A 53,732-nucleotide genomic window follows, 5' to 3' on the forward strand; every position below is an offset into this window, starting at 1 on the left:
TAAGCCAGCGCAACCCCCAACACCAGACCCTGCCCGAATTGTGGATAATTTAACCTGAGAAATTCACAAAGCGCAGTTCACAGGGCCAAATTCAAATCTACGTCCATCCCGTCGACGCGGCCGCGCGAGGTGAACTGCCAGACTGTGGGCGAAGGAAACCCGACGGGGCGCGGCCACTCCCCCACGTCCAAAGGCGACGAAACGTCAACCACGGGGTTCGATCCCCACTGCGCCAACCACAGCCCGCCGAACTCGGCCACGTCCGCGAGCAGCATGTGCCGCCGCCAGTACCAGGCGTTCGTGTAGACCCCAGCGACTTCGACGCCTGCGGAGGTGAAGGTGTGGTGGGCGGAGCGGACGTCGAGAAGCGAAAGTCCCGCCGGGGACTCGACGTCGAGCCACAAAGGCAGGCGGCAACAACCGAGAACCTCAAGCGCAGCCTCAACCTGCTCCGCAATGGTGGTCCCTTCGGACGGGGCACGCAGGAAGTGGTACGCCGCGGTCGCGAACGGGGCGAACGACGAAAACGCGGCGTCCTGGTACGTGCCGTCGGTGGTGCGGGCGATGACGAAGTCGAAGCTGGAAACGTCGAGCCCGGCCTGGTGCTCCGAGACGTCGACGCCGAACCTCACCGCTTGGTCAACCCCATGCGCGGCGCGAAGCTGCCCGGGTGGCGGCGCTGCGCGGCGGCGTCTGCGATGGCCAGGCGCCACTTCGGGTCGCGCACCGGCATCTGGGAGATGGGGAACCAGCCGGCTTCGGTGTTCTCGTCGTCGCCGACCACGGGTTCGACGGTGGGGTCGAGCGGCTCGCAGCGCAACTGCACCGTCATGTAGCTGGCCTTGTCCCCGTTCGCGTGGGTGACGGGCCCGTGCGCGCCGACACCCAAAATCGCCGCGGCGGTGACCCGCACGCCGGTTTCCTCCAGCACCTCCCTCACGGCGGCGACGTGCGGCTCCTCGCCCGGGTCCGCGATGCCGGTCACAGGCGTCCACTCACTGTTGTCGGCGCGGCGCACCAGCAGCACTTCGGGGACGGCCCACGGCGATGCAACGGTGGCGTCGCGAAGCACGACGGCGCACACGGCAGGCACCCACATCAGGTCGGTGCCGATCTTCTTGCGGGTTTCCACGATGAACTCCGGGATAGGCATGGTGGCAAGTGTACAATCCCTGAAGTTATGAGCACCGCCGTTTCCGACACGCAGCCCTGGGTCAGACGCGTCCCCGCGCCCCTGTTCGTCGCGGTGTACGGCGCGCTGGTCATCCTGGTGGTTTTCGGGGTGGCGATGGCGGCGAGCCGCACCACGGCGAGCACCCCGGAGGACGCGGAGCTGCCGCAGCCGGAGCGTCCGTTCAACCCGGCGCCGGCGGACCCGGGCAACGTCGCGGCGAGCATCCGCCCCCACCTGATCGAGAATGTGCGCGTGGGCGAGACGAACACGGGCGCGATGATGCGCGGCGACGTGGTGGTCGGAGCCCTCGACGACTCCACCGAGATTGCGGGCCACCTGTCGCGTCTGCTGGAGCAGAATTGTTTGGATACGGTGACGTTGACGTCGAAAAGCGGGATGCGCTTTAACTTCTGGGGCTTTTGCTTCTCGACGCTTCCTCCGGAGACCCTCGCCCAGTACATCGATTTCGGCGTGGCTGAGGGCGCCGATTCCGTGTCGTTTATTGATTACGCCTCGCACAACCACTTCCGCGTAATCACCCTGAACTGGATGGACGTGGACGACGCCGACGCACTGTCCGAGCGCTGGCTCGAGGTGGAGCGCCCCGACGAGATCGACCGCGTGACGTTCAACGGCTACACCGACGACGAGGTCGTGGTGGTGGACAACGACAAGGAAACCGGCGAGCACCTCAAGCGCTGGCCGCTGCTTGCCAACCCGGTCACCAGCGCCGGGGAATGAATTCCGCGTCCGGCACAGCGTGGCGGATCACGGCCATGACCTGCTTGACGTTGGAGTAGCTCATCAGGTGCGGGTCCTCCATGCCCTCGTAGCACTCCTCCCCCGCACGGCCGGCCTCGGTGCCGGAGACGACGCCGATGACGGTGGCGCGGCCGTTGACGTCCGCGAATACTGGCCCGCCCGAGTCGCCCGAGGCGGCGCACACGGCGGCGATGTCGCCGAAGGTTTCGTCCTCCACGCCGGGGTCGAGGTTGACTATCTGCACCCGCTCGGTGGCCTCGAAGGTGCCGCAGGTGTAGCCGGTGGTCGCACCCGTTTTGCATAGCTTCTCGACGGGCCCAAGGCCCTCCCCGATCCCAGTCGGAATCGGCGCACCGACCACATCCATGAACCGGTCCGGATCCGTGATCTCGATGATGCCGACGTCCGCGCCCTCCGTCTCCGGGGTGTGCTGGGAGTACAGCCCGGAGAAGATGAAGTGGCCGACCTCGGAGGCGTAGTCGAACGCCGTGGAGGCGTTGGTGGGCCACACCAGGTCGCCCTCGCGGCCGCAGTGGCCGGCGGTCACCGCATACGCACGGCCGTCCTTGCCGGTGAACGAGAACGCCGCGGTGCACGACTGCGCCGTGAAGTGCTCCCCGGGCGCCGGGCGGTGGTCCGTGGTCTGGATCTTCGTGCCCGGCGCCCATGGGGCGAACGCGGGCACCAGCACGTTGTTGTCGTTGGCCGGCGCGGGAGCGGCGTCGTCAGGCGTTTGCACCTCGGACAGCGCCTCGCGCTCCTCCACGGTGCCGGTGGGGACCTTCGACGCGTTTAAGCCCAGCCACACCACGATGCCCACGACCATCGCCGTGGCGACGATCACGGTGATCCACCCGCCCGTTTGCAGCCCGCTGCGGCGCGCGCGGGCCGTGGAGCCGGGCTGTTGCGCCGGCATGTCCGGGAACTTCAGCGGGTGCTGCGGGTACTGCGACGGGGGCTCGCCCGGCATGTCCGGGAAGCGCCACTGCGGGCCCTGCTCGGGCTGGTAGCGCGTCGCTGAGCTGGGCCGGTTCGGCTGGTTACTCGGAGGCGTCAACCGCCGAGCCCTCGTCGCCGTCCTGCTCCTTTTCTTCGGCCATGATCTTCATGTCCCGAATGAACTTCTCCGGGTCGAAGTCGGTGTAGTGCTCCGGGCCTGCGAACTGCTCCTGTGCCATGTGCGCGCACTCCTTTGTGGATTGACGACGGTGTGCCCTAGACGTTAGTGCCCTCGATCGCCTCGGCGATAAACGCCTTGACGGCCTCGGCGTCGTTGGGCAGGTCGGTGACGTGGCGCTCGGCGTCCATGATGCCGGCGAAGCGCTCCGGCACCTCGGGAGCCTCACCGATGGCCTCGGCGATCGTGTCGGCGAACTTCACCGGCAACGCCGTCTCCAGCACAACGATCGGGGTGTCCACCTCGCCCGCGAGCTGCTCGGCCACGTGGATCCCGTCGGCGGTGTGCGGGTCCACCAGCACACCGAACTTATCGCGCACGCGCTTGATGGTGGCCACCCGGTCGGCGTGAGTGGAGGTGCCGGAGGCGAAGCCGAACTCGCCGCGGATGCGCTCCATCACCTCCGGCCCACCCAGGTCGGTGGCAGCGAAGCCGCCGTCTTTCACCTTGTTGGCGAACAGCTCGGAGGTGAGGTCGGAGTCGCGCAACGTGGCGTCGAAAAGCATCCGCTCAAAGTTGGACGCCTTCGAGATGTCCATGGACGGCGATGACGTCGCGTGGGTCTCCGCAGCGGAGCGGGGGCGGTACTCGCCGCGCGCGAAGAAGTCGTGGAGCACGTCGTTTTCGTTGGTGGCCACGATTAGGCGGTCGATGGGCAGTCCCATCTGCTTCGCGATGTGCCCCGCGCACACGTTGCCGAAGTTGCCGGTGGGCACGCAGAAGGAAACCTTCTCCTCGTTGGTCTCGGTGACCTTCAGGTAGGTCGCGACGTAGTACACCACCTGCGCGAGCAGGCGCGCGAAATTGATGGAGTTCACCGCCCCGATGGAGTACTTCGATTTGAACCCCGCGTCCGCGCTGACGGCCTTGACCACGTCCTGGCAGTCGTCGAACACGCCGTCTAAGGCGATGTTGAAGATGTTCGGATCATCCAGGCCGAACATCTGCGCCTGCTGGAACGGCGTCATGCGCCCGGCCGGGGTGAGCATGAACACGCGGATGTTGTCTCGCCCGCGCATCGCGTACTCGGCCGACGATCCGGTGTCGCCCGAGGTCGCCCCCAGAATGTTGATCTCTTCGCCGCGGCGGGCCAGCTCGTACTCGAACAGCTCGCCGAGCAGCTGCATCGCCATGTCCTTGAACGCCGCCGTCGGCCCCTCAGACAGGTGGCCGATGTGCAGCTGGTCGTTCAGGCGGGTCACCGGCACGATCTCCTCGTCGGCGAAGACGGGCGTGCGGTACGCCCGGCGCGCAATCGCCTCGAGGTCCGCCTCGGGGATGTCGTCGACGTAGAGCTTCAGTACTTCGGCGGCGAGGGCTGCGTAGCCGTCGTGAAGCAAAAGCTCGCGCCACTCGCTCAGAAGTTCCGGGGTGATGGACGGGTACACCGCCGGCATGAACAGGCCGCCGTCGGGGCTTAGGCCTGTGAGCAGGATGTCTGTGAAGGAGCGCGGCTGCGCCGATGCGTCGCGAGTTGAGATGTAGTCCACCCCGCGCAGTCTACGTCATGGGTGCCTCTGCCCGGCCTGATCCGGGGATTTACTTACAGCCGCGGCTCGCGACTAGTGCTTGTATACGGAAGATCGGTGGCCAATGTCGATCAGCATAATCAGGACTTTGTCGTCCACGATGTCTGCGATGATTCGGTAGTCCCCCACCCGCCAGCGCCACAGCCCCCGTTTGGTGCCCACCAGAGCTTTGCCGCCTCCCCGTGGGTCGGAAGTGGCTCGAAGTCGGTGGAGAAAATTTTGAATCCGCTTCTGCTCGCCTCGGTCGAGTTTGCGAAACGATTTCGCTGCACGTGGCGAAAACTCAATCCGCCAATCCGAGCTCATTCTCTAGCTCCTCGAGGGAGATGGTTGGAAGCTCACCACGTCGAATCGCATCGGCTTCCGTTTCAAGCTCGTCGACGTACTCCAGCTCCGCGAGGTGCGCACTCAGCGCTTCGTGCACGTAATAAGAGGCTGGGCGGCCCGTGCGCCGGGCAAGCGCATCCAACCGCCTCTTCTGGTCTTCATCAACGCGAAGACTGATTACTGATCCGCTCATGTGAATATTCTTACACTCGATTGACCAGCAGCGGAAGCCCCTACCGGCGGGGCGGTTCCTGTCGCCCGGTCAAAATATCCACCACCGAGCGAATCGCGGCATCGCCGAGCGGGGGCACGGTGCGCTCCTTCTCGGGCGCGTGCTCGCGCGCGGGCGTGCGGGTGGTCGGTTCGACGGTGATGCTCAGCGTCTCGCCGTCGAGCTCCAGCCCGGTCTTGGGGTCAACGCCGGCGACGCGCGCGGCGTCCACCAGCGCAACCAGGTCTGCGAAGGTGGCGTTGTTCAGGTCGATGGTCATGTTCACTGCCATGGGTTCGAGCATATTGCCTATCGACGCCACTCCGCCTCCCGCCCTAGTCGAACTCGAGCGACGGCACCTCGCCCCAGAACGCCTCCTCCACCACCTTGTGGGCGTGGCGGGTGATGCGCAGGTAGTCCTCCAGGAATTCCTGCTGGTCGTCGGGGTCGTAGCTGGCGGAGCCCGCCACCTGGGCGAGCTGTGGGCCCGGCGCGGGCAGCTGGTCGGTGCGCTTGCCGGCGACCAGCACGATGGCGTTGCGGGCGCGGGTGGCGGTGAGCCACGCGGTGCGCAGCACTTCGGCGTGCGAGCCGCGGATGACGGACGGGTCGTCGAGCTCGGCGAGGAAGTCCAGCGCGTCCAGGGTGGAGGGGGTGCGCAGCTCCTCGTGGGTGTGGGCGTGCTGCATGGTCAAAAGCTGCACGGTCCACTCCACGTCGGCGAGCGCGCCGCGGCCGAGCTTGGTGTGGGTGGCGCGGTCGGCGCCGCGGGGCAGGCGCTCGTTGTCGACGCGGGCCTTGATGCGGCGGATCTCGCGGATGTCGGAAGGCTTAGCCCCGCCGGCCGGGTAGCGGAAGGCGTCGATGGCCTCCAGGAATGCGTCGCCCACGCCGCGGTCGCCGGCGACGACGGCCGCGCGCAGCAGCGCCTGGCGCTCCCAGACCTCGCCCCACTCGCGGTAGTAGCGCTCGTAGCTGGCGATGGTGCGCACCACCGGGCCGGAGCGTCCCTCGGGGCGCAGGCCCAGGTCCACCTCAAGCGGCGGGTCGCCGGAGGGTTTGGACAGGCGGGCGCGCATCTGGTCGACGATCTTCGCCGCCCAAGCAACAGCGCCTGCTTCGTCGGCCTCATCGCTCGGCTCGGCGACGATCATCACGTCGGCATCCGAGCCGTAGCCGAGTTCGGCGCCGCCGAGGCGGCCCATGCCGATGACGGCGATGCGGGCCGGAGGTTCGTCGTGAGGCGAGCTTGCGAGATCCGCGTGCACCTCGGCGCGAAGCGCGGCCTCGAGCACAGCCTCCCACACGTAGGTCAGCTCGAGGCAGACCTGGCGCGGCTCCATGAAGCCGAGCAGGTCGGCGGACGCGATGCGCGCGAGTTCCGCGCGGCGCAGGGAGCGCGCCACGGCGACGGCCTTGTCGGGGTCCGCCTGGTGGCGCTTGGCGGAGGCGATGATGGCTTTGTGGACTTGGTCGGGGGCGGCGTCGAGGAGCCGGGGCCCGTTGGAGCCGTCGCCGAGCAGTTTGACCACATCTGGCGCGGAGATGATGAGGTCGGAGGCGTACGGCGAAGTGCCCAGGATGTGCATGAGGCGTTGCGACGCCACGCCCTCGTCGCGCAGCATGCGGAGGAACCAGCTGCGGTCGACGGCGGCGTCGGAAAGCTTGCGGTAATTCAAAAGCCCCTGGCCGGGGTCCGCGGTATCCGCGAGCCAGTGCATCAGCGACGGCAGCAGGATCGCCTGCAGCTTGGCCTTGCGCGAGGTGCCCTTGACCAGCGCGGAGAGATGGTCGAAGGCGCGCGCCGGGTGCCGGTAGCCAAGCGCGGCGAGCTGGGCCTTCACCGCGTCCGCGGACAGGGTGGCCTCGCCGACAGTCATGTCCGCCACAGCACCCAGCAGCGGGCGGTAGAACAGGCGCTCGTGCAGGTCGGAAACGTCGCGGCGCACGCGCTTGAGCTCGCGGTACATCGCGTCGGGGGCGGAGCCGCGGTGGTTCGCAGTGAAGCCTGCGGCGCGGGCGAGCCAGCGGTTGCGTTTCTCGTCGTCCGGCTCGGGCAGCTGGTGGGTGCGCTTGAAGCGCTGCAGCTGCAGGCGGTGCTCGAGCAGGCGCAGGAACTCGTAGGCCTCGGTGAGCACGCGCGCGTCTTCGCGCCCGACGTAACCGGCCTTGGCCAGGGCAGCGAGTGCCTCGAGGGTGTTGCGGGCGCGCAGCGTGTCGTCGATGCGCCCGTGCACGAGTTGCAGCAGCTGCACGGCGAACTCGACGTCGCGAAGCCCGCCGGGGCCGAGTTTCAGCTCGCGGCGCCGCACGTCCGCCGGCACGTTCTCCAGCACGCGCCGGCGCATAGCTTGGACGTCCTCGACAAAGCTGTCGCGCTGGGAGGCCTCCCACACCAGCGGCGCGATCGCCTCGGAATAGGCCCGCCCCAAGTCCATGGAACCGGTCTGCGGCCGCGCCTTCAGCAGCGCCTGGAACTCCCAGGTCTCAGCCCATTTCCGGTAGTAGGCTTGGTGCGATTCCAGGGTGCGAACCAGCGCGCCCGAGGCCCCTTCCGGCCGCAGGTTCGCGTCCACGTCGAAGAAGCAGGCGGAGCCGATGCGCATCATCTCCGCGGCCACGCGCGTGATCTTCGGCGAGGCGGGCTCGGCCACGAACACGACGTCCACGTCGGAGATGTAGTTCAGCTCGCCGGCGCCGCACTTGCCCATGGCGATCACGGCGAGCTCGGCGTCCGCTTCCTCATCGCCGTAGACGTCGCGCACCGCCACCGCGAGCGCGGCGGTGAGCGCGGCGTCCGCGAGCCACGTGAGTCGCTCGGTGGTGTAGCTGTAGCTCATGGATTCGCCCTCGCCGTGGCCCTTGACCGCGGCAAACGTGCCGGCGAGGTCGGCGGCGGCGATGCGCATCACCAGGTCGCGGTGGGTGGAGCGGAGCTTTTGCTTAGCCGCGCCAACTTCGCCCTCCCCCGCCTTATACAACCCCGGCCCGTCAGCGTCGACCCCCACGGCGGCGAGCATGGTGCGGTAAAGATCGGCCTGATCGGGCAGGTCCTCGAGCAGCAGCCGCCACTGCTGCGGGTGCGCGATCAGGTGGTCCGACAGCGCGGTGGAGCCGCCCAGCAGGGCGAAGAACCGGGTGCGGAACACCGGAAAGTCGCGCAGCGCTTCAAGCAGCTCCGCCCATCCACTACCAAGCGCGTCGAAGAGCCGGTGGGCGTTGTTGAGGGCCAGGTCCGGGTCGCTTGCGCCGGCGAGGGTGTAGAGCGAAGCTTCGTCGATAAGCGAAAGTTCCTCGATGTCCTCGGCGGCGCGCGGGCTGGTCAGTCCGAGCTTGGCGGGTGAAATCACAGGTCGATCCCCGTATCGATCTCCCAGGGGGTGATCTGGGCGGTGTAGTCGTGCCACTCGGCCCACTTGGCGCGCAGGAAGAACTCGAAGACCTGCTCGCCTAAGACCTCGGCCATGAACTCGGAACGCTCCATCTGGCGCAACGCCTGGTCCAGCGAGTTGGGCAGGTCGCGGTACCCCATCGCGCGGCGCTCGCGGCGGGTCAGGGCAAAGACGTCGTCGCGGGCGGGCTCGTCCAGCTCGTAGCCCTCCTCGATGCCCTTCAGGCCTGCGGCGAGCACCGCGGCGAACGCCAGGTAGGGGTTGCAGGCGGAATCCAGGGAGCGCACCTCCGCCCGGCGCGAATCCGCCTTGTGCAGGCGGTAGGTGGGTACGCGCACCATGGCCGAGCGGTTGGAGATGCCCCAGGTGGCGGCGGTGGGCGCCTCGGAGCCGAACTGCAGGCGCTTGTACGAGTTGACCCACTGGTTGGTCACCGCGGAGATCTCGCCCGCGTGCTCGATGATGCCGGCGATGAACTGGCGGCCGGTTTTGGACAAGCTGATTTCGTCGTCCGGGTCGTGGAAGGCGTTGGTGTCGCCTTCGAACAGAGAGAAGTGCGTGTGCATCGCCGAGCCCTCGAGGTCTTTGAAAGGCTTGGGCATGAACGTTGCGTGCACGCCGTTCATCTCCGCGACCGTCTTCACGATGTAGCGGAACGTGACAATATTGTCGGCCATGGTCAGCGCGTCGGTGTGGCGCAAGTCGATCTCCTGCTGGCCCGGCGAGCCCTCGTGGTGGGAAAACTCGGTGACAATGCCCATGTACTCCAAGGCGGAGACGGCCATGCGGCGCAGCTTCGGCGCCTCGTTGCGCTTGGCCTGGTCGAAGTAGCCGCCCTTGTCCGCCGGTGTGGGCGGCTGATCGCCCTGGCCGGGTTTGACCACGTAGAACTCGATTTCGGGGCTGGCCAGAAACTCGAAGCCCATGTCGCGGGCGTTGGTGATCTGGCGGCGCAGCACCTGGCGCGGGTCAGCATAGAGCGGGTCGCCGTCGGGCATGGTGATGTCGCAGAACATGCGCGCGGTTTGCAGGCCCGCCTCCTCGTCGAAGGGCAGCGGCTGGTACGTCGACGGGTCGGGGCGCAGCAGTGTGTCGGACTCGGAGACGCGGCTAAACCCCTCGATTGAGGAGCCGTCGAAGCCCACGCCCTCCTCGAAGGCGCTTTCCAGCTCCGCCGGCGACATCATCACGGTTTTCAGGGAGCCGAAGATGTCGGTGAACCAGAGGCGGATAAAGGCGATGTCCTGCTGCTCCACCATTCGCAGCACGTTGTCGGTTTGGGCGCTCATGGTCCACAACTGTAGCGACCTTTGGGCGTCGAAAAGCAGGCTAAGCTTGGGGTGACAAACCATTGAAGGAGGACAACGATCATGGCTGCACAGGCACCCGAGCAGTTCCTCGAGGTGGAAATCAAACTCGCGGTGGACGAGGGCACCGGCATGCCGGACCTGACGCAACTGCCCGGCGTGGAGGAAATCGCCAGCATGCGCGAGCACAACCTCTCCGCCGTGTACTACGACACCAAGGATCTGCGCCTGACGCGTTCCAAGATCACGCTGCGCCGCCGTACCGGCGGTGCGGATGACGGCTGGCACCTCAAGCTGCCCAAGGAGGGCGGGCGCAACGAGGTGCGGATGCCTCTCGACGACCCTTCGGCCGTGCCCGAGGAACTTATCGCCCAGGTGCGCTCGATCGTGCGCACGGAGGAGCTGGCGCCGGTGGCGCAGGTGGACAACCGCCGAGTGGAGATTTTGCTTTCCGGTGCCGACGGCGAGGTCGCTGAGTTTTGCGACGACCACGTCACAGCCTGGTCGCTGCTTCCCGGCGGGGAGCGCACCAACTGGCGCGAGTGGGAGCTCGAGCTGTCCGAGGCGCTCGCCGGCACCGAAGAAGGCGAGACGCTGATCAACCAGGGCACCAGCTTTTTGATCTCGGCGGGCGCGCGCAAGTCCTCCTCGCCGTCGAAGCTGGCCACCGCGCTGGGCGATTCGGCCAAGACCGCTCCCCTGCCGCCGCACATGCAGGCGGAGCTGGAGGCGGACTCCCCGGCCGCCGCCGTGGTGGACTCCCTGCGCAAGCAGCGCGACGCCATCGTCGCCTGGGAGCCGCGCGTGCGCGCCGACGAGTACGACTCTGTGCACCAGCTGCGCGTCGCCACCCGCGAGATGCGCTCCTTGCTGGAGACGTTCGAGGGCATCCTCGAGGGCGATGAGCTCGGCGCGCTTGAAGACGAGCTCAAGCACGCCGCCAGCGTGCTGGGCGTGGCCCGCGACGCTGAGGTGGTGGAAGAGCGTTTCCTGGAGCTGCTGGATTCGGACGAGTCCGGGCTGGTTGACGACGCCGCCCGCGCGCACATCGCCGGCGACATGCGCCGCGACTACAACGAAGCCCACGCCGAGATCGTGGCCATGCTCGACTCGGAGCGCTTCATGGCACTGCTGGACGCGATTGACGGGTTGTTGGCTGAGCCGCCCGTCGCAAAGCAAGAGGCCTCTGAAGAACCCCCGGCGGAGTCCAAGGAAGTCCTCTACGACCACCTCAAGCGCGGCTACAAGAAGCTGAAAAAGCGCCACGACAAAGTCGACGAGCACTACCACGACACCGACCTGCCGCTACACGAGCGCGAAGACTACGTCCACGACGTGCGCAAGGCCGCAAAGAAGCTGCGGTATTCCGCCAACGCCGCGGCCGACGCGGGTTTGAAGGCGGGGCGGCTAGCCAAGGCGTGCAAGGCGCTGCAGTCCAAGCTGGGCGACTTCCAGGACGCCGTGACCTCGCGCGACCGCATCCAGCGGCTTGCCGAGGAGGCCCGCGAACGCGGCGAGGACACCTTTGCCTACGGCATGCTCTACCAGCGCGAACTCGACCGCGGGGAGCAAGCCTTGAGCGGTTACGACAAGACCGTGCGCGAGGTGCGCAAGGCGTTTAAGAAGATCAAGCCGTAACTACTTCTCCCAGGACGGGGCCTCGCCCCAGTTGTCGTCCGCCTCGTCCTGGTTGTCGGCGCGCTTGTTGCGCTGCGCGGCGATCTGCAGCGCGGACTCGGCCTCCTCGCGGGTGGCGTAGGGGCCCATGCGGTTATCCCAGGCGGCTTCCTTGCCCTGGGTGACCTCGCCGGTGGACGGGTTGTAGTAGAACTGCTCGTCTGCCATTGTTTCGTTCCTTTCGGGTTTTGTTTACCCGTCCGACTGTACCGGGGCGGTTGGTAGTGTGGTGGCGGTTAAAAGGAGCGTGACATGGCATTGTTTGAAACCCCCTCCGTCTCCCCTGTGGAGCGCGTGAGCGCAGCGTCTGGGCGTGTCGCATCCGCGCCTGGGACGTGGGTGCTCATCGGCGAAAACGTCGACCACTTCGGCGGCGTGACCCTGGCCGGCACCGCGTCGCTGCGGGCGGCCGCGGCGGTGCACCCGCGGTCCGACGGCGTGATCTCAATTGCGGCGAACGGCCCACTCGGCCAGGAGTTTTCGGCGCAATTGCCTTACGACGACCAACCCGCCGACGGCCTCGCCCTCCGCTGGTGGGGCCTTGTGCACACGTTGGTGCAGCGCCAGGTACTCTCCCGCGACACTGCCGGCATGGATATCACCGTGGAATCGGACGTGCCCGTCGGCGCGGGCCTGGGTGCTTTGTACGCCGCCGACGCCGCGATCGCGTTTGCGCTGGCAGGTTCGCACGACGACGTGGACACCGCCCCGTTCCGCGCCCGGCTCGCGGAGATCTGCTCGCACGCCGTGGCCACATACTCGTCTCAGCCGGTGCTGCGCGCCCGGCACTCGGTGGCGCTGCGCGGGGCCGACGGGGTGTCGGTGGTGGACTACGCCGACGGCTCACTGACCCAGGCGCCGCACCCCTCGCGCCACGGCGTTCGCGTGTTCTCCGTGTCGAAGGAGCTCGGCGCGCCGTTTACGCAGTCGCGCGAGGCGATCGCGGAGCGCCGCGCGTTCATCGACGCCGCCTGCTCCAACTTCGGAGTGTCCTCGCTGCGCCAGCTTCCCGACGCCCCCGGCCGCGCCGTCCAATGGGTCGAGGCACGCCGCGCCGCCGGCGATGAGGCCGCGCCGGAGCCGGAGGCGGCGCGGCGCTGGGTGCAGTTCTGCGAATCGGAGACGCTGCGTTCCCTCGCCGCGGCGAAGGCCCTGCGCTCGCGCCGCGCCAACGAACTGTTCACCCTGCTCAACTCGCCTTCTGAGTCCCACGACCTGCCCTCCCCGGACGCGCTGGTCGCCCTGGCCCGCGAACGCGGCGCCGTCGCCGCCCGTCCCGCCGCCATCGGCACCTCCGACGCCGTGATCGCGTTCGTGCCGGTGCAGGAGGCCGACGCGTTCGCGGCTGAGATGGCGCGCGAGTTTGAGGTGGTGGAGGTCACCGCCGGCGAACCCGCCCGCCTCGAGGGGTAGGCCGCAACCACCCCTAGTCCGCGGGCCAGGCGAAGCCGACCTCGCGCGCCTCTGGGTCCGCCCGCACGAGGGAGAACTTCGTCTCCTCGCCTTCCTCGGGCGCGCCAGCGGACGGCGCGAGCACCGGCGGGTCCACGATGAACACGCGCGCCGCGTCCTCCCCGCTCTTCAGCGTCACGCCGTCGAAGTTGTGGCCCACCCACGGCTCGAGCACCGTCGCCTCGGTTAAGTGCAGGCACGCCTTCTCCACCGTGTTGGCGAGCTGGGAGGACCGCCCCATGGTCTTGATCACCCGCGGGGCGTCGCGTTGCACCCACTCCGGCACGTCCTCACCTGCGCAGATGGCGAGGCAGACTTCGGTGGCGTAGCGGTCGATCAGCCGCCGCAAAGGCGCGGTGACGTGCGAGTAGTACCCGCCGATACCGGCGTGCACCTCGGCCTGCTTCTCGGACAGGTCCACGTAGCCGGACCCGCGCAGCAGTTTTTGCGCCTCGCGCATCACCGCCATCCCGCGCGGGGTGTCGGCGTCCGCACCTGCCAAAAACTCGCCGATGTCACCTGCGACCTCGTAGCCCAGGTTGCGTGCTTCTCGACGGAACTCCGCCTCGCCGCCCTCATCCGCCGGGCCCAACGTGCGCAGGAAGCCCACCCCGGCGTCGACCATCATCCGCCCGGCCACCATGCCGGTGAGCAGCGAGATTTCGGAGTTGTAGTCCATGATCGGGTGGCGCGGCTCGATGACCAGCTCGAAGGTGTCGCCGTCGCCGACCACGCGCACCGACGGCAGACGCAGATTGATCGCGTGCCTGCGCAGCGAGGACTGCTGCCGCAGCCGCCCCACCTCCTCCAACAGCGCAATCGACGGGTGCACCTGCCCTGCCTGCATGTCTTCGTGCACGCCCTCGTAGTCCAGCCGCGCCACGGAGCGCACCAGCGCGCGCTCCACGTGCGCGGAGTCGACCTCGCCGCGCTCGTCCAGTTCGAACGTCCACAGCACGGCCGGCCGGTCTACGTCGGGAAGCAGTGAGGCAGAGCCTTCGGACAGCTCCTCCGGGTGCAGACGCGCCGGCTCGTCCGGCAAGTAGATAGTCTGGCCGCGCTCCAGCGACTCCGCCGCCACCGCCGAGTCCGGGTCCACGAACGCCGCCACATCCGCGATGGCGTAGCGCACCACGTAGCCGCCGCCGTCGCGGGCCTCGATGTGAACTGCCTGGTCCAGGTCCTTCGACCCGACGGGATCGATGGTGACCAGGGGCACGGAGCGGGCGTCGATACGCGACTGCGAAAAGCGGTCCTCAAGCTTGGCGGCTTCGGTGTGAAGCTCCTGCGTAAATGTTGTGCGCACGTCGAATTCGCGCGCAATCGAGCGGAAGTTCAGGGGCGCGGCGTAGAGCTTCATAGGAAGCCATCGTGCCACGAAAGGGCGAATGAGTCGGCCTATGAGCCGGATTCTGTTCCCCTGACGGGGCGGCGACCATCCATCTGGACCACCCATTGCTGGGCGCCTCAAGCAGCTACCTTCGGACTGGGCGGGCAGCCTACATCCGACGACCTCCGCCTTGCGACGGGGGCTCTTGCCTTGCTCCCGGTGGGGTTTACCTGGCCACCTGCGTCACCGCAGATGCCGGTGCGCTCTTACCGCACCCTTTCACCCTGACCTCGTTGCCGAGGCGGTCTACTTTCTGTTGCACTTTCCCGCGGATCGCTCCGGGTTGCTGTTAGCAACCACCGTGCCCTGTGGAGTCCGGACTTTCCTCGACCCGCGCCTTCCCGTTCAACGGTGGTTCGCGGTGCCGCGGCCGCCCGGCCGGCTCATTCGCGTGGTACAGCATACGCTTTCTGCCGGTTGGAACGGAACTGCTGGGCATCGTTCGAGGATGCTTACCCCAGGATGCTTATCCCTCGAGAGCGTTGCCAGGCATTTCTCGCGGCCACTCGAGAAGTAAGCATTTAAGAGTAAGCATCCTCCCCCGGTAAGCATCCTGGGGTAAGCATCTAGCTACCCGCGGTGGTGGGCGACGTCGTTGACGCAGCGCACCACGCCGAAGTCGCCGTAGTAGTCCACGACCGAAATGCTAGCCAGGTCCAAGAACAGGTGCTTGAACAGCTCCGGACCGGCGCCGAGGGCCTGGCGCAGAAACGACTTCACCGGCGTCATGTGAGTGACCACCAGCACGGTCTTCCCTTCGTAGCGTTCCTGCAGCGTCGACCGCGTGCGCGTGACCCGGCGGTGCAGCGCGGTGAGCGATTCGCCGCCCGGGGGCGCGTTGTTCGGCGAGGACTGCCATTCGTCGAACGCCGACGAATCCCGCGACACGGCCTCGTCGCGGGTGAGCCCCTCGAAGTCGCCGAAGTCGAGCTCGCGCAGCCCCTCGTCGACCACCACGTCGAGGCCGAGCGCGCCGGCGGCGATGCGGGCGGTGCCCTGCGCGCGGGCCTGCGGCGAGGCGATGACGGCGTCGATGCGCCCGAATTTCCGCAGCGCGTCGGCGGCCCGGCGCGCCTGGTCGCGGCCGGTGTCGGTCAGCTCCGGGTCGGACGTGCCGGAAAAGCGCTGCTCGGCGGAGTGCTGGGTCTGCCCGTGCCGCAGCAGGATGAACCGGGTGCGCGGCGCGTCGGCGCCGGCCCAGTGTGCGGGGCTCGCGGTCTGGTGCGATTGCTTCTCCGCGTCCTCCGGTTCCCCCCGCTTCTCCCCCACCCACACGCCAGTGCCTTTGACGATGCCGGGCGCATCGCCGCGGGCGGCGGCGTCCATGGCCACGTTGGAAAGCTCGTCGGCCTTCTTGTTCTTCGCCCGCGGGACCCAGGTGTAGGTGACCTTCTCAAATGTCGACGCGAGGTCGCGCGCCTGACGGGCCAGCTTCTGCATGTCGGGGTGTTTGATTTTCCAGCGGCCGGTCATCTGCTCGACAACCAGCTTGGAGTCCATGAACACGTCCACCGCCGTCGCCCCGACCTCACGGCACGCCTCCAGGCCGCGGATCAGGCCGTAGTATTCGGCGACGTTGTTGGAGGATTTCTTGCCCACCACGTAGGCGATCTCGCCAAGCGTCTCCCCGTCAGCGTCGTAAACCACGGAGCCGGAACCGGCCACGCCCGGGTTGCCGCGGGAGCCGCCGTCGCAGTACATCGAAACCTGCATCAGCTACTCCACCGGAGAAACCCGCACCAAGAGCGTGCCGCAGTTCGGGCAGGTGGGCAGCTCGTCTTCCGGCTCGGCCATCACTTCGGCGCGCTCCGCCGGCGGCAGCTGGATAAAGCAGCCGCCGCAGGCTCGCCCGTTGAACTTGGCGGCACCGATGTCGTCGTAGGCGCGGAGCACGTCGTCAGGCAGCTGCCCCCGCAGCGCATCGGTATCCACAACATCTTCCTCCGGCAGGGCGTCCACGGCGCGCTGGGCGGTCTCGACCTTGCGGTTGGCCTCGTCGACGCGGGCGGCGTGGACGTCGCGGTTGTTGCGCAGCGCGGCGATCTCGTTGTGCGCCTCCTTCAGCTCGGAGAGCAGGTCCGCGATGCGCGACTTCGCGGCGTAGCGGTCGTGCTCGAGGTCCTTGCGGCGCTCCGGGTCGGTCTCGGCGGACAGCTGGCGCTTGTCGTCCAGCTCGCGCTTCTTCAGCTTCCGCTCGTCTTCCTGGATGCGCAGGATCTCCAGCTCCATGTCGTCGACTGCGAGTTGGGCTGCGGCGGAGGCGTCGGTGAGGCGCTTGCGCTCGTCGATAAGCTTCTGAAGCTCCTGCTCCTCGGGGCGCACGCGCGGCTGCGAGGACGCGGCGTCTGCCTGCGCGAGCTGCAGGAGGACGGGCTGCAGGTCTTTGGAAAGGTGCATCGTTTCTCCTTACTCGGGGTGCGCGGAGATGGTCCACGGGTCCGTGCGGATGTGCAGGATCTCGGTGTCCACGCTTAACGGAGCCACGATACTCTCCGCCTGCTCGGTCCAGGGAAACTCGCTGGCCCAGTGGGCGGTGTCGATCACGGCGGGCCCGCCGGCGCGCAGGTGCTCGTCCACGGGGTGGTGGCGCAGGTCGGAGGTGACGTAGACGTCCACGCCGAGCTTTGCCACATCGCCCAGGAAGCTGTCGCCGGAGCCGGAGGAGACCGCGACCTTCTGCACGATCTGGTCCGGATCGCCCGCGGCGCGCACGCCCCACGCGGTTTCCGGCAGCGCGTTGGCCACCTGCTGGGTGAATTCGCGCAGCGTCATCGGTTCGGGAAGTTCGCCGATTCGCCCCAGGCCGGTCGCTTTCTCTAGGTCCTGGGTGTCGGCCATCTGCACCACGTCGAAGGCGGGTTCTTCGTAGGGGTGCGCTTCGCGCAGCTTCTCGACGATCCTCCGGCGGTCCCTCGCCCTGGCCACAAACTCGATACGGATCTCGTCGCCCGTGTAGTGCGTGCCCACGGCTCCGTCGGTGGGGTTCGCGCCCTCGACCGGGGTGAACTCGCCGGTGCCTTCGACGGAGAAGGCGCACTCGCGGTAGTCCCCGATCGCGCCGGCGCCGGCGTCGAACAGTGCGCGCTTCAGCTCCGCGGCGGCTGCCGGCGGGACGTGCACGCCCCAGCGGTCGGTGGCGCTCAGAAGCACCGGCTTGATCGGACGGCCGGGCGTGATGCCGACCAGCTCCGCCAGCTTGTCCGACACACCCGGGCGGGCCGAATCCGCGTTGGTGTGCGCGGCGAACAGCGCGCAGCCGCCGGCGAGCAGGGTGTGGATCACCTTGCCCTTCGGCGTGTTCGCCGCCACCGAGTGCACGCCGCGCAGCAGCAGCGGGTGGTGCACGACCAGCAGCTGGGCACCGGCGGCGACGGCGCGCTCGGCCACCTCCTGGGTGCAGTCGAGCGCGAAGGCCACCTTGCTCACCTTCGCGTCCGGGTCGCCGCAGATCAGGCCCACCTGGTCCCAGCTCTCGGCCAGCGCGGGCGGGTAGGCCGCCTCGAGCACGTCCACAACTTTCTGCACTGTTACGTCTGTCATGGCAGCCAGCCTACAAATTTGGAACAGTGGGTATGTGTGAACGCCACTTTGCTTTTCGACGTCGACGGCACGCTGATCGATTCTTTCCCCGGCATCCGCCACGGCTTCCTGGTCGGCCTGGAGGCCGTGGGGTGGGAGGTGCCCGACGAGGAATTTATCCGCCGCATCCCGGGCCCGCCGATGCCAGAGACGATGCGCTCACTCGGCATGACCGCCGCGCAGGTCGAACAGGCCATGCGCGCCTACTCCGACTACATGTCCGGCGAGGGCTGGCAGCGCTTCGAGGTCTTCGACGGCATGGATGATCTCGTGGCGCGTCTCGCCGGGGAGGGCTACCGCGTGTGCACGGCGACGTCGAAAAGCGAACGCTTCGCCCGCGCCGCGCTTGAGCGCGCGGGATTTTTGGAGCACATCGACTTCCTCGGCGCGGCGTCGAACGACGGGGCGCGCGCGAAGAAGGTGGACGTGATCCGGCACGTGCTGGACAATGTTGCGCCCGAGCGGCCGCTGATGGTCGGCGACCGGCTGCACGACTTCGAGGGCGCGAAAGAGTTTGGCATCCCGAGCGTGGCCATGACCTGGGGCTACGGCGCCTCTGAGGAATGGGATTTAGCGGACTACGTGGCGCGCGACGCCGACGAGCTAGAAAGGATCATCCGTGAGTTCTAAATTGCACATCGACTTCGTCTGCACCGGCAACATCTGCCGCTCGCCCATGGCGGAGGTGATCCTGCGCGAGAAATTGGCGCAGGCTGGGTTGGGGGACGCGGTCACGGTGACGTCGTCAGGCATTGGCGGCTGGCACGTCGGGCAGAAAGCCGACGAGCGGGCGCGCGCCGAGCTTGCCGCCCACGGCTACGACGGCGAGGCGCACCGCGCGCAACAGTTCGGGTTTGCGCAGGAGCAGGCCGACCTGATCGTCGCGCTGGACACGAACCACGTCTCCGAGCTGGTCGCGCGCGGCGTGGACGAGGACAAGGTGCGCCTCATCCGTTCGTTCGACCCCGCTGCTGAGGAAGGCGCGGGCGTTGCCGACCCCTACTACGGCGGGCCGCACGGCTTCACCGTCGTGCGCGAGCAGATCGAGTCCGCAGCTGACGGCATTATTGCCTGGGTGCGGAAGCGACTAGACTGACCCGGCGTGAGCGCCAAGAAACAGACGTCGAAGCCGTGGTGGCGGCAGATGCTTACCCCCGGCTGGGTCATCGCCGCGCTACTTATCGGGGTGTTCTCCTACTACGCGTTTACGTTCCTGGCGCCGTGGCAGCTAGGCAAAAACGAGGCGCTTGTCGAGCGCAACGAGCACATCTCCGCCGCCTTCGAGCACGACCCGGAGCCGTTGTCCTCGCGGGTGGGTGCCGACGGCTCCCTCGGTGCCGATGCCGAGTGGTCCCGCGTGGTGGCCACCGGCCGCTACACCGGCCAGGACGTGCTGCTGCGCCTGCGGCCTGTAGACGGCACACCTTCGTTCCAGGTCCTCACCCCGTTTGTGCTTGACGACGGCCGCGTAATCGTCGTCCACCGCGGCTGGGTCAAAGCCGAAAACTCCACCCAGGTGCCCGCCGTGGAGCCGGCGCCGACCGACGAGGTCACCCTCACCGGCCTACTGCGCGCCGACGAAGGCGAGCACCCCAACCCGCCCATGCACGAGCAGGGCTACGACATGGTCTACTCCATCAGCCCCGCCCAGGTCGGCTCGCTGACCGGCACCGATGTGGTCTCGCCGTACCTGCAGCTCCTCGGCGGTGAAGCGGGCGTGCTCGACCCGATCCCGCTGCCGCAGCTGGAGACAGGCAACCACCTCTCCTACGGGCTGCAGTGGATCCTGTTCGGCCTCGCCGCCCCCGCCGGCCTGATCTACTTCCTCTACTCCGACTCCCGCGAGCGGCGCCGCTTTGAGGCCGAGCAGGAGCAATTGCTTCTCGACGACACCCCCGCCGCCGGCAGCCCCAACCCCGCTCCCGCTGCCGCTGCGACCCCCGCTGCCCGGTCTCGGCAGCGCTACGGTTCCTCCCGCGCCAACCCGTGGGCCAAGGCCTACGATAAGGAAGAAGAACGTTAGCTTTCCTTGATCGTTGAAGGGGACGGATGTCTACCGCCGTGAATTCGACCGCCGATCAGCTCCACTCCGCCCTGTTCACCCTCGAGTCCGCGGGTGTTGTTCTCGCGGATGACGTCGAGGTTGACGACATCGACGACGCCGTCGCCGACCACCCGGTTGTGTTCCCCACCCGCCCGTTCGCGGTGTTGGCGCAGGTAGCACAGTTGTCCGCCGCCGACGGGGATCCCCTGTTCGCCCTCGCCCGCCCCGGCTCCCTGGAAACCCGCGCTGCCCGCACCTGCACCGCCGCCGGCGTCGAGCTTTGGCGCCTCGCCGTCGTCCCCGACGCCAAAGGCTCCGCAGCCGGCTCCGCCCGGGTGCAGTTTTCCGAGTGGGACGTCGCCGACGTGCCCTTCGACGGCCCCTCCCCCTGCTTCGAGCTAGCCATCCTCGCCGCCATCGAGTCCCGCGCGCTGTAGCCCCGCGCTGCCCGCGCCCCTGCCTGCAGACCCTGGGATCCAAAGCCTGGGATCGCGCAAAAATCGACCGATGCCAGGGTCTGGATCCCAGGGTCTGTGGGCGGTCGGCCCTTTCCCAGGGTCTGCGGTCGCCAAAGCCCCGCCCCAGGCTAGATGCTTACTCCTAAACGCTTACTTCTCGACGAACCCCCGGCCGCGCCCGCCACCGCACTCGAGAAGTAAGCATCCTGGGGTAAGCATCTGGGCCGGGTAAGCGTCCTGGGGTAAGCATCCTCGGTCGGGATGGGGCGAGAACCCCACGCGACAACGGGAAAGACCCCGTCCCGGGGATCCGGGACGGGGTCCTAGTGTGGTGCGCCATGACGGGCTCGAACCGCCGACCTACTGGGTGTAAACCAGTTGCTCTTCCAGCTGAGCTAACGGCGCGCGTAGGAAGCAGAGTAGCAGAGCCCGCGCACGGAACGAAAAACCGGGGCGGGAGCTGCGAAAACCCAGCGAAAACCGGGCTAGCGGCTGCGGGGCGTGAGGCAGGAGCCCTGCCAGGCACCGAAGCGGTCCGCCTTCGTCTGGGTGAAGCCGGCGAGCTGGGCGGATTCGGCGATCTCGCTGGGCGGGACCACCCCGGCAGAGGAGGAGCCGGCGCCGGGGGTCATCAGCCAGATGCGGCCGCCGGGGCCGAGGCCGCGGGAGACGTCGACGAGATCATCGACGAGGTCGCCGTCGCCGTCGCGGAACCAGAGGAGGATGGTGTCGCAGGGTTCGTCCACGTCTTCGTCGAGAAGCTCGGCCCCGATCGCATCCTCGATGGCTTCCGAGATGGCGGAATCCGCGTCCTCGTCCCAGCCGATCTCCTGCACAACATCACCCGGTTTTACCCCCAGGCGGGCTGCGTAGGTGTCCACTCCTGTGGCACTCAAATCTCCATGTCCTCCGTTTTTATCAAGATGTGGTTTGGGCGATAGCTTAACGTCGAGAAGCAAAGAATGCTGGCAAACCCGTGATTAGTCTCACCAAAGACCACCCGCTGTAAGAATGCACGCGCGCGAGCACGTATCCTTGGGGGCGTATTGCCCGACTGAAGCCAGGAGGTTGAAGTGGCCCAGAAAGAGACCAAAATGGAAGACGCTCGCGCGAAGACCGCGTCCGAGGTTGACACCAACATTCTCTCGCTGCGCGAAGGCGTAGCGTCCTACCTGCACGACGCGGACCCCGAGGAAACCCAGGAATGGATGGACTCCCTCGACGGGCTGCTCGAGGAATCCGACCCGGAGCGCGCCCGCTACCTCATGCTGCGCCTGATCGAGCGCGCAAACGCGAAGCGTGTGCCGCTGCCGGCGCTGTCCTCGACCGACCTGGTCAACACCATCCCCACCAAGCTCGAGCCGGAATTCCCGGGCGACGAGCAGATTGAGAAGCGCTACCGCCGCTGGATGCGCTGGAACGCCGCAGTGATGGTGCACCGCGCGCAGCGCCCCGGCATCGCCGTCGGTGGCCACATCTCCACCTACGCATCCGCAGCGGCGCTGTACGAGGTCGGCTTCAACCACTTCTTCAAGGGCAAGGACGCGCCGCAGGGCGGCGACCAGGTCTTCTTCCAGGGCCACGCCTCCCCGGGCATGTACGCCCGCGCCTTCATGGAAGGCCGCCTGAGCGAAGACGACATGGACGGCTTCCGCCAGGAGCACTCCCGCGAGCAGGGCGGCCTGCCGTCCTACCCGCACCCGCACGGCATGCCTAAGTTCTGGGAGTTCCCCACCGTGTCCATGGGCCTGGGCCCGATGAACGCCATCTACCAGGCACGCTTTAACAAGTACCTGCAGGACCGCGGCATCAAGGACACCGACCAGCAGCACGTCTGGGCATTCCTCGGCGACGGCGAAATGGACGAGCCGGAATCCCGCGGCCTGATCCAGATGGCTTCCCTGTACGGCCTGGACAACCTCACCTTCGTGATCAACTGCAACCTGCAGCGTCTCGACGGCCCGGTGCGCGGTAACGGCCAAATCGTCCAGGAGCTGGAGAGCTTCTTCGTCGGCGCCGGCTGGAACGTGATCAAGGTCGTGTGGGGCCGCGAGTGGGACGAGCTGCTGGAGAAGGATGAGGACGGCGCGCTCGTCCACATCATGAACACCACCAAGGACGGCGACTACCAGACCTTCAAGGCCAACGACGGTGCCTACGTCCGCGAACACTTCTTCGGCCGCGACGAGCGCACCAAGAAACTCGTCGAGGACATGACCGACGAGGAAATCTGGAACCTGCGCCGCGGCGGCCACGACTACCGCAAGGTCTACGCCGCCTACAAGCGCGCCCTGGAAACCAAGGGCAAGCCGACCGTCATCCTCGCCCACACCGTCAAGGGCTACGGCCTCGGCCACAACTTCGAGGGCCGCAACGCCACCCACCAGATGAAGAAGCTGGCACTGGAGGACCTCAAGCTCTTCCGCGACAAGCAGCAGATCCCGATCTCCGACGAAGAGCTGGAGAAGGATCCGTACATGCCGCCGTACTACCACCCGGGCGAAGACGCCGAGGAGATCAAGTACCTCAAGGCCCGCCGCGAGGAACTCGGCGGCTACCTGCCGGAGCGTCGCGAAAACTACTCCCCGGTCGAGCTGCCCGAGTTTGAGAAGACCTTCAAGGCGCTATTCAAGGACTCTGGCAAGCAGGAAGTCGCCTCCACCATGGCGCTCGTGCGCACCTTCAAGGCGCTCATGCGCGACAAGGAGCTGGGCAAGCGCATCGTGCCGATCATCCCGGACGAGGCCCGCACCTTCGGCCTGGACTCCTGGTTCCCCACCCTGGGCATCTACAACCCGAACGGCCAGAACTACGTGCCGGTGGACCACGACCTGCAGCTGTCCTACAAGGAAGCCACCGACGGCCAGATCCTGCACGAGGGCATCAACGAGGACGGCTCTTCCGCCTCCTTCATCGCCGCGGCGACGTCCTACGCCACCCACGGCGAGCCGATGATCCCGATGTACATCTTCTACTCGATGTTCGGCTTCCAGCGCACCGGCGACAACTTCTGGGCCGCCGGCGACCAGATGGGCCGCGGCTTCATCATCGGCGCCACCGCCGGCCGCACCACCCTGTTCGGTGAGGGCCTGCAGCACATGGACGGCCACTCCCCGATCCTGGCGTCCACCAACCCGGCCGTCATCCCATACGACCCGGCGTTCGCCTACGAGATGCCGTACCTGATTTCCAAGGGCATCGAGCGCATGTACGGCCAGGGCGAGGGCAAGGACGAGAACGTGATGTACTACATCACCGTCTACAACCAGCCCCACCACCAGCCGGCACGCCCGGAAAACCTGGACGTGGAGGGCCTGCACAAGGGCATCTACCTTTACGACGAAGGCAAGGACCTGGACAACAAGGTCTCCCTCCTCGCCTCCGGCGTGGGCATGCAGCAGGCGCTGCGCGCCCAGGAAATCCTGCAGGAGAAGTACAACGTCGGCGCCGCGATCTACTCCGTGACCTCCTGGACCGAGCTCGCCCGCGAGGGCCAGGCCAAGGCCGCCGAGCAGCTGCGCAACCCGGGCGAAGAGGTCGAAGAAGCCTTCGCCACCAAGCAGCTGAAGCAGACCTCCGGGCCCTACATCGCGACCTCGGACTTCGCTTCCGACCTGCAGGAGCAGATCCGCGCCTACGTCCCGGGCCAGTACATCGTGCTCGGCGCCGACGGCTTCGGCTTCGCCGACACCCGCGAAGCCGCCCGCCGCTACTTCAACATCGACGCCGAGTCCATGGCCGTCGCCGCCCTCATGGGCCTGGCCAACGAGGGCAAGATCGACCGCTCCGTGGCTGCTCAGGCCGCCAAGGACCTGAAGATCGACGACCCGACAGCCGCGACCCAGGACGACGCGGGCGAGGACGTCGGCCCGGAGAACGCCGCGGAGTAGTTCTTTGGGGCTCTGGGCTTAGGGCTTAGCGCCTAGCGACGAAGGGGCGTTCCCGGTTGCGGAACGCCCCTTTTCGTGTGCCTTTTTTGGGGGGTGGGGCGGGGTTGGGGGTTTCGTGCGGGGTTTCCCTGACAGATTACGGCGGCCTTTTGCACTCACCTGGGCCGATGGGGTCCGACTGACAGATTTCGCCGCGAAGTGTCTGGATCGCGCGTCCTCGTCTACCGGCACGCCTGGATTTGTTCACTACGCGATGAATCAACCCACCCCTTTCGAACATCCGACCTGGGCAAAGTGAACAAACCACCGCTCAAACGAGGGGTTTGTTCACCTGCTAGCAGCAGCCGAGTGAACAAATTCTCGGGGTGGCCCGGCGCCCCCTACATCTTGGGCAGGAACTGCTGCAGCTGCGGCCACGCGAAGGCGGCGGCACCGACCAGCAGCGCCAGGACGCCAAATACGAGGCCGAGCTTCTGCGCCGTGGACGACCCACCTGAGTCCGCCCCAGTCTGCACCGGCGCGTCCGGCTCCGGCTCCGCCGCCGGGGGTTCCGGCAGCTCCACGCCGACACCGGTGTTGCTGATGCTGGTCCAGGTCCTACGCTTCGTCCCGTCCGCGAACGTGGTCACGACCTCGAAGTTTGCGCTGTCGTAAGAGTCGGTTGGCACCGTCGCAGTGATGGTGCCGGTCTTTTGGTCGATGCTCCAGTCCCAGCCCTGGCCGCCGGTGACCTCCCAATGAGCGTCCGTCGGCAGGTTCAGATCGAACTGGTTCTCCGGCGTCAGGTTCACGGTCTCGCCGGGGTCGGCGGTGACGCGCCCGACAAACTGGGGGTTGTAGTAGAACGCGTCGTCGGAGGTCAGCGTGATTTTCTGCGGGTACAGCTCGGTCGAGTCGTCCGGGAACTCCACCCGGACCCAGAACTCAATGACGTTCTCCCCCGGCTGCGGGGGTTCGCCCTTTGTGTAGTTGTTCAGGCGGACGGCGAGGGGGCCGTCGGTAAGCTCGCGCTCCCCGTTGAACAGCTGCGCCTTCTTCTGCAGCGTGTCCTCGCCGGTCTGCTTCCATCTCGTCCCCTCCGGCACGCCGAGGAGCTCGTACTCGATGGTTTCGGTGTACCCGTCGCTCGGGATGAATTGCACGTGCCGAGCCTTCGGATCGAAGTGCGGCGAATACTCGTCGGACATCGCGGCGGAGGCGGCGGGCGCGAGCAGGCCGGCGGCGACGACGACCACGGCCGGAAGTGCGAAGCGTTGCATGCGCTTATCATAACGGCATGGAACTTTCGCAGCGGTTGGACCTTGGCGGCCTGCTCGCCGACGACACAGACGCCCAAGACAAGGCGGAGGCGCGCGGCACGTTTGCGCGCATCGCGGAGCTCGTCGAAGACGTCTCCGGCGTCGATATTGAGCCCGGTACGAGGTTGGACGGGAGCGGGGTTTCGTCGTTAAGCCGCATTGAGCTCGCGGTTCGCATCGAGGAAGCATTTGGAGTGCCTATCGACGAGCACGTGTACGCCCAATGCACCACCGCCCAGGATCTCGCCGACTATGTGGAGGAGCACAAGTGATTTCGTATTTGACCGACATGGACGGCGTGCTGCACCGCGAGGGCGAGATCATCCCCGGCGCGAAGGAGTTCATCGGCGCGCTGCGCAGCGAAGACATCGACTTTATGGTTCTGACTAACAACTCGATCCAGACCCCGCGCGACCTGTCCGCGAAGCTTATGCGCATGGGCCTGGACATCGAGCCGGAGCGCATCTGGACCTCCGCCACGGCGACGGCGAAGTTTTTGTCGCAGCAGGCGGGCGCGGCGTCGGCGTACGTCATCGGGGAAGCTGGCTTGACGACGGCGCTGCACGAAATCGGTTGGATCCTCACCGACGCCGACCCCGACTTTGTCGTGCTGGGCGAGACTCGCACCTACTCGTTTGAGGCGTTGACCACCGCGTCGAACCTGATCCGCAACGGCTCGCGGTTCATCGCCACCAACCCGGATCTGACCGGCCCGGGGCCCGCGGGTGTGGTGCCGGCGACCGGGTCCGTGGCGGCCATGATCACCGCCGTGACCGGTATGGAGCCGTACTACGTGGGCAAACCGAACCCGGTGATGATGCGCTCGGCGCTCAACAACATCGGCGCGCACTCCGAGAACACGGTGATGATCGGCGACCGCATGGACACCGACGTCAAGGCCGGCCTCGAGGCAGGCATGCGGACCGTGCTGGTGCGCACGGGCATCGCCGACGACTCCGAGATAGCCAAATACCCCTTCCGCCCCACCGCGGTGCTGGATTCCGTGGCGGACCTGGTGGAGCGGATCTGGGATCCGTTCGACGACGGGTTCTACACGGACGGGGAGTAGGCACGCCAGATTTGAGGTATGTCGGCCTTTAAGACAGTAAGGTATACGGCACAGAAATTTGGTGCACTGCATTCGGCAACCGCGCGCGACGGAGTAAAACGGAAAAGGCATAGCTTATGAAGCTTCGGTACCTAGAGGTCCAAAATTACCGATCCATCCGTAAAGCTAAGAAGCTCGAACTATCGGATTCCACCACTATTGTTGGTTCCAACAACGAGGGTAAATCAAACCTGGTACGAGCATTAGAATGCGCGATTTCAACGCTGCAAGTAGCCAACCATTTGAAGACAAGAACTTCAATACCCTGGAAATCAGACGCATTCCAACGAATTCTTGGAAGACAACTCTTCCAGCTGGGTATCTACAGAATTGAGCGAGATTTCCCTCGCTCACTCTCTCCAAGATCAAAGGCAGACACAATCCTGCGGTTAACTTTTGAGCTGAGCGAACAGGAATGCGACGAGTTTGAAACGAAGTTCGAATCCAAAATCAATAGCAGCTTGCCGATCGAAGTGAAAATTGACCCGCGACTGAACCTGGTTGAGCGTCCCGAGTACCCCACTGTTCAGATTAATTATGTAAAGCCGGGTCCAGGCAAGGCCAAGATTGAGCAACACCTTCCAGATGTTCTCTCCTACATTATGCGAAATTTTTCATTCGCTTCGTCTGATGCCGTCCGCCCGGGGGAACGGGGAGTGGACGAGCTTCAAGCACTACTTAAGGAACGTCTCGTTTACCTCGCCGCGAATGACGATGATTACAAGGCCGCTGTTCAGACAATGACTGACTTCCGGGCCAAGGTCATCGATGAAGTTACCTCTGATTTTGAGGCGACTCTAAGTGATTTTCTTCCAGATCTAGAGAGCATCTCCATCGAACCGACAGAGATGATCGAAAGCCAGTTAAAGGCAATTGAAGTCTCGATGTCTGACGGAGTTAATACGAAACTCTCCGAGAAAGGTGACGGCGTTCAGAGCCTTTTCACCTTAGCGTTACTACAGCACAAAGCATCGTTTTCGAGGTCCGTTAAAGGCCAGGATCTCTTGACCATCATCGAGGAGCCGGAAGCGCACCTGAACTCCAAAACGATGTACGAGATTCGGAAGGTACTGGAAAAAATTGCTGCCAGCCAGCAAGTGATCGTTGTCACTCACAACGCAATCTTCGTTGATCGCAAAAATCCGTCTTCTAACATACTCGTGGACGAAGGTGCCGCCCGCAATGCTGACTCAATCGGTCAGATCCGGGACGCTCTGGGAATCACGTCCGCGGAAGCGATGAACGATGTAGAGTTAAAGATCCTAGTCGAGGGCGAAACTGACCGAGCTGTGTTTTCTGAGATAATCAACCAAAGCAACCTCGAAAATCTGAAGAAAGCAATCAAATTAGGTCGCATCGAACTGGTAGCTACTAAAGGGATAAAATTTCTCGAAAATCATCTCCGCATAGCCGAGAACACCCTTACAAACGTCCGAGTGCTCGCAGATTACGACGCGACGGCTAGAAAAAAGCTGGAATCATCCCCAGAGTTAATTGACGTAAGCGAATATGCCTATATCAGGCATCCCCGCTCCAAGGGCAGAGCCGATACGGATGCAACTCTGGAGGACATCTACCCGGTTGAGACGCTCGCCGAAGCACTCCGTAAGACCATGGGTGTCGCGGTGGCTCCTGAAAAATGGGAAAGCTGCAAACCCACTCCAGCTATCGAACGGGCTCAGGAACTCAGCTATGAAAATAATAAGCGGCTCGAGGGGGCGAAACTGGAGGAGTTCAAACGAATCGCTGCCGATATTTTCTGCAATGACGGTGCGTACAGGCAGGAAAGCGTCGATCCGGTGCTCAATCTCCTCGCTCAGGTAGATGACGATTACCGCTAGGCCTCCAGTCCTACCCCTCTGCCCCGCCCCTTTCGGGCATATGACACCCCAGCCCCCTACGCCAAAGCCTAGCTACACCTCCGAGTCGGAGCCCGCGACGTAGAAGCGCTGGTGGTTGACAAACTCGTCCATGCCCAGCGGGCCGAGCTCGCGGCCCAGGCCGGACGCCTTCACGCCGCCGAACGGCAGCTCGGCGCCGCGGGCCTGCGGGATGTTCACGTGGATCATGCCGGTGTCGATCTTCGCCGCGACCTTCTTGGCGCGCTCGGCGTCCTCAGACATCACGGCGCCGCCGAGGCCGTAGCGGGAGTTGTTTGCCAGCTCGATGGCCTCTTCCTCGGACGCGACCTTGTACACCTCGGCCACGGGGCCGAAGAACTCCTCGTAGTAGGAGTCGGAACCGACCGGGATGTCGGTGATCACGGCCGGGGTGATGTAGGCGCCCTTGCCGGTGACCTCGCCGCCGACGCGCAGGTTCGCGCCGTCCTCCACCGCTAGGCGCAGCTGCTGCGCGAGTAGCTCCGCGGCGTCGCGGGAAGACAGCGGGTAGAACTCCTTGCCCTCGCCGGGGTTCAGCGGGTCGCCTTCGCTATACGACGACGCAAGGTCCACCAACGCCTGCACAAACTCGTCGTAAATGTCCTCCATGACGATCATGCGCTTGTTCGAGGTGCAGGCCTGGCCCACGTTGCCGATGCGCTTGTTCCACGCGGTCTCGGCAGCCTTAGCCACGTCGGAAGCATCCAGCACGACGTACGCGTCGGTGCCGCCGAGCTCCAGCACGCACTTCTTCAGCGCCTGGCCGGCCTGGGAGGCGATGGTGCGGCCGGCGCGCTCGGAGCCGGTCAGGGACACGCCTTGGACGCGGTCGTCGTTAATCAGCGTGGAGACCTGCGAGTGCTTGGCGTACAGGTTCGTGTACAGGCCCTTCGGCGCGCCCGCCTCGTCGAAGATCTTCGCAATCGCGGCGGCGGAGCGGGGGCAGATCTCGGCGTGCTTGACCATCACCACATTGCCGGCCATCAGCGCCGGTGCTGCGAAGCGCGCGACCTGGTAGTACGGGAAGTTCCATGGCATAATGCCCAGGATCACGCCGAGCGGGACCTTGCGCATGACGGAGGTGCCGCCGCGCTGGTTCGGGATCTCCTCGTCGGCGCCGAATTCCGCGCCGTTGTCGGCGTAGTAGTTGAAGATCTCGACGACGTCGTTGATCTCGCCGTCGCCTTCCTTGACCGATTTGCCCATCTCTTCTGCGATGATGCGGGTGAGCTCGGCGCGTTGCTCGTCGAAAAGCTTCGCTACCTTGCGCAGCACCTCGGCGCGCTCCTCGAAGCTCTTCTCGCGCCACTGCTTGAACGTGTCGTTTGCGGTGGCCAGCGCGTTTTCGAGCTCGTCGTCGGTGATGAAGTCGAAGGACTCGACGATCTCGTTGTTCTTCGGGTTTTGTACGCGGTATTTAGTAGACATGCGGCCCATCGTAGGAGCGTGGCGTGAGGCTCGCCACAAAATCTTTCTCGCGTGATAGCCGGTCCATGGCCTGCACAAACGGCTCGATCTCCTCGCGCGTGGCCAGGATTGTTTCGCGGCACGAGTACGTGCGGTCCGCGCGCCGCTGCCAGCGGGTGAACCAGATTTCGCCGGGCGCGCCGTCGGGAAGCAAAAGCATCAGCTTCTCGACGCTCCGTCGCTCCCGCACCGGCATCCCCTCAACGCAGAATGTCCACGCGAGTCGGGTGCGCGGGGCGCGGCAGGTGGGTGCGGCCAGTGTTGTCGTCATTGGTGGGGACCCTTCTTGCGGGCGCCTTTTCGGCGTGCCCGCATCGATGGCGGCACACTCCATCCCCGGTGACTAGGCGGGAGTGCCGCGGCGGGTGCCGGCGGCTACTGCCGCGCGCCCCGGCCCGGTGACTAGGCAGGCCCGGCGTGCGGCGGAGTGCGAGACGAGAGGTTCGTCTTCCCCAACGGCCTCTGATTTCTCTCGGCCGATATTGCTTCACACGAGTTGACTCCAGCAACCCTCAACCGCTGGTTGATCCCCCTATTTGCTCGAGCTTCGGTTGAGGTTGAGGGGGCAACGGGCGTGTCCGTGCGGCCAGTCCCCGTGCCGCCCCGTGCCGCCGCGATCGCAAATGCCGATATCGGCATTTACACCATCCGAGATGCGGCGACCTGGTCTTTTGCGACGCCGCTGCGGGTAAATGCCGATATCGTCGTTTAGCGGACCGCCCTACAGCAGCCGCACCGCCAGCACGCCGAGGAAGATCACGACCAGGCCAACCAGGCGCGTCGCCGTCAGCGGGTTCTTCCGCGCGCCGAATGCCCCGCGCGCCTCCAGCGCCTGGCCCGCGGCGATGGTGCCCGCGTTGAAAGCGATCACGGTCGTGGCGGTACCCAACAGCGGCGCCAAGGTCGCGCCCGAGATGACAAACGTCGCGCCGACCAGGCCGCCGACCCACATCCACCACGGCCCCGGCTCAGGACGTCGCACCAGCTGGCGCGGGCTGGTCACCAGCACTGCCACCAGCAGCAACAGCGCACCGACGGCCAAGTTGATCTCGCCGGCGTGCAGCGACGAACCGGCGATGGTGCCCAGGTAACCGTTCACGGCGGTCTGCACCGCGGACCCCACGCCGACGAGGACGCCAAGGGCGCGGAACAGCCAGAGCTCGAGGCCCACCGCGTCGCCCTCGACCGCCGGGCGCTTGCCCGCACGCAGCACCACGACGATGCCGGCCAGCACCACGAGCGCCCCCACCACACGCATCCACGTCACCGGCAGCACGGGCGCGCCGAACAGGCCGAACCGGTCGATGCACATGCCCATCACCACCTGCCCCAGAATCGGCAGAACCACGGTCTGCACCGCCCCAAGCCGCGGGAACAGCAGGATGTTGCCCAGCACGAAACACACGCCCATCGCGCCGCCGAGCCAGACCCACCAGGGCGCGCTCGTACCGTCGGCAAACTGCGGCACCGGGGTGCCCTGCAACACCGTCGTCGCTACGATGGCCACCAGCAGCGCCACCGAAAACGACACCAGCGCGGAGACCACCGGCTTGTTGCCCACGCTCATGCGCAGGCGGGAGTTCGCCGCGGTCTGGATCGGAATCAGCCCGCCTACCGCGAGCGCCACAAGCAACAGCATGCGCCGATCTTCTCACGCTAAGCGCGACGCCGTTTACCTAGCCCGCAGCTGTAGCTACTTCAACCCGTAGGCGCGGTACAGCGCAGCGATGAACTCGTCGTGGGTGATCTCGCCGTCAACGGCTGCGAGCTCGTCGCGCACGTCCTTGCGCGTCGGGGCGGAGATCATGGTGGGGTTAGCGGCGCGCTGCCGGTACGCCACAGGCGGAAGCTTGCCGCCGACCCGGTGCTTCATGCGGGTGAAATAACTGTCCACGGGCGCGAGCGCCTCCACCCCCGGCACCGACCAATCCAGCCAGTACGCGGCCACACCCAGCGCGATGCCGACCAGCGCGGAGACCGCCAGGCCCACCGACTGCCATCCAAGGTCGTAGAAGAGCTGCACGCTTATCGACGCCACTATCGCCGGGACCACGTACAACTGGCGGTCAATGAGAATGTTGGGAATCTGCCCGATCATCATCTCGCGGATGACCATCCCGCCCGTGGCGGTGAGCACGCCCATGAGGATGCAGCCGAACCACGTGACGTCGGCACGCAGCGCCGTAACCGTGCCGGTGACCGCCCACACGCCCACGATGACCATGTCGCCGTGGAAGCGGAACAGCTCCCACGCGCGGCCCTCGATGGACAGCGCGAACGCTACCAGCGAGCCCACCAGCGCCGTGCCGATGTACCACGGGTTCTGCAGCGCAGACGCCGGGGTGGAGCCGATCAGGGCGTCGCGGATCATGCCGCCCGCCATGCCGGAGATGATGGAGATGACCATGAACCCGACGGCGTCGAAACGCATCCGCCTGGCTACCAGCCCGCCCATCAAAGCGTTAAGGAACACGCCGATCAGATCCATCACGGCAAACGAGAAACCCACAGGGGTGAGCACGTTGTCGAAGTACATGCGCGCCATCGTATGAGGGTTTGCGCTGCTATGGGGCCGGTTTAGGTTTTCGCTTCCGTGCGCTGCTGCACCTCGTTCTGCAGCATCACCCGCAGCGCCTGGATGAACTGCTCGTCCGAGGCGTCCTCCAGCGCGTTGCGCACGTCCTCGCCGGACTCGACGGGACGGCGCGAGTCGGTTTCCACGCCGAGCGCCTCGCCGATCTTCTCCTCCAGCGGGCGCTCGAGGCGCTTGGTCTGGAACGCCGAGAACTTGTCGCCGCCGAAGTACACCGCGATCGCGAACAGCGGCGCGGCGATTGCGGCGGCCAGCATGCCCTCCCACACCAGGTCGAACTGGTTGAGCACCAGCATGATCACCGACGCGATGATCGCCGGGAACACCGTCATCTTCTGACTGGTAAACAGCGACGGCACCTGCCGCAGCGCAATATCCCGGGCCAGCGTGCCGCCCGTCGCGGTGATCACGGCGAGCAGCACGCACGGCACCCAGCTCAACTCGGCGTTGAGCGCCTTGATCGTGCCGCCGACCGCCCACACGCCGATTGTGACCACGTCCGCGTAGAACCGGAAGTTCTCCCAGAGCTTGCCGCGCAGGGGCGCGAAGAACGCGATCAGTCCGCCGACCGTGGCGGTGATCAAGTAGCCGGGGTTGGTCAGGGCGGCGGCGGGGCCGTCGTTAAGTATGGCGTCGCGCATAAGCCCGCCACTTAGCGACGAAATCAACGCCACAAACGCGAACCCCACAATGTCGAAGTTCATCCGCTTGGCCACAGTCCCGCCGATGGTGGCCGCCAACAACACGCCGGTGTATTCGAGGACAAAGTAGAGATTGCCCACGTCATCAGAGAAGTCCATGGGCGCCAAGGCTAGCTTTCGGGGCGGGGGCGCGCCTGGACGGTTGTTGGGTGGCCGGTGTGGGGTTGGTCCTCATGCAATAAACCGGCTACCTAGGACCGGTTACCAGCTGAATTTTCGCAGGGTAACCGGTTCTAGGTAGCCGGTTTTACGGGGCGGGAGGCGCGCCTCAGCCCAAGCGCTCGACGGCGTCGACGACCAGGTCCCAGAACCGGTCCACGTCCAGGCGCGTCGCCACCGAGGTGTTGCAGGCCGGGTCTGCGGCACCAGACGCGGCAGCACCAGCGGCGCCCCCGCCAGGAACGCCGGACGCGAGCGCCGCGCCGAACGCGCGCAGGTCCGCCACGGTGCGCCCGCGCGTCAGCGTGCCCGCGAGCTCCACCGACACCGGCACAGACACGGTCTCGACCACCGACGGGTCGATGACGTAGGCTACGGCACACGGGTCGTGGACGGGCGGGTTGTCAAAGCCCTGGGCGTCCTTGTAGTTGGCGCGGAAGGCGTCCACAAGCGCGGCCAGGAAGTCGCCGCTGGCGGTGCCCAACGCGCGGAAACGGTCCTGCACCTCAGGAGTGGCAAGCGCCTGGTGCGTCAGATCCAGCCCGACCATGACCACCGGCCAGTCCTCGCCGAACACGATCGCGGCGGCTTCCGGGTCGACGGCGATGTTGAACTCCGCCGACGGCGAGAAGTTGCCGGCTCCGTACGCGCCGCCCATCAGCACGACCTCGCGCACCCGCGACACAATCCGCGGCTCCAGGCGCGCCGCCAAGGCGATGTTGGTCAGCGGCCCGGTGGGCACCAGGGTCACGGTCCCCGGCTCTTCGCGCATCAGCGTATCGACGATCCACTGCACCGCCCCGATCTCCCCCACCGGAACAGCAGGTTCCGGAAGGTCGAAGCCGTGGATTTCCATGCCGGTGTCGCCGTGGATGTCTTCGGCCGTGATGACGTCGTTTAGCAAAGGCCTCGTCACCCCGCGAAAGACGGGGACATCGCGCAAACCGGCGACCGTAAGCACCTGCTGCGCGTTGCGCGTGACGTGGTCGATGGTGTGGTTGCCGCCGACGGTGGTCAGGCCCAGCAGCTCGATGTCCGGGTTGCCGGCGGCGAGCAGGATGGCGACGGCGTCGTCGTGGCCGGGGTCACAGTCCAGGATGATTTTACGCACGGGCAGCCAGGTCCTCTGCGGCGATCGTGTCCGACACCGACGACGGCTTCGGGATGAGGAAGGACGCCGCGAACGCGCAGCCCAGCAGGATCGCACCGGCGATCATGCCGGCGCGGTAGCTGCCGTCGGTGGCGGTGAACACGGCGAAGATGATGGTGAACGACAGGCCGGCGCCCAGATTGAACGCGCCGCCGTTGAGCCCCGGCAGGTAGCCCTGGTTGTGCTTCGGCGCCAGCACGACGCCGAGCGAGCCGAGCATGATGTTGCCCATGCCGGCGTAGGTGATGCCAGCGAGCAGCGACATCGCCAGCAGCATGCCGTGGGTGGCGTTGCCCACGACGACCAGGCCGAACAGCACAGACAGCGCCGCACCCGCGATGCCGATCTGCAGGATGATCTTGTAGCCCACGCGGCCCGCGAGCCAGCCGGAGATCGGGCCCATGGCCAGGCCGGCCAGGGCGTACGGGGTCAGGGTCCACCAGGACACGACGCCGGCGGACATGCCCGGGCCGGCCGCCGGGTCCTGTGCGAGGTTGGGCACCAGGCCGTTCATCACCGCAAACACGCCGGTCATGGTCAGCGTGGTGGTCAGCAGCAGCGCCCAGGTGCGGCGCTGGGACAGCAGGTCGGTGGACATCAGCGGGTGCGGGCTGGACTTCTCGGTGCGCCAGAACCACACCAGGGACGCGCCGCCGACGACCAGCAGGAGGATCACCATGAACCAGTTCGCCGCGGCGAGCTCGCCGGCCATGTTCAGGGCGGTCAGCACCGCGGCCGCACCGATGACCAGGCCGACAACGCCCTTCCAGTCCATGGGCTGGAGCTGGTCGGACTTGGTCTCCGGCACGCCGTACTGCACGGCGAACACGGCGATCAGCGCGGCGGCGCCGATGACCCAGAAGAGGGAGCGGAAACCGAAGGCGTCGGTAAGCCAGCCGCCCAAAATCGCGTCAATGCCGGCGATACCGCCGTTGACCGAGGTGAGGATGCCCACCAGGAACGCGAACTGCTTCTCCTCGCGCACCGCCTGACGCAGCATCACCGACGTCAGCGCGACGGTCGGGCCGGAGACGCCCTGGATCACGCGGCCGATGAACAGCATGGTCACGTTGGTGGCCAGCGCGGCGACAACGGAGCCGATGACCGTGCCGATCATCATCCACACCAGCACCTTGCGACGCCCAATCAGGTCACCCCAGCGCGGCATGAACAGCGCAAACACGGCCGCCGCGGTGAAGAACGCCGTCTGCGTCATGCCGATCTGCGCGGTGGTGGCGTTGAGGTCCATCTCCATCGTGTGCAGCGCCGGCGCGAGCATGGAGGCGTTGAGCTGGAACGCGAAAACGGCGACCAGCAGCGCCGTCATCAGGGGCACGACCTGGTTGGTCGGCAGCTTCTGCCCCGCTGCTGGTAGCGGGGTGTTTGTCGTAGTCATGCGTGCAGTTTAAAACACTGCGCGCCGCGCGCCTACACGAAAAAGGCGGCGGCTACACCCGAAATGCGGGGGCATTTTGCCTATCGACGCCCACCTGGCCGCCGCACCCTACCCCCAGCACGTTTGCGGGCGGGCAATGTGTCCGATTGAGTCGCGTCGCACTTAACCTGAATTCGCCGGAAGGCAGGGCCCGCGCCGGAAGGCAGGGCCCGGCGCGCACCCGTCCGCACTGGGAAAACTCGCGCGACTCGCACCATGCGAACGCGCGGAATTCAGGTTTTCGGCTACGCGACTTTTTCGCATACCTCCCTGGAGGTTTGCGGCCGCCGCGGCTACCCCAGCGCCTCCCACAGCGCGGTGTTGGTCTCCTGCCACAGGGGCTTGGCCCAGTCGCCGAACTCGCGGTCCGTCAGCACCACGCACGCTTGCCCACCCGCGACCCACAGGTAGGTCCCGGACATACCGAAGTGCCCGACGGTGTCGGCGGGCATGCCGTCGCCGGTCCAGTGCGGCGCCTTCTCGCCCTTGATCTCAAACCCGAGGCCCCACTGGCAGGGTTTTTGCATGCCGTAGCCGGGAACGACGCCGCGCAGATCGCCGAACTGGTTAGAAAAGGCCTCGCCAAGCGTCGACGGGTCCAGAAGACGCGGCGAGAGGAGCTCGGAGGCGAACGCAGAAAGGTCGCCGACGGTGGAGCGCCCGCCGTGGCCGGCCGAGCCGTAGATTTCGGTGGAATCCATGCCGAGGGGCTCGAAGACCCCCTCGCAGGCGTAGTCCGCAAACGCGATGCCGGTGGTCTCTTCCAGGTGGTCGGCCAGGATCTCGTAGCCGGCCGAGGAGTAGATGCGCCGCTCCCCCGGTTCTTTTTGCGGCTCCCGGGAGTCGAACCCCACCCCGGCGGCGTGCGCGAGGAGGTGGCGGATGGTGGAGTTGGGGGGACCGGAGGCGTCGTCAAGCTCGAATGCCCCCTCCTCCACCGCGATGAGCACGGCGTACGCGGAGAGCAGCTTGGTCACGCTCGCGAGTTCGAAGACTTTGTCCTGGTCGCCGAACGTGGCTTCCGTGTCGCCGACGAGGGCCGCCGCGACGTTCTCCACCGGCCAGTTGCTGAAAAACTTCTCGAGCTCCATGCCGCCCACCCTACGTGCGCCGCGCGGGGACCGGGTGGCGTGCGCCCCCACCCGCAGACCCCTAGTAAGCGATCCCTATTACGGCCCATTTTCGGCCATACTCGGGAGGGCTTACTCGGGGTTTGAGTCCTTAGAACGGCAGCGCCGGGAGTGTGAGCCCCGGGACCATGCCTGCCGACACCGCGAACGCCGCCCCAACACCGAGCAGCGCCAGCACCACGGCGACGATGCCGGCGATGGTGCCCGGCGCGACCTCCGAATTCAGGCTCGACGGCGCGGCCGGCGCAGTGCGGTTGATGTCCTTGCCGCAGTCCTCGAAACGCTGCGCGGTGTAGGAGGCGGCGGACTTGACGTAGGCGACCTCGTTGGCGCTGAACGGGGTCTCAAAGGTGGACGGCGCGCCGGTCTTGGAGCTTGTCAGGTCGTCGGCGATGACGGAGCTGGTGGTGTGCTCCTCGACGGGCCACAGCTGCAGATCATCGGTTTGCTTCACCGAGCCCCAGCCGTTCTCGCCGAGCCCGGCGCGCAGCTCGTCCTGTTTCTTCGCCCACAACGCGAGCGCGTCGGCGCGGGAACCGGAGTGGTAAAGGATGTCGTCGGCGTTAAGGCCGGCGGCCAGGGCAGGCACCTGGTCCGCGTTGTACTCGACGGCGCAGACGCGGGAAAAGCCCGGGTCGACGGGCGCTTCAGGCGCGTCGGCGGCTCCGGCGACGGGCGGAAGTACGGCAGCAACGGCGGCGCAGGCGATAACGCCCGCTGTGAGGGTTTTACGCATGTGGAAAAAGATACCCCGCACGGCACCTCCTTACCGGCCTTTCCACAAACCCCGAGAAACCCGCACCTCGTAGTCCTCGTACTCCGTGCCGGCCACCAGCGCCGCCACGTGCGCGCGCACGAGCTCCTCGGCGTGCTGCCCGGCGCGGTCCAACAGCCCGGACGCGATGGCCTTCTCCCGCGCGTCGGCTTCCCGGTCGGCGATGAAGCCGGTGACGTCCTCGACGCGGAGTTGGTTGATGGGGTTCATGGTTTGGTCGTAAACCTTGACGCTGTCGGCGTCGATGTGCGATTCGAGTACCTCCACCTCAGGCAGTTGCACGTTGACTTCCCCGTCGGCCAGGTGGACGTCGATAAGCGAGGCGTCCTTGATGCCGGCGGTGACGCGCCCGTCGTACGTGACCAGGAAATTCCGCCCGGTAAACGGCACGCGCACCCCGAGCACCTCGAGGCCCTCCTGGTCGAATTTGCCCACGTCGGAGAAGACGTATTCCTCCACAGAAAGCTGGGCAATATCGCCTAACGACGCCCCAATGGTCGTCGACGTCACCTCCCCCTCCCGCCAACTGAGCAGCGCCGGGCGGGTCAGCGCCAGCACCAGCCCGACGATGGCCAGCACCGCAACGACCGAGGCGGCGGCGCCAGCGAACCCGAAGCCGCGACGGGCGGGCCGGGGAGAAATTTGGAATTCAGTAGACACATATTTCACCTTACGGGGTGACGAATATGTAATGTGGCTCTCACAATTTGCCGACAACCAGGAAGACCCACCATGACCGGATCAACCAGGACCGACAAGAAACCCGACCATAACCGGGACACGAAGCCTAAAGACCAGGCCCAAGATAAGACTCAAGACCGAGACGGCATGTCCGGCTTTCTGGGCTGGATCGAAAAAGTCGGCAACAAACTGCCGGACCCGTTCTGGCTATTTGTGATCCTGGCCGGCGTGGTGGCGGTGTCCTCCTGGCTGGCCAGCAAGGCGGGCCTGTCCGCAATCGACCCGGCCTCCGGCGACGAAATCCACGTCGAATCGCTGCTCACCGGCGAGAACATCTCGCGCATGGTCACGGACGCGGTGGAGAACTTCATCGCCTTCCCGCCGCTCGGCGTGATCCTGGCGGTGATGCTGGGTGTGGCCGTGGCGGAGCAGACGGGCCTGCTTGCGGCGATGGTCCGCGCGATGGTGGACAAGGTCAGCCCGAAGATGCTCACGTTCATGGTCGCGCTGGCTGGCGTGACCGGTTCGGTGGCCTCGGACGCGATCTACGTGATCATCATCCCGCTGGGCGCGATGGCCTTCCACGCGGTGGGCCGCTCGCCGGTGGTGGGTGCGATGGTGGCGTTCGCGGCGTCGTCGGCAGGCTTCAACGCCTCGCTGATTCTGAACATCACGGACCTGCTGCTCGCCGGCATCTCCACCTCCGCCGCACAGCTTGTGGATCAAGCCTACGAAGTCTCCCCGCTTGCCAACATCTTCTTTGTCATCCCGTCCGCGGTGGTGCTGTCGCTGATCATCACGGCGGTGACCGAGCTGTTCGTGGACAAGAAGGCCGAGGGGCTTGTGGACCACGACCACATCGACGAGGACGAACTGCAACTCGACGAGTCCAACCAGCCCAACGACTCCCACCTCACCGACGATGACGACCTGTCGCTGACCCCACTCGAGCGCAAAGGCCTGGCCTGGGCCGGCATCACCCTCCTCGTCGCACTGGCGGCCTACTTCGCCCTGCTGTTCATCCCGGGGTCGCCGTTCGCACGGCCCGAGGAAGGCTTCATGGAGTCCCCGCTGATCCGCGCCATCGCCGTGCCGATCGCCCTGATCTTCTTCGCCACCGGTCTGGTCTACGGCCTGATCGTGGGCACCATTAACAACGCCGCCGACATCCCGAAATTCATGGCCAAGGGCCTGGAGTCCCTCCTGCCGATTTTGGTGCTGTTCTTCGCCGTCTCCCAGTTCCTGGCGTGGTTCCAGTGGTCCAACCTGGGCCCCTGGACCGCCATCAAGGGCGCGGAGCTGCTGCAGTCCTGGGACCTGCCAAACGTGATCCTCTTCGCCGCGTTCGTGCTGATGGTGACGCTGATCAACCTATTCATCACCTCCGGCTCCGCGCAGTGGGCGCTGATGGCGCCGGTGGTGGTGCCGATGATGATGTACGTGGACGTCTCCCCCGAGGTCACACAGATGCTCTACCGCATCGGCGACTCGCCGTCGAACATCATCACCCCGATGTCGCCCTACTTCGCCCTGGCGCTGACCTTCCTGCAGAAGTACTACAAGAAGGCCGGCGTGGGCACCCTGATGTCGCTGGCACTGCCGTACGCGGTGTCCATGCTGGTGGGCTGGTTCATCTTCTTCATGATCTGGTACGCCCTGGGCATCCCCCTCGGCCCCGGCTCGCCGATGGGGTACCAGGTGTAGCTCGTTGGGGGGGTGTCCCGGGATTTCCCGGGCGCTGTCGGCCGGTCAACCGCGGATTTCGAAGTCTTCCGTTCGAATTCTGTGTGCCTTTGCTTATCGACGAACCTTCGGCCAGCCCCGTCACTTCCCATAGAGCGACGTAATGATGCGCTGCGCAAGCAGGTGCACCGTAGTCGAGGCAGTATGCCTCCCAACGTGCTCGTCGAAATCCCCTAACGAATCAAGTGGCTCTCGAACTTTCGCCTCAGCGCGTGCGATAGCACGCCGGACATCGTCCACGGTGAAACTCGGCTGGGCGGTTTTTACGTACGCCGGCCAGTACTGGATCAAGCTATCGAGGACATCTTTTTGCGTGCTTGCGCCCTTTGCATCAGCGAAGTGGAGCAACAACCAGTACTCGAACTGCGGAACACTAAAACCCACTCCGCGGTCCTTGCGTTCGGCAGCCCATTCAAAAACTGCCTGGAGTTGCTGGTCCGTCGCGTCGTCTTCATCGAGGACCACCCAAGCTTGGTCACCGGGACGTAAGTCGCCGTCGCGCTTTAGGTTGGCCAGCCAATCGTCTGCAGTCTTGAGTAACGCAGGCGGGTGGGGATGCACACCTCTACGCGCTTCCACCTTCACGGATTTGTCGCGGAAGCACTCCATTTCGAAGTAGTTCTTCTCCGTGGTGCCTTCGGTGACGATGAGAAACACATCTTTTACCGGGCGGGTGTTGGCCCTTTTGCTCTTACCCCCGAACTTTCTCTTACGAGAAGAGCGCCCCCGCCTATTCGACATTGCTGAACTCCAGCGGCTTTATCGACGGCACACCACCGAACCTGCCTCGCAGGTAGCTCTTTCGAAGGTCTGTCGTCTTTCGCGGCCCCTCGAAGTCCGAGAGAACGCTCGTTTGGGTTTGTCCCGATCGGTCCTTCTCTACTACCCAGATCTCATCTCTCCGCAGTGTTTCGGGGTCCATGAGCAGAAGGTCGTGGGTGGTAAAGATCAGTTGCGCTCGGGAATCTGCAGAAGAATTCGCAAGGAACCCACCGATCAGCGCGCGAGAGAGTTCCGTGTGGAAACTGCGGTCGAACTCATCAACGACCAATACCGCTTCGAAACCCGGGGTCGTCAACCGAGAAAACAACCCGAGCAGCCTCGTCGCGGAACGGGTCCCGTCCGACTCGTCCCACCAGCGCAGGCCGTAGCTCTCGCCTTCTTCAGCGGAGTGGAGGAGGGCGATTCGTTGCGCCTCAATCTCGTCGCCCTCGAGCCGCAGCGTGAAGCGCCCCGAAGATAATTCCACATCCATCGGATAGTCCGGGTTGCTTCGCAGCTCTTGCTCTATCTCCAGTGCTTCCTCAGCGCCCAACCCCAAAGCTGAAAGTTCCACGTCCTCAGCCTCAACCCCTGTAATTCCGGCGTCGATCTGCGAAATCAAGTCTTCCCACCCGTCAGGCTGGGACTGCAGGTGGCCGATATCCATCAACCCGGCTGGGATCACCAGAATCGTTTCAACGAAAGCACGGACGACCCCGAAAGCATCCAACTTGAGCGAATCTGGGAACCGCGAAAGGTTCGTCTCACTAGCAAATGAGGCAAGAGGAACCTTGGGCGGCACCGACTCGAGCAGCACCCGTGCTTGCGCGACCTCGGTGGGGAACCGCTCCGACTTCTCCTCCAACAATGGGAAGCTGAACGAGTCCCCTACGCGCTCAAAAACGTCAATTTCGTCTTTGGACAGGTACTTCGTCAGCCGCTCCTCCACCACGCTTTTCGCGTCGTACGCGAGCACGTACTCATAGACGATGTCGCCGACAGAGAACAGCACCTCAAAAGTCGTCGGCTCAAACGCTGCATCTGGGCGAAGTGCGAACGGATCAAATGGCATTGGATCTTTAGGGCGCGGAGGATTTTTCAACATTTGCTGCAGTGCCATCAACGCCCGAACGAACGTAGACTTACCTGCCGCGTTTGCACCGAACAGGGCTGCTACAGGGTTAATCCGCTTCTTGTAACGACGAGAAAGCTCCGGGCAGCGCTCTCGGTGAACCTGCTCCCTGGTCGCGACCATGTTTATCGACGCGGGCTCGTACACCGAGCGATAGTTCGCGATCGTGAGGTCCAGCAGCATAGGCACCCCTTCCAAACAATTCGCCTACGACTCAAGTTTCTTGCATCATAAGTGAAATTTCTAACTACTGTGATCCGCGTACCCCCATTGCTACCAGCGGCGAAGAAGCGACCCGAGGACGATGACATTGACTTCACAATCTCACGAGCGAGCGGAAACTAGCTCCGCCCGCATCTCGCCGTCCCGTATTACTGTCGCGCGACTGCGCCGTGGCCTCACAAAAGCGGAGCTCGCCGCCAATCTCGGCATCGCCCCAACAACATTGTCTCGTTGGGAGGACGAGGGACCGCCACCTTCCCGCACCGAGTCCGTCATCGAACAGCTCGAGGCTGCACTTGGGTTTACCGCGGGTTACTTCATCTCCGAAGAGCTCGAAGTCCCCTCGACGGATTCCACCCTCTTTCGGGCTGGCAGCCGCGCGACTCTACGGCAGAAGAGCGTCGCAGTCGCATCCGGGGCAAACGCCAGCACACTTTTGGCCTGGCTGCGACGCAACTTCGATTTCCCAGAGCCTGACCTCCCTGATTTTTCTGGGTTTACGCCTTCGGAGGCAGCCCGCCATGCGCGCACGATCTGGCAGCTCGGCGACAGGCCAGTCCCAAACTCGGTCCAGCTCGCCGAATCCCTCGGCATCGCCGTCATGGGCCTGCCGCCCGCAGCCTCTGCGGTGGACGCGTTTTCCTTGTGGGACGGCAAGCAGCCGCTTATTTTCCTGGCCCGTCGCCGCACCCCCGAGGGCACTCGTTTCGACCTCGCGCACGAGTTGGGACACCTACTACTCCACAGTTCCGACGATCCGCACAACGGAGCACGCGAGGAGAACGAGGCCAACCAGTTCGCCGCCGACTTCCTCATCCCGCCCGGCATAGTTAACGCACACCTTCGCCTGCATGCGAGCCTCGACCACATCCTCCGGCTCAAGACCGCGTTGAAGGTGTCAGCCATGGCCATGCTTCGCGCCGCCTACCACCACGGCAAACTCAGCGAGCGGGAATACCACTCCCACCTGACCGCCCTCTCCGCGCGTGGTTTCCGCACGGACGAGCCCGGCAGCACACTGCAATACGAACGCTCGCGCATCTTCGATTACGTGCTTTCTCCCGATGGTGGCGCCAGCATCTCGAGCATCGCCGATGAAACAAAGCTCCCGCCACGAGACCTGCACGCGCTCATGCTCAGCGCCCAACCTCACACGGTCTCGAGCGCTACCCGGACAACAAGCACCCCAGCCCGCCCGACGCTCCGAGTGGTGCGTTGAAATCCTAGCTCGTTTCTGACTTCTGCCAGGGGTGAGACCAGCGAGTTCAGGGAGCGATCACTGCCTCCCCCCCCCGCCGACGAATTCAGGTTTTCGTCTATACGCCAAAATCGCGCAACACTGGTCCACTGCGACCCCAAAAGAAAAGCCGGGAGCGACACAACCCGCTCCCGGCTCAACTCCCCCTCAGCGCCCCAAGCGCCCGCACCCCCCGAGGACCTACTTCCCAATCTCCGCCGGCGTACAAATCGGCGCCTGGCGCATGAATTCCTCCGGCGCTCCCTGCTCGCGCAGAGTCAGCCCGTTGTAGCACCCGCGCTGCATCCCGGTCTGCTTCGTGCCCGCGGTCGGGATCACGGCCCACTTGCCGTTGGAGTTCTTGAAGTACAGGATCCAGTCCGTCTGGTTCGCACCCGCAATGGCCCACTTGCCGTCGCAGAAAATCACGTCAGTGCCAGTGAAGTGCGGCCACTCCGGCACCACCGCGTCAAACGCCTGCGGCGCGCAAGAGCCACCAGCAGCCGCGCCATTGTCCTTCTTGGTCAGCCCCGGGATCGCGAGCGCCGGCACCAGCGAGGAAAGTCCCGCAGCCGCCGCCGGGTCCAGCCCCTCGGGCAGCTCCAGCAAGCCCTGCTGCACCGCGAAGTACCCGCCGGCGCCCACTGCGGCCAGCACGCCGAGCGTGATGCCGATAATTGCGCCCGTGCTTAACGACGAACCTTCGGCCTCCCCCGAATCCGCAGAGGAACCCGTTTCGGTAGTGTTCGCGCCCTCTTCAGCGAAGGTGGCAGGCGCAATGACGGCGGAGGTGGTGACTGCGGCGGCGACGCCGAGTGCAAGCATCGGTTTCTTCATGCCCGCCACTTTATCGCGTTATACCCGTCACTTCGAGGGGAACAGCGCAATTCCCCACACCCCGAGCGCGACAGCAGCGGCAACCAAAACCCACCACAGCACCCCGCGTGGCCGCGAGAACCACTTGTCCGCAGCCAGCCAAACGACGCTCGGAACGACCAGCGCCAGCCCCAAAAACGTCAGTGCCCGCCAATCCGCCAGCCGGTTCGCCGACAACAGGCACACCACGCCAAAGCCCGCGAGCCCCCACGCGACGGCGTTTGCCCGGAATCCACCTATCGGAATCAACATGTCCGAAACCCTACCCCAAAACTCGGCCACATAACCACGGCCGAAAACATCACCTAACCTGCCGATTTGGGCAACACAACCAACCCACGCTATTGTTACATCTCGTTGCACAGCGAGAGCAACGGCAACATATTCCTCCATAGCTCAGTTGGCAGAGCATTCGACTGTTAATCGAAGGGTCACTGGTTCGAGCCCAGTTGGAGGAGCAAAACGAAGGAGCCCGCAAGGGGCTCCTTTTTCGCATTTCCACCCCCTCGTTTCCACTCCCCGAATAGGGGCAAACCCGATTCAGCCCCATTGCACTTACAAGTGAAATCCAATACGCTTCAACCTCCACGGCAAAAAGGAGGCTCAAATGACTGCCACCCTATCTTCCTCAAGCGCCATTGTTCTGAGCACTGAAGATACGGCTGCATTCGAAGCCCTGCGGATGCCCGAGGACGCTGACATCGCAGTTCTTGACAAGGATGGCAACCAGGTCGACCTCCCCGAGCGTGTGCAGGCAACCGTACTTGCAGCGATTAGAGCTCTCACGGAGGCTGGCGAAGTCGCGATCACCCGAATGCCGGAACAGCTGACAAGCACTTCTGCCGCGGACGTGCTGGGAATCTCGCGACCGACCTTGATGAAGTGGGCAAGGGCCGGCAGGATCGACAGCTTTAAAGTCGGAACACATACCCGTTTTCACCGAGACGACGTACTCTCCCTCAAGAGCCAGCTAGCAAAGGAGCAGGATGAGGCGCTCGAAAGCCTCCGGTCATTTGAACTTGAATCTTTCGGTCCACTAGCCGACTAACCCCCACGTTGCTGTTCCATACATAGGAAGCATCCCGAGTGGTCCGGGTCTGCGATCGAGCGTCGATTCAAAATGATGGAGGCTCTTATCGACGACACGGTTGTCGCACCAGATGGCGACTACGGCTTCAGCGGAGCTGATTCGAGGGTTTCCACGTTCATACGGCTGCAGTGGCGGGGGCATTTCTCCGCCCTGAGGCGGACACTGCAGGAATAGCAACCGCCCTCTCGACGTTCCACCCGTTGTCCCGGCAAAGACCGAACATCCAGAGAACAACGACTACAGAGAACAACGACGAAGGAGCACAGCGTGACTGCAGCGAAGCAATGGGTCCTGGCCTCCCGCCCGGAGGGCGCACCGACAAGCGAGAACTTCCGGCTCGAGGAGGTGGAGCTGCCGGAGCTTTCCGACGGCCAGATCCTCGTCCAGAACACCTTCTCCAGCGTGGACCCCTACATGCGCGGGCGGATGAACGACGTTAAGTCCTACATCGAGCCGTTCCAGATCGATGAGCCGCTCAACGGCACCGCGATCGGCACGGTCACGGAGTCCCGCTCGGACAAGTTCAAAGCGGGCGACACGGTCCGGCACTTCGCCGGGTGGCGCACACACGCCGTCCTGAACGAGGACCAGGTGGAGCAGATCGACACCACCATCGCGCCGGCCGAAGCGTACCTGGGCATCCTCGGCCTGACGGGTCTGACCGCTTACGTCGGTCTGACCGCTGTTGGCGAGATGAAGGAAGGCGACGTCGTGTTCATCTCGGGCGCGGCAGGTGCTGTGGGCTCGGCCGCAGGACAGATTGCGAAGCACCTCGGCGCAGCGAAGGTGATCGGGTCCGCAGGCTCCGCGGAGAAAATCGAATACCTCAAAAGCATCGGCTTCGACGAGGCGTTCAACTACAAGGACGGCGACGTCAACGGCCAGCTGGCCAAGGCGGCGCCGGAGGGCATCGACGTCTACTTCGACAACGTCGGCGGAGACCACCTCGAGGCCGCGATCCAGAACGCGAACACGTTCGGCCGCATCGCCATGTGCGGGGCCATTGCCCAGTACAACGACACGGAGCCAGCACCCGGGCCGCGGAATCTGGGCCTTTCCATCGGCAAATGCCTCACGCTGCGCGGGTTCGTGGTGGGCCAGTACTCCCACCTTGCCAAGGAGTTCCAGGAGAAGATCGCCCCGCTGGTCGTCGACGGCTCAATCACGTTCGAAACCACGGTGCGCGAGGGCATCGACAACATGCCGGCCGCATTCCTTGAGCTGTTCGAGGGCGGCAACACCGGCAAGATGATCGTCAAGTTTTAGGAGGACACCATGACCAAGGTTCTTATGGTCGTTACGGCAGCTAAGCACTGGACGCTTAACGACGGCACACCCCACCCCACCAGCTTCTAAGCCGAAGAACTGGTCACGCCCTAGAGCGCTCACCTAGACCCCGTTTGGACCTGGTCGGCAACCACCGTCGCCACCGCCAGGTCCTCCCACGGCATCCCGACGGTCTTAAACACCACCCGCCGCGCCGGATCCAGCGTCACTTCCCCGCGCACGACCTCAGCCATCGTCACCACCTCATCCCACGCAAGCGCCCCCTTCTCCACCGCGATCGCCACATCGCCGGCCTCCCGCTGCGCAGCCTCCACATCCTCCACGATCACCTGCGCACCGTGCAGCACATCCTCATGCAACTCCCGCGTGTCCACCGTGTGCGCCCCCACAGCAAGCACGGTCGCATCAGGTCGCAATTGCCTATCGACGACCACAGGTTCCCCCGCACTCGTCGCCGTCACAACCAACCCGGCCTTGCCCAACGCTTCATCGGCCGCAGCACTCCCCGATTTCACCCACGGGTAGGCCAGATCCGCCGGCTCGCTCCGCGAGGTAAACGTCACCGACACCTCCCGCACCCCTGCAAGCACGTCCTCAACCGTGCGCGCATGTGCCCGCCCCTGCGCACCCGCGCCCACAATCACGCACTCCAAGGGTTCACTCGACGCCCGCAACCGATCCAGCACTCCCGCCACGGCCACCGCCGACGTCCGGATCTCCGTCAGCGCCGCGGCATCCATCACGACCTCCGGCGTCAGCGTCTCGCCACCCATGAGCAGATAGGAGCCCTGCACGAACGGGACGTCGACAGTCGAGCCCACCGGCTGAATCCCCAACACCTTCACCCCGACCGCACCATCGAGCGCCGACGGCAGCAGGTGCATCTCCCCGTGCGGCAGCGCCACCTTCTGCCGATGCGGATCGGAGGCGGGGTCGAATCCGCCCGTCAGGACCTCCCGCAACGCATCAACGGCATCACGTGGCGTGACCGCGGACAGAACCTCGTCGTAACCCAAATTACGCATGCGGCCGAGCCTACCTACGTGTACGCGGCGCCCTCTTTTACTACTTCTTTCGGTGAGGCTTTAGCTCGAAACCGTCAGGAAGCGGTTTGAATTCGCCCTTCGGCACATACGCATGACTCTGAAATTCACGGAGCCCCTTTACATCGAGTTCACCAACTACGAAGTGGTCATTAGTCCCGCCTCGGATCTGAACCATGTCTCGCTTGTGGGATTCGCGAGCAGGCACACGAATGCGCGAATCGCCGTACTCCCTGTTGTTTACCTGCACGATGTAGCTGTGGATATCTAGGGCAGCCGCTTCAACCAGGGAATTGAAAGTGTTCAGATCCCTGTTCCACTCCACAACAAATAGTGCATCGATTGCTCCGCGTAGCGAGTTTCGATACTCGGAATTAGTGAGCTCTGAGCAAACCAGTAGAGCGAAGTGGAAGTTGCCGTGCGCGATGCGTGGAGGCTTTGACTCGCCTTGCCATGCAACCTTGGGCTCAAGCTTCAGTCGATCAATGTGGTTAAGGTTATCGGCTTCCGCATGGGCGGGTCGCTGCTTATCCTGGATGTACAGACCAAGCGACGGAAATTTGAATCCCTTATGTAGAGCGGAGAACCACACCTGGTTGTGCACAACTGGACGCGGTCCGTGAAGGTACTCCACTCCGGAAATGAGGTTAATTTTCTTTCTACGTAAGTGGGTTGCAGCGGTGAGGAACCAGGTGGGCGGCAGGCACGCCTCATGCAATACGAAGTAGTCGGCGCTGCCTTCCGCCATGACACCGTTGACCAACTTGGCGGTTGTATTCCATCGCTTGAGGCCAATTTGCGGGTTCCCCATGACCGATTGTGTCAGATATTCCTGCGGTGTGAGAAGGGCCCCAATAGCAACTTTTACCTTCGATTGGTCAGAGCCTGCAGAGGGGAACCATATATTTTCATCGTTAGAGCCACCTCTCCAAGGAACACCGGCTGGCTCAGTGAGCTCCTTTTGCATGGTTTCTTTAAGTCGCTCAAACCGGTCCTTATCCTTAACAGGCAGGTCCGCGAAAATATCCGTGCGCTCTGCAAAACCCCTTGCAATTAAGAACCAATCTTGCACGTGACGCATATTTAGGTCGCAATCGCTCCACGGCCCATGACCATCCGCGCCCGCCACTCGGGTCCAAGCGAACAGTTCAATCGGTGATGGCGGCCTCGTTGGAAAGACAATGCCCCGTATCGTTACCGGTGTATCCGCTTTATTTTCTTCGAGATACCCCGTTAAGGTCTCGACTGAGAAGCGCGCCCCGACTGCGTCCAGAAACTCCAACAGCTTCCATGTACTTTCGCCGAGGAGTCGCTCTAAAGCAGTTGGCACTTCGTCTTGCCGATTTTCAGCAGCTTGCAAGAAGGCGAAGTCGTTTTCCTCAAACTTCACCGGAGTTCCCTTGGAGTAGTGGTCAAGCTCTCGCGAAACCAGGACCTGCTTGAAAGGCACCAACGCTAAGTCCATTGCGAATAGTCTCTGAAAAATCTCCTGATAGAACTGCTTTTGGACTTCTTCATCGCTGCAGTCTTGTAGGAGCCAATTACCGAAGTAGTCATCTAACTGATCGCTTTCCTGGTCAGTGTTGTGGCTCACTAACGATTGGAGCGTTTTCAGAAGCGCCCGCTTATGCGCCATAGAAGCCAAACGGTTAGGGACTGAAACCACTTCGTCTGCGAGTTTTGCGTGAGCGAGCTTCCTCCAGGATTTGAGTATAGGGTCCGCGTTCTTATCCACGTCTTGACCTGCAACTTCAAGTGCTGTCCGATTGTCTTGAATCGACCCCATGATCTCTACCAAGGCGTGGGCGATGCTTTGCGCGCCTCCGGTGTCGCCAACCTCGAGGCATAGTCGGAATAGTCGCTGGTAGTAATTGTGGAACTCAGTGAAGCGGTTTGGCTTTGAAGTGTGCTGCACGAACGAGCTGATGAACTGCTCCCGGTGAGGTTTCCAATCGCTTGCGGTGACGTTTCTGGCGATCGTTTTTAGATCACGAACCTTGAGCGCGAAACCTGCACGCTTAGTCGCGATCGCTTCGAGCCCGAAAAACTCGGCATCCCTCGTCGGCTGTTCGTACATCAGGGCGATGATTTTGGTAGCAACTTCTACCGGGTCCTCCGGAAGCACCGGCATATTCCGCCACTCACTGGTGTTTTGCATCATCACCGATCGCACGTGGTTCACGGCCCACTGACCGAACTTCCCCTCGGCGTGCACCAAAGAGAATTTGTCTTTGTTGAAGACGAATTCACTGTTTACTTGGAAGGGCACCTTGACCTCGACAACCGAATTACCTGTGCCTAGTGTTTGATCTTCTGATTCTCCGTTTAGGGCAGAATCATCGGTTGTTCCTGCCTGCTCTGAGGTCTCATCCGTCAACTTGTCTGAGCCAGCACCGCCCCCAGGGGCCGTGCTTTTGCCGCCGGTACTCACCGAAGCACGGAAATGCAGCTCAACATCGTCGTTAGAGGTGTCTTTGTCGCCAAGTGGAAACAGGGTGAGACGGTGTTTGATCCAATCCCCGAGGTTTTTCAGGTCCTCGATCTCCGGGTGTCCCTCAATCACTAAGGCGATGTCATCCACATAACGGCCGTAGAAACGCGGTTTTATGCCCTGCTCGACAGCGCGGTCAAGATCGATCAGTGCGATATTGCCAATGACTTTGCTCGCGCTGACACCGACGGGCAGACCACCGACATCGTTGGCCTTACCTAACGTTTTACCGAGATTTTGGCTCCACGCTTTGAATGCCTCCACAAGGAGAATGTGGATCGCTAGGTCTTCGCCGACTAGTGCCCCACCACCTTTCTCCTCGAACAGATGGCCCTGCCACTTTGTCAACCAGCCCTCATTAAGAAGAAAATTCGGGTCGATATTGTGGAAGTAGCTGGTGAGGTCGGCGCTGACAAAGAGCGCATCTCTATTGGCCTTTACCAGTTCTTCGACCGCATTAACGCCGTCTTCTTTCCAGCGGCGATAGTTGTTCAGATACGGCTCAAGGCTGCCAAGAGCAAAACTATTTACATGCTTTTTGTCATAACTACGCCGAACCCTGTTGGAGTACACACTGTCGCTTAGCTCCGCATCAAACTTCGACCCCACTCGCGCGATCCACAATGCAGAGAGAACATGTAGATGCATCGTGCCCACGCAAACAGGTCGGAGGACTAACCTCCGTTCTTTAGCGTCGTTCTTCCCCGCTTGGGATGCCTTTGCTCCCCACCTTTGAGCGATCCCTAGGCCTTTGTCGGCCCGCAAGTGCTGGCTAGAAAAATGGTGTATTCGCGGGTCTTTCTTACTTTCTCGCCAGTCTGCTTTCTTGAAAATGTAGTGGGGATCACCGACGATCTTCGAACACCAGTCCGCGCTTCGACCGGCAAGTTCCTTGTATTTAAGTTCCTTGTATTTAATCGTCGCTTGTGATCCGTCATCACTGGATTTTTCTTCGAAAAGATCACTCCAAGGCATGCTGCTGACTACGGAGATTTCCTCAGCTAACTCGCATAGTTCGGCCCAAAGATTTTCCTCGTAAGCTGCGACTTCGAGGCGTGAGAGATGGTCGGTTTGAAAGACGTCCGCCTTAGCCTTCCGATAAGCGAAAACTAGATCATTCTTCAAACCGTTCTCGAGGTTTCTCCAACGGTCGAATTCTTTAGGAAGGATCCCGTCTCGATTTTCTTGATCGTTATTCTTGGCGGATTCATCGGAGGCATTCGTCATAAATATGACAATAAGTCACAGACAATGCTTAAGCAGGCGAAACTGTCGATTTTCGAGCAATTCATTCATCGCTCGCACACTTAGCAGTTTCAGGAAATGCGGCCGAGCATATAAAAAGTGGACGCGGCGCAACGCAGCCGCATCCACTCGCCTGGGAGCCAGGTTTACGGGAGCATGTCGAGGAACTGCTCGTAGTACTCCTGCAGGTTAATGCCCATGCAATTGAGCAGCGCGGCGATCATGCCGACCGCGCCCAGCGCACCGAGCAGGGACAGCAGGATGCCCAGCGGGGTGATGGTGACGCTCGAGCCGACGGTCACGGAGCTGCCCTCGTTCGGGAACTGCTCTTCGGTGACACGGTCGCCTCGCTTCTCGACGGTTGTGGGCACCGTCGTCGGCACTTCCACCGTCGTCGATGTGGTCACCGTCGTCGGCGTGACCACGGTGGTGGGCACGGACTTGGTCACCGTCGTGTTCGGCGCGGTGGAGACCTCCTTTGCGGTGGAGGTCACCGTGGTCGGGGTGACCACGGTCGTCGAGGTCGTCACCGTTTCGCGGTGCGTGACCGCCGGCTCGGTTTCGGTGACCTTCTCGGTCTCCGTGGCCGTCTCCTTAATGGTCTCCCTAGCGGTTTCCGTGTGGGTCACCGGGTCTGCGGACACAGACGTCGTGGTGGTCGCGGTGACGGTTGCGGTGGGCTGCTCGGCCGGGGTCTCGGGCGCCGGGGTTTCAGGCGCCGACGTCTCCGGGGTCTCTTCCGCCTCCGCGGGCGCAGTGAACACGCGGAAGTCGGAGTAGCGCGGGTCGGCGCCGCCGGCGGCGGATGCGTCGCGTTGCGCGCGGGTGTACCAGAGGTACTCCGCGCCCGGTTCCAGGCTGTCCCAGGTGAATTCGGCGGCGGTGCCGTCGGCGAGCTGGGCAGATCCCAGCTCCACCGGTGCGCCAAAGGCGGCGATGCCGGAGGTGGTCACCTGCTTGTCGTACTGCAGGTCGGCGTCGTAGACGAACTCGTCGGATTCCGGGGTGTAGCCCAGATCGCGCGGGTCGTTCTTCCACGGTTCGAAAGACTGCAGGCGCGGTGAATATGCGTTGGCCGCGACCTTCCCCGAATCCAGGTCGAACTGGTAAAGGCGCGTGTACAGGGCATCGCGGGCGCCGTCCTCCTCGTACGACTGGTAATCCGCAACGGTCTCGATGACGTGGGTGCCGTCCTCACGCTCGGTGATGCGCTGGCGCACACCGTGCAGGTGTCCGGAGAAGACCAGGACGACGTTGGAGTGGGGTTCGACCAGGCGGTCGAACAGCAGGTCGCCCTGGGCGGTCCAGCGTCCGTTGTCTGGGTTTGAGCGGGCGTCTTCCTCGGGACGCAGATACTCGTGGGTGGAGAAGATCACGTTGTGGTCCGGGTGGTCCGCAATGACCTTGTCTGCCCAGTCGATCTCCTCCTCGGAGGAGTCGAAGCCCATTTGCAGGAAGAGGAACTTCGCGCCGTCGCGCTCCATGGTGAAGAAGTTCGACGCGTTGCCGTCCGGGCCGTGGCCGCCCCACCAGGGGTTGGACTCGTAGCGCGAGGCCGGGAAGTACTCGTTGAACATCTCGTTGGATGCGCCCCACACGTTGTCGTGGTTGCCCGGCAGGATGCCGTAGGGCATGCCGGCGTCCTCGAAGATCTTCATGATCTTGGAGGCCCGCTCAAACTCCAGCACCGCACGGTCCGGCTCCTGATTGCCGCGCAGCCAGTTCTGGATCACGTCGCCGGTGTGCACGGAAGCGATGATGTCGCGCGCGTCCTTGTTCGCGGCCAACCACGCGATCATCTGGGTATACGACGCCGGGTTCTGCTCGGTGGAGGGTGTCCGATTCTTTGTGTGCGGGG

The 53,732-nt window shown here is 64.5% G+C and carries 49 protein-coding genes, 2 tRNA genes and 1 other RNA gene; 16 read left to right on the forward strand and 36 right to left on the reverse strand.

Annotated elements, in window-relative coordinates; genetic code table 11:
- Positions 1-77 precede the first annotated feature (77 nt).
- Entirely contained in the window at positions 78-632 is a 555-nt protein-coding gene (locus HMPREF2791_RS03920; protein ID WP_070844476.1) for a glycoside hydrolase family 25 protein, read from the reverse strand.
- Complete coding sequence (locus tag HMPREF2791_RS03925; protein WP_070844478.1) at positions 629-1,153, reverse strand: NUDIX hydrolase; 525 nt, start codon at positions 1,151-1,153, stop codon at positions 629-631. Before HMPREF2791_RS03925 ends, HMPREF2791_RS03920 begins: the two co-directional genes overlap by 4 nt.
- A gap of 27 nt (positions 1,154-1,180) precedes the next feature.
- Between HMPREF2791_RS03925 and HMPREF2791_RS03930 the strand changes: the two genes are divergently transcribed.
- Positions 1,181-1,915, forward strand: coding sequence for a hypothetical protein (locus HMPREF2791_RS03930; protein ID WP_070844479.1), 735 nt, complete (start codon positions 1,181-1,183; stop codon positions 1,913-1,915).
- Here HMPREF2791_RS03930 and HMPREF2791_RS03935 read toward each other — a convergent pair.
- The 8 genes from HMPREF2791_RS03935 to glnA form a co-directional block, all read right to left on the reverse strand.
- A complete protein-coding gene (locus tag HMPREF2791_RS03935; protein WP_246815193.1) occupies positions 1,896-2,993 on the reverse strand; it encodes a S1 family peptidase in 1,098 nt (365 codons plus the stop codon). The two genes, HMPREF2791_RS03930 and HMPREF2791_RS03935, sit on opposite strands and share 20 nt — an antisense overlap.
- A complete protein-coding gene (locus HMPREF2791_RS12005) occupies positions 2,977-3,114 on the reverse strand; it encodes a hypothetical protein (protein ID WP_168160590.1) in 138 nt (45 codons plus the stop codon). Before HMPREF2791_RS12005 ends, HMPREF2791_RS03935 begins: the two co-directional genes overlap by 17 nt.
- A 37-nt stretch (positions 3,115-3,151) precedes the next feature.
- Positions 3,152-4,603, reverse strand: coding sequence for a threonine synthase (gene thrC / locus HMPREF2791_RS03940; RefSeq protein ID WP_070844480.1), 1,452 nt, complete (start codon positions 4,601-4,603; stop codon positions 3,152-3,154).
- A gap of 72 nt (positions 4,604-4,675) precedes the next feature.
- Entirely contained in the window at positions 4,676-4,948 is a 273-nt protein-coding gene (locus HMPREF2791_RS03945; RefSeq protein ID WP_070844481.1) for a type II toxin-antitoxin system RelE family toxin, read from the reverse strand.
- Positions 4,926-5,162: a type II toxin-antitoxin system RelB family antitoxin gene (locus HMPREF2791_RS03950; RefSeq protein WP_070844482.1), complete on the reverse strand. Its 237-nt coding sequence runs from the start codon at positions 5,160-5,162 to the stop codon at positions 4,926-4,928. The genes HMPREF2791_RS03945 and HMPREF2791_RS03950 overlap by 23 nt, the downstream gene beginning before the upstream one ends.
- Positions 5,163-5,202: 40 nt before the next feature.
- On the reverse strand, positions 5,203-5,472 hold the full coding sequence (locus tag HMPREF2791_RS03955; protein WP_070844509.1) for a hypothetical protein: 270 nt from the start codon (positions 5,470-5,472) through the stop codon (positions 5,203-5,205).
- Between the two features lie 43 nt (positions 5,473-5,515).
- Positions 5,516-8,530: a bifunctional [glutamine synthetase] adenylyltransferase/[glutamine synthetase]-adenylyl-L-tyrosine phosphorylase gene (locus tag HMPREF2791_RS03960; protein WP_246825411.1), complete on the reverse strand. Its 3,015-nt coding sequence runs from the start codon at positions 8,528-8,530 to the stop codon at positions 5,516-5,518.
- Positions 8,527-9,861, reverse strand: a complete 1,335-nt coding sequence (gene glnA / locus HMPREF2791_RS03965; protein ID WP_070473582.1) for a type I glutamate--ammonia ligase — start codon at positions 9,859-9,861, stop codon at positions 8,527-8,529. The genes HMPREF2791_RS03960 and glnA overlap by 4 nt, the downstream gene beginning before the upstream one ends.
- An 81-nt stretch (positions 9,862-9,942) precedes the next feature.
- Between glnA and HMPREF2791_RS03970 the strand changes: the two genes are divergently transcribed.
- Positions 9,943-11,517: a CYTH and CHAD domain-containing protein gene (locus tag HMPREF2791_RS03970; protein WP_070844483.1), complete on the forward strand. Its 1,575-nt coding sequence runs from the start codon at positions 9,943-9,945 to the stop codon at positions 11,515-11,517.
- Here HMPREF2791_RS03970 and HMPREF2791_RS03975 read toward each other — a convergent pair whose 3' ends face one another.
- On the reverse strand, positions 11,518-11,724 hold the full coding sequence (locus HMPREF2791_RS03975; RefSeq protein WP_070473579.1) for a hypothetical protein: 207 nt from the start codon (positions 11,722-11,724) through the stop codon (positions 11,518-11,520).
- A gap of 84 nt (positions 11,725-11,808) precedes the next feature.
- Between HMPREF2791_RS03975 and HMPREF2791_RS03980 the strand changes: the two genes are divergently transcribed.
- Complete coding sequence (locus HMPREF2791_RS03980; protein ID WP_070473577.1) at positions 11,809-12,969, forward strand: galactokinase family protein; 1,161 nt, start codon at positions 11,809-11,811, stop codon at positions 12,967-12,969.
- Between the two features lie 13 nt (positions 12,970-12,982).
- Here the strand turns inward: HMPREF2791_RS03980 and HMPREF2791_RS03985 are convergent, their stop codons facing one another.
- The 5 genes from HMPREF2791_RS03985 to HMPREF2791_RS04005 all read right to left on the reverse strand — a co-directional run bounded on the left by HMPREF2791_RS03985 (position 12,983) and on the right by HMPREF2791_RS04005 (position 17,938).
- Positions 12,983-14,368, reverse strand: coding sequence for an RNB domain-containing ribonuclease (locus HMPREF2791_RS03985; RefSeq protein ID WP_070844484.1), 1,386 nt, complete (start codon positions 14,366-14,368; stop codon positions 12,983-12,985).
- A gap of 25 nt (positions 14,369-14,393) precedes the next feature.
- Positions 14,394-14,784, reverse strand: an RNA gene (rnpB, locus tag HMPREF2791_RS03990) — RNase P RNA component class A.
- Between the two features lie 184 nt (positions 14,785-14,968).
- The gene (locus HMPREF2791_RS03995) at positions 14,969-16,111 is read right to left on the reverse strand and encodes a bifunctional RNase H/acid phosphatase (protein WP_070844485.1); all 1,143 of its coding nucleotides are present in this window, start codon (positions 16,109-16,111) and stop codon (positions 14,969-14,971) included.
- Between the two features lie 3 nt (positions 16,112-16,114).
- Positions 16,115-16,795, reverse strand: a complete 681-nt coding sequence (locus HMPREF2791_RS04000; RefSeq protein ID WP_070844486.1) for a zinc ribbon domain-containing protein — start codon at positions 16,793-16,795, stop codon at positions 16,115-16,117.
- Between the two features lie 9 nt (positions 16,796-16,804).
- On the reverse strand, positions 16,805-17,938 hold the full coding sequence (locus HMPREF2791_RS04005) for a Nif3-like dinuclear metal center hexameric protein (protein WP_070844487.1): 1,134 nt from the start codon (positions 17,936-17,938) through the stop codon (positions 16,805-16,807).
- Between the two features lie 36 nt (positions 17,939-17,974).
- On the opposite strand from HMPREF2791_RS04005, the gene HMPREF2791_RS04010 reads away from it, so the two are divergent.
- From HMPREF2791_RS04010 to HMPREF2791_RS04025, 4 genes are read left to right on the forward strand one after another with little or no spacing between them, the layout of a single operon-like run.
- The gene (locus tag HMPREF2791_RS04010; RefSeq protein ID WP_070844488.1) at positions 17,975-18,607 is read left to right on the forward strand and encodes an HAD-IA family hydrolase; all 633 of its coding nucleotides are present in this window, start codon (positions 17,975-17,977) and stop codon (positions 18,605-18,607) included.
- Positions 18,597-19,073 carry a low molecular weight protein-tyrosine-phosphatase gene (locus HMPREF2791_RS04015; RefSeq protein WP_070844489.1) on the forward strand — a complete coding sequence of 159 codons (477 nt, stop codon included), beginning with the start codon at positions 18,597-18,599 and terminating at the stop codon, positions 19,071-19,073. The genes HMPREF2791_RS04010 and HMPREF2791_RS04015 overlap by 11 nt, the downstream gene beginning before the upstream one ends.
- Positions 19,074-19,079: 6 nt before the next feature.
- Positions 19,080-20,000: an SURF1 family cytochrome oxidase biogenesis protein gene (locus HMPREF2791_RS04020; protein ID WP_246825412.1), complete on the forward strand. Its 921-nt coding sequence runs from the start codon at positions 19,080-19,082 to the stop codon at positions 19,998-20,000.
- A 26-nt stretch (positions 20,001-20,026) separates the two neighbouring features.
- On the forward strand, positions 20,027-20,458 hold the full coding sequence (locus tag HMPREF2791_RS04025; protein ID WP_070844491.1) for a hypothetical protein: 432 nt from the start codon (positions 20,027-20,029) through the stop codon (positions 20,456-20,458).
- 350 nt (positions 20,459-20,808) lie between these two features.
- Here the strand turns inward: HMPREF2791_RS04025 and HMPREF2791_RS04030 are convergent.
- Positions 20,809-20,884 (reverse strand) — tRNA-Val (locus HMPREF2791_RS04030).
- A gap of 80 nt (positions 20,885-20,964) precedes the next feature.
- On the reverse strand, positions 20,965-21,375 hold the full coding sequence (locus HMPREF2791_RS04035; RefSeq protein ID WP_070844492.1) for a DUF3052 domain-containing protein: 411 nt from the start codon (positions 21,373-21,375) through the stop codon (positions 20,965-20,967).
- Between the two features lie 198 nt (positions 21,376-21,573).
- On the opposite strand from HMPREF2791_RS04035, the gene aceE reads away from it, so the two are divergent.
- Entirely contained in the window at positions 21,574-24,369 is a 2,796-nt protein-coding gene (aceE, locus tag HMPREF2791_RS04040; RefSeq protein WP_070844493.1) for a pyruvate dehydrogenase (acetyl-transferring), homodimeric type, read from the forward strand.
- 380 nt (positions 24,370-24,749) lie between these two features.
- Here the strand turns inward: aceE and HMPREF2791_RS12010 are convergent, their stop codons facing one another.
- Positions 24,750-25,628 carry a Rib/alpha-like domain-containing protein gene (locus HMPREF2791_RS12010; RefSeq protein ID WP_070473557.1) on the reverse strand — a complete coding sequence of 293 codons (879 nt, stop codon included), beginning with the start codon at positions 25,626-25,628 and terminating at the stop codon, positions 24,750-24,752.
- 17 nt (positions 25,629-25,645) lie between these two features.
- On the opposite strand from HMPREF2791_RS12010, the gene HMPREF2791_RS04050 reads away from it, so the two are divergent.
- The 3 genes from HMPREF2791_RS04050 to HMPREF2791_RS04065 all read left to right on the forward strand — a co-directional run bounded on the left by HMPREF2791_RS04050 (position 25,646) and on the right by HMPREF2791_RS04065 (position 28,616).
- Positions 25,646-25,939 (forward strand): acyl carrier protein, encoded by a 294-nt coding sequence (locus HMPREF2791_RS04050; RefSeq protein ID WP_070473556.1) that lies wholly within the window; start codon positions 25,646-25,648, stop codon positions 25,937-25,939.
- Positions 25,891-26,736 (forward strand): HAD-IIA family hydrolase, encoded by an 846-nt coding sequence (locus HMPREF2791_RS04055; RefSeq protein WP_210400153.1) that lies wholly within the window; start codon positions 25,891-25,893, stop codon positions 26,734-26,736. The genes HMPREF2791_RS04050 and HMPREF2791_RS04055 overlap by 49 nt, the downstream gene beginning before the upstream one ends.
- Before the next feature lie 116 nt (positions 26,737-26,852).
- Positions 26,853-28,616 (forward strand): ATP-dependent nuclease, encoded by a 1,764-nt coding sequence (locus HMPREF2791_RS04065; protein WP_083327885.1) that lies wholly within the window; start codon positions 26,853-26,855, stop codon positions 28,614-28,616.
- 72 nt (positions 28,617-28,688) lie between these two features.
- Here HMPREF2791_RS04065 and HMPREF2791_RS04070 read toward each other — a convergent pair whose 3' ends face one another.
- The 10 genes from HMPREF2791_RS04070 to HMPREF2791_RS04115 form a co-directional block, all read right to left on the reverse strand.
- A complete protein-coding gene (locus HMPREF2791_RS04070) occupies positions 28,689-30,083 on the reverse strand; it encodes an NAD-dependent succinate-semialdehyde dehydrogenase (protein ID WP_070844511.1) in 1,395 nt (464 codons plus the stop codon).
- A complete protein-coding gene (locus HMPREF2791_RS04075; protein ID WP_141764908.1) occupies positions 30,073-30,393 on the reverse strand; it encodes a hypothetical protein in 321 nt (106 codons plus the stop codon). The genes HMPREF2791_RS04070 and HMPREF2791_RS04075 overlap by 11 nt, the downstream gene beginning before the upstream one ends.
- A gap of 450 nt (positions 30,394-30,843) precedes the next feature.
- Positions 30,844-31,761 carry a DMT family transporter gene (locus HMPREF2791_RS04080; RefSeq protein ID WP_070844498.1) on the reverse strand — a complete coding sequence of 306 codons (918 nt, stop codon included), beginning with the start codon at positions 31,759-31,761 and terminating at the stop codon, positions 30,844-30,846.
- A 54-nt stretch (positions 31,762-31,815) separates the two neighbouring features.
- Entirely contained in the window at positions 31,816-32,658 is an 843-nt protein-coding gene (locus HMPREF2791_RS04085; protein WP_070844512.1) for a trimeric intracellular cation channel family protein, read from the reverse strand.
- 41 nt (positions 32,659-32,699) lie between these two features.
- A complete protein-coding gene (locus HMPREF2791_RS04090; RefSeq protein ID WP_070844499.1) occupies positions 32,700-33,515 on the reverse strand; it encodes a trimeric intracellular cation channel family protein in 816 nt (271 codons plus the stop codon).
- Between the two features lie 169 nt (positions 33,516-33,684).
- Positions 33,685-34,686: a uridine-preferring nucleoside hydrolase UriH gene (locus tag HMPREF2791_RS04095; protein WP_070844500.1), complete on the reverse strand. Its 1,002-nt coding sequence runs from the start codon at positions 34,684-34,686 to the stop codon at positions 33,685-33,687.
- A complete protein-coding gene (locus HMPREF2791_RS04100; RefSeq protein WP_070473531.1) occupies positions 34,679-36,121 on the reverse strand; it encodes a uridine transporter UriT in 1,443 nt (480 codons plus the stop codon). Before HMPREF2791_RS04100 ends, HMPREF2791_RS04095 begins: the two co-directional genes overlap by 8 nt.
- A gap of 332 nt (positions 36,122-36,453) precedes the next feature.
- Entirely contained in the window at positions 36,454-37,251 is a 798-nt protein-coding gene (locus tag HMPREF2791_RS04105; protein ID WP_070473529.1) for a serine hydrolase domain-containing protein, read from the reverse strand.
- Between the two features lie 130 nt (positions 37,252-37,381).
- Entirely contained in the window at positions 37,382-38,026 is a 645-nt protein-coding gene (locus HMPREF2791_RS04110; protein WP_070473527.1) for a hypothetical protein, read from the reverse strand.
- A 30-nt stretch (positions 38,027-38,056) separates the two neighbouring features.
- Positions 38,057-38,725 (reverse strand): DUF4230 domain-containing protein, encoded by a 669-nt coding sequence (locus tag HMPREF2791_RS04115; protein ID WP_246825414.1) that lies wholly within the window; start codon positions 38,723-38,725, stop codon positions 38,057-38,059.
- A 72-nt stretch (positions 38,726-38,797) separates the two neighbouring features.
- Here HMPREF2791_RS04115 and HMPREF2791_RS04120 point away from each other — a divergent pair, with 72 nt between their 5' ends.
- Positions 38,798-40,450 carry an AbgT family transporter gene (locus HMPREF2791_RS04120; protein WP_083327887.1) on the forward strand — a complete coding sequence of 551 codons (1,653 nt, stop codon included), beginning with the start codon at positions 38,798-38,800 and terminating at the stop codon, positions 40,448-40,450.
- Between the two features lie 120 nt (positions 40,451-40,570).
- Here HMPREF2791_RS04120 and HMPREF2791_RS04125 read toward each other — a convergent pair whose 3' ends face one another.
- Positions 40,571-41,146 carry an RloB family protein gene (locus tag HMPREF2791_RS04125; RefSeq protein ID WP_168168287.1) on the reverse strand — a complete coding sequence of 192 codons (576 nt, stop codon included), beginning with the start codon at positions 41,144-41,146 and terminating at the stop codon, positions 40,571-40,573.
- Between the two features lie 73 nt (positions 41,147-41,219).
- Positions 41,220-42,566, reverse strand: a complete 1,347-nt coding sequence (locus tag HMPREF2791_RS04130; protein ID WP_070844503.1) for an AAA family ATPase — start codon at positions 42,564-42,566, stop codon at positions 41,220-41,222.
- A 121-nt stretch (positions 42,567-42,687) separates the two neighbouring features.
- Between HMPREF2791_RS04130 and HMPREF2791_RS04135 the strand changes: the two genes are divergently transcribed.
- Positions 42,688-43,824 carry an XRE family transcriptional regulator gene (locus HMPREF2791_RS04135; protein WP_083327889.1) on the forward strand — a complete coding sequence of 379 codons (1,137 nt, stop codon included), beginning with the start codon at positions 42,688-42,690 and terminating at the stop codon, positions 43,822-43,824.
- A 219-nt stretch (positions 43,825-44,043) separates the two neighbouring features.
- Here the strand turns inward: HMPREF2791_RS04135 and HMPREF2791_RS11530 are convergent, their stop codons facing one another.
- Together HMPREF2791_RS11530 and HMPREF2791_RS04145 are read right to left on the reverse strand one after the other, a co-directional pair.
- Entirely contained in the window at positions 44,044-44,679 is a 636-nt protein-coding gene (locus HMPREF2791_RS11530) for a hypothetical protein (protein WP_083290163.1), read from the reverse strand.
- Between the two features lie 27 nt (positions 44,680-44,706).
- Complete coding sequence (locus tag HMPREF2791_RS04145) at positions 44,707-44,970, reverse strand: hypothetical protein (RefSeq protein WP_141741299.1); 264 nt, start codon at positions 44,968-44,970, stop codon at positions 44,707-44,709.
- Between the two features lie 133 nt (positions 44,971-45,103).
- On the opposite strand from HMPREF2791_RS04145, the gene HMPREF2791_RS04150 reads away from it, so the two are divergent.
- From HMPREF2791_RS04150 to HMPREF2791_RS04160, 3 genes are all read left to right on the forward strand, one after another.
- Positions 45,104-45,176, forward strand: a tRNA-Asn gene (locus HMPREF2791_RS04150).
- A 149-nt stretch (positions 45,177-45,325) separates the two neighbouring features.
- On the forward strand, positions 45,326-45,766 hold the full coding sequence (locus HMPREF2791_RS04155) for a helix-turn-helix domain-containing protein (RefSeq protein ID WP_070844504.1): 441 nt from the start codon (positions 45,326-45,328) through the stop codon (positions 45,764-45,766).
- A gap of 309 nt (positions 45,767-46,075) precedes the next feature.
- On the forward strand, positions 46,076-47,074 hold the full coding sequence (locus HMPREF2791_RS04160; protein ID WP_070844505.1) for an NADP-dependent oxidoreductase: 999 nt from the start codon (positions 46,076-46,078) through the stop codon (positions 47,072-47,074).
- A gap of 119 nt (positions 47,075-47,193) precedes the next feature.
- Here HMPREF2791_RS04160 and HMPREF2791_RS04165 read toward each other — a convergent pair whose 3' ends face one another.
- The 3 genes from HMPREF2791_RS04165 to HMPREF2791_RS04175 all read right to left on the reverse strand — a co-directional run.
- A complete protein-coding gene (locus HMPREF2791_RS04165; protein WP_070844506.1) occupies positions 47,194-48,120 on the reverse strand; it encodes an ornithine cyclodeaminase family protein in 927 nt (308 codons plus the stop codon).
- Between the two features lie 40 nt (positions 48,121-48,160).
- Entirely contained in the window at positions 48,161-51,856 is a 3,696-nt protein-coding gene (locus HMPREF2791_RS04170) for an RNA-directed DNA polymerase (protein ID WP_070844507.1), read from the reverse strand.
- 164 nt (positions 51,857-52,020) lie between these two features.
- Positions 52,021-53,732, reverse strand: a 1,712-nt coding sequence (locus HMPREF2791_RS04175; RefSeq protein ID WP_210400154.1) for a metallophosphoesterase, incomplete at its 5' end; no start/stop codon positions are given.

The organism is Corynebacterium sp. HMSC034A01, assembly GCF_001838175.1.
In the GTDB taxonomy this organism is placed as follows: Bacteria; Actinomycetota; Actinomycetes; order Mycobacteriales; family Mycobacteriaceae; genus Corynebacterium.

What these genes read in the sequence shown, in the direction of transcription:
- HMPREF2791_RS03925 (WP_070844478.1), bottom strand. Translation starts at nt 1,153, where the DNA reads ATGCCTATCCCGGAGTTCATCGTGGAAACCCGCAAGAAGATCGGCACC.
- HMPREF2791_RS03930 (WP_070844479.1), top strand. Translation starts at nt 1,181, where the DNA reads ATGAGCACCGCCGTTTCCGACACGCAGCCCTGGGTCAGACGCGTCCCC.
- HMPREF2791_RS12005 (WP_168160590.1), bottom strand. Translation starts at nt 3,114, where the DNA reads ATGGCACAGGAGCAGTTCGCAGGCCCGGAGCACTACACCGACTTCGAC.
- HMPREF2791_RS03945 (WP_070844481.1), bottom strand. Translation starts at nt 4,948, where the DNA reads ATGAGCTCGGATTGGCGGATTGAGTTTTCGCCACGTGCAGCGAAATCG.
- HMPREF2791_RS03950 (WP_070844482.1), bottom strand. Translation starts at nt 5,162, where the DNA reads ATGAGCGGATCAGTAATCAGTCTTCGCGTTGATGAAGACCAGAAGAGG.
- HMPREF2791_RS03955 (WP_070844509.1), bottom strand. Translation starts at nt 5,472, where the DNA reads ATGGCAGTGAACATGACCATCGACCTGAACAACGCCACCTTCGCAGAC.
- glnA (WP_070473582.1), bottom strand. Translation starts at nt 9,861, where the DNA reads ATGAGCGCCCAAACCGACAACGTGCTGCGAATGGTGGAGCAGCAGGAC.
- HMPREF2791_RS03970 (WP_070844483.1), top strand. Translation starts at nt 9,943, where the DNA reads ATGGCTGCACAGGCACCCGAGCAGTTCCTCGAGGTGGAAATCAAACTC.
- HMPREF2791_RS03975 (WP_070473579.1), bottom strand. Translation starts at nt 11,724, where the DNA reads ATGGCAGACGAGCAGTTCTACTACAACCCGTCCACCGGCGAGGTCACC.
- HMPREF2791_RS03980 (WP_070473577.1), top strand. Translation starts at nt 11,809, where the DNA reads ATGGCATTGTTTGAAACCCCCTCCGTCTCCCCTGTGGAGCGCGTGAGC.
- HMPREF2791_RS03985 (WP_070844484.1), bottom strand. Translation starts at nt 14,368, where the DNA reads ATGAAGCTCTACGCCGCGCCCCTGAACTTCCGCTCGATTGCGCGCGAA.
- HMPREF2791_RS03995 (WP_070844485.1), bottom strand. Translation starts at nt 16,111, where the DNA reads ATGCAGGTTTCGATGTACTGCGACGGCGGCTCCCGCGGCAACCCGGGC.
- HMPREF2791_RS04000 (WP_070844486.1), bottom strand. Translation starts at nt 16,795, where the DNA reads ATGCACCTTTCCAAAGACCTGCAGCCCGTCCTCCTGCAGCTCGCGCAG.
- HMPREF2791_RS04005 (WP_070844487.1), bottom strand. Translation starts at nt 17,938, where the DNA reads ATGACAGACGTAACAGTGCAGAAAGTTGTGGACGTGCTCGAGGCGGCC.
- HMPREF2791_RS04025 (WP_070844491.1), top strand. Translation starts at nt 20,027, where the DNA reads ATGTCTACCGCCGTGAATTCGACCGCCGATCAGCTCCACTCCGCCCTG.
- aceE (WP_070844493.1), top strand. Translation starts at nt 21,574, where the DNA reads ATGGAAGACGCTCGCGCGAAGACCGCGTCCGAGGTTGACACCAACATT.
- HMPREF2791_RS12010 (WP_070473557.1), bottom strand. Translation starts at nt 25,628, where the DNA reads ATGCAACGCTTCGCACTTCCGGCCGTGGTCGTCGTCGCCGCCGGCCTG.
- HMPREF2791_RS04050 (WP_070473556.1), top strand. Translation starts at nt 25,646, where the DNA reads ATGGAACTTTCGCAGCGGTTGGACCTTGGCGGCCTGCTCGCCGACGAC.
- HMPREF2791_RS04055 (WP_210400153.1), top strand. Translation starts at nt 25,891, where the DNA reads ATGCACCACCGCCCAGGATCTCGCCGACTATGTGGAGGAGCACAAGTG.
- HMPREF2791_RS04065 (WP_083327885.1), top strand. Translation starts at nt 26,853, where the DNA reads ATGAAGCTTCGGTACCTAGAGGTCCAAAATTACCGATCCATCCGTAAA.
- HMPREF2791_RS04070 (WP_070844511.1), bottom strand. Translation starts at nt 30,083, where the DNA reads ATGTCTACTAAATACCGCGTACAAAACCCGAAGAACAACGAGATCGTC.
- HMPREF2791_RS04075 (WP_141764908.1), bottom strand. Translation starts at nt 30,393, where the DNA reads ATGACGACAACACTGGCCGCACCCACCTGCCGCGCCCCGCGCACCCGA.
- HMPREF2791_RS04080 (WP_070844498.1), bottom strand. Translation starts at nt 31,761, where the DNA reads ATGCTGTTGCTTGTGGCGCTCGCGGTAGGCGGGCTGATTCCGATCCAG.
- HMPREF2791_RS04085 (WP_070844512.1), bottom strand. Translation starts at nt 32,658, where the DNA reads ATGTACTTCGACAACGTGCTCACCCCTGTGGGTTTCTCGTTTGCCGTG.
- HMPREF2791_RS04090 (WP_070844499.1), bottom strand. Translation starts at nt 33,515, where the DNA reads ATGGACTTCTCTGATGACGTGGGCAATCTCTACTTTGTCCTCGAATAC.
- HMPREF2791_RS04100 (WP_070473531.1), bottom strand. Translation starts at nt 36,121, where the DNA reads ATGACTACGACAAACACCCCGCTACCAGCAGCGGGGCAGAAGCTGCCG.
- HMPREF2791_RS04105 (WP_070473529.1), bottom strand. Translation starts at nt 37,251, where the DNA reads ATGGAGCTCGAGAAGTTTTTCAGCAACTGGCCGGTGGAGAACGTCGCG.
- HMPREF2791_RS04110 (WP_070473527.1), bottom strand. Translation starts at nt 38,026, where the DNA reads ATGCGTAAAACCCTCACAGCGGGCGTTATCGCCTGCGCCGCCGTTGCT.
- HMPREF2791_RS04120 (WP_083327887.1), top strand. Translation starts at nt 38,798, where the DNA reads ATGACCGGATCAACCAGGACCGACAAGAAACCCGACCATAACCGGGAC.
- HMPREF2791_RS04130 (WP_070844503.1), bottom strand. Translation starts at nt 42,566, where the DNA reads ATGCTGCTGGACCTCACGATCGCGAACTATCGCTCGGTGTACGAGCCC.
- HMPREF2791_RS04135 (WP_083327889.1), top strand. Translation starts at nt 42,688, where the DNA reads ATGACATTGACTTCACAATCTCACGAGCGAGCGGAAACTAGCTCCGCC.
- HMPREF2791_RS11530 (WP_083290163.1), bottom strand. Translation starts at nt 44,679, where the DNA reads ATGAAGAAACCGATGCTTGCACTCGGCGTCGCCGCCGCAGTCACCACC.
- HMPREF2791_RS04145 (WP_141741299.1), bottom strand. Translation starts at nt 44,970, where the DNA reads ATGTTGATTCCGATAGGTGGATTCCGGGCAAACGCCGTCGCGTGGGGG.
- HMPREF2791_RS04155 (WP_070844504.1), top strand. Translation starts at nt 45,326, where the DNA reads ATGACTGCCACCCTATCTTCCTCAAGCGCCATTGTTCTGAGCACTGAA.
- HMPREF2791_RS04165 (WP_070844506.1), bottom strand. Translation starts at nt 48,120, where the DNA reads ATGCGTAATTTGGGTTACGACGAGGTTCTGTCCGCGGTCACGCCACGT.
- HMPREF2791_RS04170 (WP_070844507.1), bottom strand. Translation starts at nt 51,856, where the DNA reads ATGACGAATGCCTCCGATGAATCCGCCAAGAATAACGATCAAGAAAAT.